This window comes from Spirillospora albida (assembly GCF_000718255.1).
Lineage (GTDB): Bacteria > Actinomycetota > Actinomycetes > Streptosporangiales > Streptosporangiaceae > Spirillospora > Spirillospora albida.
In genome coordinates this window covers 1-57191 of the sequence record NZ_JOFJ01000028.1, presented here as the reverse complement: position 1 = coordinate 57191, position 57191 = coordinate 1, and the positions used below count along the sequence as shown (strand labels likewise).

General features: G+C 71.8%; 49 protein-coding genes and 2 pseudogenes. 29 read left to right on the top strand and 22 right to left on the bottom strand.

Features of this window, described 5'->3' with window-relative positions; translation table 11 throughout:
• Positions 1–241: 241 nt before the first annotated feature.
• From IE99_RS0126855 to IE99_RS29825, 12 genes are all read left to right on the top strand, one after another.
• Positions 242–1018, top strand: a complete 777-nt coding sequence (locus IE99_RS0126855; RefSeq protein ID WP_030176854.1) for a prepilin peptidase — start codon at positions 242–244, stop codon at positions 1016–1018.
• A gap of 156 nt (positions 1019–1174) precedes the next feature.
• A complete protein-coding gene (pilM, locus tag IE99_RS0126850) occupies positions 1175–2215 on the top strand; it encodes a type IV pilus assembly protein PilM (RefSeq protein WP_030176852.1) in 1041 nt (346 codons plus the stop codon).
• Positions 2212–2880 carry a PilN domain-containing protein gene (locus tag IE99_RS0126845; RefSeq protein WP_030176850.1) on the top strand — a complete coding sequence of 223 codons (669 nt, stop codon included), beginning with the start codon at positions 2212–2214 and terminating at the stop codon, positions 2878–2880. The genes pilM and IE99_RS0126845 overlap by 4 nt, the downstream gene beginning before the upstream one ends.
• Positions 2880–3449: a type 4a pilus biogenesis protein PilO gene (pilO, locus tag IE99_RS0126840; RefSeq protein WP_030176847.1), complete on the top strand. Its 570-nt coding sequence runs from the start codon at positions 2880–2882 to the stop codon at positions 3447–3449. Before IE99_RS0126845 ends, pilO begins: the two co-directional genes overlap by 1 nt.
• Positions 3450–3780: 331 nt before the next feature.
• Positions 3781–5559, top strand: a complete 1779-nt coding sequence (locus IE99_RS0126835) for a putative Ig domain-containing protein (RefSeq protein WP_169744490.1) — start codon at positions 3781–3783, stop codon at positions 5557–5559.
• On the top strand, positions 5556–6221 hold the full coding sequence (locus tag IE99_RS0126830) for a PulJ/GspJ family protein (protein ID WP_030176841.1): 666 nt from the start codon (positions 5556–5558) through the stop codon (positions 6219–6221). The genes IE99_RS0126835 and IE99_RS0126830 overlap by 4 nt, the downstream gene beginning before the upstream one ends.
• On the top strand, positions 6218–7717 hold the full coding sequence (locus IE99_RS0126825; protein WP_030176839.1) for an RICIN domain-containing protein: 1500 nt from the start codon (positions 6218–6220) through the stop codon (positions 7715–7717). Before IE99_RS0126830 ends, IE99_RS0126825 begins: the two co-directional genes overlap by 4 nt.
• 3570 nt (positions 7718–11287) lie before the next feature.
• Positions 11288–12205: a hypothetical protein gene (locus IE99_RS0126815; RefSeq protein WP_157610504.1), complete on the top strand. Its 918-nt coding sequence runs from the start codon at positions 11288–11290 to the stop codon at positions 12203–12205.
• Between the two features lie 46 nt (positions 12206–12251).
• A complete protein-coding gene (locus IE99_RS0126810) occupies positions 12252–12713 on the top strand; it encodes a helix-turn-helix domain-containing protein (protein WP_169744489.1) in 462 nt (153 codons plus the stop codon).
• Between the two features lie 619 nt (positions 12714–13332).
• Complete coding sequence (locus IE99_RS0126805; protein ID WP_030176829.1) at positions 13333–14658, top strand: ParB/RepB/Spo0J family partition protein; 1326 nt, start codon at positions 13333–13335, stop codon at positions 14656–14658.
• 16 nt (positions 14659–14674) lie between these two features.
• The gene (locus tag IE99_RS0126800) at positions 14675–15556 is read left to right on the top strand and encodes a ParA family protein (protein WP_030176827.1); all 882 of its coding nucleotides are present in this window, start codon (positions 14675–14677) and stop codon (positions 15554–15556) included.
• Positions 15557–16288: 732 nt separating this feature from the next.
• Entirely contained in the window at positions 16289–17023 is a 735-nt protein-coding gene (locus IE99_RS29825; protein ID WP_037560146.1) for a hypothetical protein, read from the top strand.
• A gap of 24 nt (positions 17024–17047) precedes the next feature.
• On the opposite strand, the gene IE99_RS0126790 is transcribed toward IE99_RS29825, so the two are convergent.
• The 3 genes from IE99_RS0126790 to IE99_RS0126780 form a co-directional block, all read right to left on the bottom strand.
• Complete coding sequence (locus IE99_RS0126790) at positions 17048–18295, bottom strand: MFS transporter (protein WP_030176823.1); 1248 nt, start codon at positions 18293–18295, stop codon at positions 17048–17050.
• A 348-nt stretch (positions 18296–18643) separates the two neighbouring features.
• Positions 18644–19108 (bottom strand): chemotaxis protein CheW, encoded by a 465-nt coding sequence (locus IE99_RS0126785; RefSeq protein ID WP_051713336.1) that lies wholly within the window; start codon positions 19106–19108, stop codon positions 18644–18646.
• A gap of 1 nt (position 19109) precedes the next feature.
• Positions 19110–21467 carry a chemotaxis protein CheW gene (locus IE99_RS0126780; protein WP_030176820.1) on the bottom strand — a complete coding sequence of 786 codons (2358 nt, stop codon included), beginning with the start codon at positions 21465–21467 and terminating at the stop codon, positions 19110–19112.
• Positions 21468–21723: 256 nt separating this feature from the next.
• Between IE99_RS0126780 and IE99_RS0126775 the strand changes: the two genes are divergently transcribed.
• The 3 genes from IE99_RS0126775 to IE99_RS30780 all read left to right on the top strand — a co-directional run bounded on the left by IE99_RS0126775 (position 21724) and on the right by IE99_RS30780 (position 24356).
• Positions 21724–23316 carry a S8 family peptidase gene (locus IE99_RS0126775; protein WP_051713334.1) on the top strand — a complete coding sequence of 531 codons (1593 nt, stop codon included), beginning with the start codon at positions 21724–21726 and terminating at the stop codon, positions 23314–23316.
• Between the two features lie 198 nt (positions 23317–23514).
• On the top strand, positions 23515–23754 hold the full coding sequence (locus IE99_RS29820) for a hypothetical protein (RefSeq protein ID WP_051713333.1): 240 nt from the start codon (positions 23515–23517) through the stop codon (positions 23752–23754).
• Between the two features lie 116 nt (positions 23755–23870).
• Positions 23871–24356: a calcium-binding protein gene (locus tag IE99_RS30780; RefSeq protein ID WP_157610503.1), complete on the top strand. Its 486-nt coding sequence runs from the start codon at positions 23871–23873 to the stop codon at positions 24354–24356.
• A gap of 149 nt (positions 24357–24505) precedes the next feature.
• On the opposite strand, the gene IE99_RS0126760 is transcribed toward IE99_RS30780, so the two are convergent.
• Both IE99_RS0126760 and IE99_RS0126755 read right to left on the bottom strand, forming a co-directional pair.
• Positions 24506–24754, bottom strand: coding sequence for a hypothetical protein (locus IE99_RS0126760; RefSeq protein ID WP_030176814.1), 249 nt, complete (start codon positions 24752–24754; stop codon positions 24506–24508).
• Positions 24751–25143, bottom strand: a complete 393-nt coding sequence (locus IE99_RS0126755; RefSeq protein ID WP_157610502.1) for a hypothetical protein — start codon at positions 25141–25143, stop codon at positions 24751–24753. The genes IE99_RS0126760 and IE99_RS0126755 overlap by 4 nt, the downstream gene beginning before the upstream one ends.
• A gap of 195 nt (positions 25144–25338) precedes the next feature.
• On the opposite strand from IE99_RS0126755, the gene IE99_RS0126750 reads away from it, so the two are divergent.
• From IE99_RS0126750 to IE99_RS33750, 3 genes and pseudogenes are all read left to right on the top strand, one after another.
• The gene (locus IE99_RS0126750; RefSeq protein ID WP_030176809.1) at positions 25339–26559 is read left to right on the top strand and encodes an NsdA family TPR-like regulatory protein; all 1221 of its coding nucleotides are present in this window, start codon (positions 25339–25341) and stop codon (positions 26557–26559) included.
• Positions 26560–26578: 19 nt separating this feature from the next.
• Positions 26579–27481 carry a phosphotransferase gene (locus IE99_RS0126745; RefSeq protein WP_051713329.1) on the top strand — a complete coding sequence of 301 codons (903 nt, stop codon included), beginning with the start codon at positions 26579–26581 and terminating at the stop codon, positions 27479–27481.
• A 149-nt stretch (positions 27482–27630) separates the two neighbouring features.
• Positions 27631–27870, top strand: a pseudogene (locus tag IE99_RS33750) (helix-turn-helix domain-containing protein); the annotation flags it as partial.
• 164 nt (positions 27871–28034) lie between these two features.
• Here the strand turns inward: IE99_RS33750 and IE99_RS33250 are convergent.
• Positions 28035–29069 (bottom strand): annotated as a pseudogene (locus IE99_RS33250) (methyl-accepting chemotaxis protein); the annotation flags it as partial.
• A 330-nt stretch (positions 29070–29399) separates the two neighbouring features.
• On the opposite strand from IE99_RS33250, the gene IE99_RS0126735 reads away from it, so the two are divergent.
• Complete coding sequence (locus IE99_RS0126735) at positions 29400–30356, top strand: lamin tail domain-containing protein (protein WP_051713326.1); 957 nt, start codon at positions 29400–29402, stop codon at positions 30354–30356.
• Between the two features lie 100 nt (positions 30357–30456).
• Positions 30457–32166 carry an ATP-binding protein gene (locus tag IE99_RS0126730; RefSeq protein WP_030176801.1) on the top strand — a complete coding sequence of 570 codons (1710 nt, stop codon included), beginning with the start codon at positions 30457–30459 and terminating at the stop codon, positions 32164–32166.
• On the opposite strand, the gene IE99_RS0126725 is transcribed toward IE99_RS0126730, so the two are convergent.
• Genes IE99_RS0126725 through IE99_RS33500 form a run of 4 tightly spaced genes read right to left on the bottom strand, consistent with a single transcriptional unit; the run spans position 32136 to position 35397 of the window.
• Complete coding sequence (locus tag IE99_RS0126725) at positions 32136–33716, bottom strand: DUF2334 domain-containing protein (RefSeq protein ID WP_030176798.1); 1581 nt, start codon at positions 33714–33716, stop codon at positions 32136–32138. The two genes, IE99_RS0126730 and IE99_RS0126725, sit on opposite strands and share 31 nt — an antisense overlap.
• 31 nt (positions 33717–33747) lie before the next feature.
• Complete coding sequence (locus IE99_RS0126720) at positions 33748–34980, bottom strand: glycosyltransferase family 2 protein (protein WP_030176795.1); 1233 nt, start codon at positions 34978–34980, stop codon at positions 33748–33750.
• 40 nt (positions 34981–35020) lie between these two features.
• Positions 35021–35263 (bottom strand): hypothetical protein, encoded by a 243-nt coding sequence (locus IE99_RS0126715; protein ID WP_030176793.1) that lies wholly within the window; start codon positions 35261–35263, stop codon positions 35021–35023.
• Positions 35263–35397, bottom strand: coding sequence for a hypothetical protein (locus IE99_RS33500; protein WP_281176586.1), 135 nt, complete (start codon positions 35395–35397; stop codon positions 35263–35265). Before IE99_RS33500 ends, IE99_RS0126715 begins: the two co-directional genes overlap by 1 nt.
• Before the next feature lie 294 nt (positions 35398–35691).
• Here IE99_RS33500 and wecB point away from each other — a divergent pair, with 294 nt between their 5' ends.
• Complete coding sequence (wecB, locus tag IE99_RS0126705; protein ID WP_051713325.1) at positions 35692–36894, top strand: non-hydrolyzing UDP-N-acetylglucosamine 2-epimerase; 1203 nt, start codon at positions 35692–35694, stop codon at positions 36892–36894.
• 140 nt (positions 36895–37034) lie between these two features.
• Here wecB and IE99_RS0126700 read toward each other — a convergent pair whose 3' ends face one another.
• From IE99_RS0126700 to IE99_RS0126690, 3 genes are all read right to left on the bottom strand, one after another.
• The gene (locus tag IE99_RS0126700; RefSeq protein WP_169744488.1) at positions 37035–38654 is read right to left on the bottom strand and encodes a histidine kinase N-terminal 7TM domain-containing diguanylate cyclase; all 1620 of its coding nucleotides are present in this window, start codon (positions 38652–38654) and stop codon (positions 37035–37037) included.
• A gap of 93 nt (positions 38655–38747) precedes the next feature.
• The gene (locus IE99_RS0126695; protein ID WP_030176786.1) at positions 38748–40295 is read right to left on the bottom strand and encodes a sulfatase family protein; all 1548 of its coding nucleotides are present in this window, start codon (positions 40293–40295) and stop codon (positions 38748–38750) included.
• Positions 40296–40451: 156 nt separating this feature from the next.
• The gene (locus IE99_RS0126690; protein ID WP_030176784.1) at positions 40452–41015 is read right to left on the bottom strand and encodes a hypothetical protein; all 564 of its coding nucleotides are present in this window, start codon (positions 41013–41015) and stop codon (positions 40452–40454) included.
• A 285-nt stretch (positions 41016–41300) separates the two neighbouring features.
• Between IE99_RS0126690 and IE99_RS0126685 the strand changes: the two genes are divergently transcribed.
• Genes IE99_RS0126685 through arcC form a run of 4 tightly spaced genes read left to right on the top strand, consistent with a single transcriptional unit; the run spans position 41301 to position 45952 of the window.
• Entirely contained in the window at positions 41301–42656 is a 1356-nt protein-coding gene (locus IE99_RS0126685; protein ID WP_245623354.1) for an amino acid permease, read from the top strand.
• A 45-nt stretch (positions 42657–42701) separates the two neighbouring features.
• Positions 42702–43943, top strand: a complete 1242-nt coding sequence (locus tag IE99_RS0126680) for an arginine deiminase (RefSeq protein ID WP_030176778.1) — start codon at positions 42702–42704, stop codon at positions 43941–43943.
• Positions 43944–43983: 40 nt separating this feature from the next.
• The gene (argF, locus tag IE99_RS0126675; RefSeq protein ID WP_030176776.1) at positions 43984–44985 is read left to right on the top strand and encodes an ornithine carbamoyltransferase; all 1002 of its coding nucleotides are present in this window, start codon (positions 43984–43986) and stop codon (positions 44983–44985) included.
• Between the two features lie 31 nt (positions 44986–45016).
• On the top strand, positions 45017–45952 hold the full coding sequence (gene arcC, locus IE99_RS0126670) for a carbamate kinase (protein WP_030176774.1): 936 nt from the start codon (positions 45017–45019) through the stop codon (positions 45950–45952).
• Between the two features lie 9 nt (positions 45953–45961).
• Here the strand turns inward: arcC and IE99_RS33245 are convergent, their stop codons facing one another.
• Entirely contained in the window at positions 45962–46693 is a 732-nt protein-coding gene (locus IE99_RS33245; RefSeq protein ID WP_245623353.1) for a septal ring lytic transglycosylase RlpA family protein, read from the bottom strand.
• Positions 46694–46917: 224 nt separating this feature from the next.
• Between IE99_RS33245 and IE99_RS0126660 the strand changes: the two genes are divergently transcribed.
• From IE99_RS0126660 to IE99_RS0126650, 3 genes are all read left to right on the top strand, one after another.
• A complete protein-coding gene (locus tag IE99_RS0126660; protein ID WP_030176770.1) occupies positions 46918–47496 on the top strand; it encodes a sugar O-acetyltransferase in 579 nt (192 codons plus the stop codon).
• A 110-nt stretch (positions 47497–47606) separates the two neighbouring features.
• On the top strand, positions 47607–49142 hold the full coding sequence (locus IE99_RS0126655) for an amidohydrolase family protein (RefSeq protein WP_245623352.1): 1536 nt from the start codon (positions 47607–47609) through the stop codon (positions 49140–49142).
• A gap of 124 nt (positions 49143–49266) precedes the next feature.
• Positions 49267–49782: a hypothetical protein gene (locus IE99_RS0126650; protein WP_030176764.1), complete on the top strand. Its 516-nt coding sequence runs from the start codon at positions 49267–49269 to the stop codon at positions 49780–49782.
• 546 nt (positions 49783–50328) lie between these two features.
• Here IE99_RS0126650 and IE99_RS0126645 read toward each other — a convergent pair.
• Entirely contained in the window at positions 50329–50610 is a 282-nt protein-coding gene (locus IE99_RS0126645; protein WP_030176762.1) for a hypothetical protein, read from the bottom strand.
• Between the two features lie 272 nt (positions 50611–50882).
• Between IE99_RS0126645 and IE99_RS0126640 the strand changes: the two genes are divergently transcribed.
• Complete coding sequence (locus IE99_RS0126640; protein ID WP_245623351.1) at positions 50883–51653, top strand: UTRA domain-containing protein; 771 nt, start codon at positions 50883–50885, stop codon at positions 51651–51653.
• A 39-nt stretch (positions 51654–51692) separates the two neighbouring features.
• On the opposite strand, the gene IE99_RS0126635 is transcribed toward IE99_RS0126640, so the two are convergent.
• The 7 genes from IE99_RS0126635 to IE99_RS0126605 all read right to left on the bottom strand — a co-directional run bounded on the left by IE99_RS0126635 (position 51693) and on the right by IE99_RS0126605 (position 56761).
• A complete protein-coding gene (locus IE99_RS0126635) occupies positions 51693–52349 on the bottom strand; it encodes a hypothetical protein (protein WP_030176756.1) in 657 nt (218 codons plus the stop codon).
• Positions 52350–52407: 58 nt separating this feature from the next.
• Entirely contained in the window at positions 52408–53067 is a 660-nt protein-coding gene (locus IE99_RS0126630) for a YdcF family protein (RefSeq protein ID WP_037560144.1), read from the bottom strand.
• A 75-nt stretch (positions 53068–53142) separates the two neighbouring features.
• Positions 53143–53388 (bottom strand): carbon storage regulator CsrA, encoded by a 246-nt coding sequence (csrA, locus tag IE99_RS33495; protein WP_030176751.1) that lies wholly within the window; start codon positions 53386–53388, stop codon positions 53143–53145.
• 127 nt (positions 53389–53515) lie between these two features.
• Complete coding sequence (fliW, locus tag IE99_RS0126620) at positions 53516–53959, bottom strand: flagellar assembly protein FliW (protein WP_030176747.1); 444 nt, start codon at positions 53957–53959, stop codon at positions 53516–53518.
• Positions 53956–54846 carry a flagellin N-terminal helical domain-containing protein gene (locus tag IE99_RS0126615; RefSeq protein ID WP_030176744.1) on the bottom strand — a complete coding sequence of 297 codons (891 nt, stop codon included), beginning with the start codon at positions 54844–54846 and terminating at the stop codon, positions 53956–53958. The genes fliW and IE99_RS0126615 overlap by 4 nt, the downstream gene beginning before the upstream one ends.
• 2 nt (positions 54847–54848) lie before the next feature.
• Positions 54849–56276 carry a flagellar hook-associated protein FlgK gene (flgK, locus tag IE99_RS0126610; RefSeq protein ID WP_051713324.1) on the bottom strand — a complete coding sequence of 476 codons (1428 nt, stop codon included), beginning with the start codon at positions 56274–56276 and terminating at the stop codon, positions 54849–54851.
• A complete protein-coding gene (locus IE99_RS0126605) occupies positions 56276–56761 on the bottom strand; it encodes a flagellar protein FlgN (protein WP_030176738.1) in 486 nt (161 codons plus the stop codon). Before IE99_RS0126605 ends, flgK begins: the two co-directional genes overlap by 1 nt.
• Positions 56762–57191: the final 430 nt, after the last annotated feature.

Sequence of the window (57191 nt, the reverse complement as noted above, 5' to 3'; positions counted from 1 at the left end):
CGGTCGCGGGCCGCGTCCTGTCCCACGGGCATCCGTGACCAGGACGCGGCACCCGACGACTGCCACCCGGGCGCTCGGCACCGGCGGGGTGCCCTCACCGAGCACCAGGATCCACCGAGCGACCAGAACGACCCATGTGGCCGATCCGGTTCAGAGATTTCGTCCATGTCACCGAAGAAGGGAGCGGTTTCGTGTTGAGCTCACCGGTTCGCCCGCCGTTCCCCGGACGGGGGCGGCGGCGATGATCGCGGCGATCGCGGGGGTGTTCGGGCTGCTCGTCGGCTCGTTCCTCAACGTGGTGATCCACCGGGTCCCCCGGGGCGAGTCGCTGCTGTGGCCCGGGTCGCGGTGCGGGGAGTGCCGCACCCCGATCCGGCCGTGGCACAACGTCCCGGTCGCCGGCTGGCTGTTGCTGCGGGGGCGGTGCGCGCACTGCCGGTGCCGCATCCCCGTCCGGTACCCGCTGGTGGAGCTGGCGACCGCGGTGCTGTTCGCCGCGGTCACGGCCCGGTTCGGGCTGTCGGCGACGCTGCCGCTGTACCTGTACCTCGCGGCGGTCGCGGTCCCGCTGACGGTCATCGACCTGCGGGTCCACCGGTTGCCGGACGCGATCGTGCTGCCGTCCTACGCGGTCTGCGCGGTGCTTCTCGTCCCGGCGGTCGTCACCGGCGGCTGGACGGACGCGGCCCGCGCGGTCGCCGCGATGGCGGCGGTGTGGGCGGGGTACTACGCGCTCGCCTGGCTGTATCCGGGCGGGATGGGGTTCGGCGACGTGAAGCTCGCCGGGCTCCTCGGCCTGTGCCTAGGCCCGCTCGGCTGGTCCGCGGTGCTGATCGGCGTGCTGGCGGGGTTCCTGCTCGGCGGCCTGGCCGGGTCGGCGCTGCTGCTGTCCGGACGCGCCGGACGCAAGACCGCGCTGCCGTTCGGCCCGTTCATGCTCGCCGGGGCGTTCCTCGCCGTGTTCGCCGCGGCGCCGGTCGCGTCCTGGTACACGTCCCTGCTCGCCCCGCCGATCTGACGATCGCCGCCGGTTCTGACAGAACCGGCGCCGCACAACTCAAAACGGTTCTGCCAGAACCGGTGCACCACCGCCCGGTTCTGGCAGAACCGGGACCCACGACCCGACTCACGGCCGGTTCTGACAGAACCGGCCGGACCCTGACCGAGGAGCCCCATGGCGACCACCACACTGATCGGACTGGACATCGGTTCGACCGCCGTGCGCGCCGTCGAGACCGGCCGCGGCCGCTCCGGCCCGTCGCTCGTCCGGTCGGGCGCGGCGCCGCTGCCGCCCGGCGCGGTGCGGGGCGGCGTCGTCCAGGACGACAAGGCCGTGACGCAGGCGCTGCGGCATCTGTGGTCCACCGCCGGGTTCCGCAGCCGCAAGGTCGTGCTCGGCGTGACCAGCCCCCAGGTCGTCGTCCGCGACACGACCGTCCCGGACCTGCCCGCCGCGCAGCGCCGCGCCGCCCTGCCGCTGCAGGTCCGCGACCCGCTGCCGCTGCCGCTGGAGGAGTCCGTCCTCGACTTCCACCCGCTCGCCGAGCCCGACGCCGACCGGCAGGTCCGCGGGATGCTCATCGCCGCGCCGAAGCAGACCCTGCTGACCGCCGTGCACGCCGCCGAACGCGCCGGGCTGCACGTCGCGCGCGTCGACCTCGCCGCGTTCGCGCTGGTGCGCGGCGTGTCGTGGCTGGACGGGCGGGTCGAGGCGATCGTCGACATCGGCGACCACATCACCAGCATGATCGTCCACGAGGACGGCGTGCCGCTGATCGTCCGCGCGCTGCCGCGCGGCGGCGCCGAGATCACCGCGGCGATCGCGGCGCGGCTCGGCATCTCCGCCGCCGACGCCGAGGACCTCAAGCGCCGCGCCGGGCTGGACGCCGCCGACCCCGCGGCCGCCGAGGCCGTCGAGGCCGCCGTGACGCCTCTCGCCCGCGAGATCCACAGCTCGTTCGCGTACCTGAGCGCCGGCGAACGGAACGTCCAGGTCGGACGGCTCGTCCTGGCCGGCGGCGGCGCGGCCCTGCCCGGCCTCGCCCGGACGCTCGGCGCGCAGCTCCGCCTCGACGTCCGCTACGCCGACCCGGCGGTCCGGCTCCGCGGCGCCGCCGACCGGAGCCGCCGCGGCCAGGACGCCCTGGAGAACCTCGACCGGTTCGGCCCCGCGGCGGCCATCGCCGTCGGCCTCACGCTGGGAGTGACCTCATGACGATCCCGTTCACGGACGACACCGCCGTGCTGCGCGTCCCGGGCGCCTCCGCGCTGCGCGTCCCCGACCTCGTAGCGGACCTCCTCCCGCCGGAGATCACCGCGTCCCGCCGCGGCCGCCGCATCCGGCGGACCGTCCTCACCGCGCTCGGCGCGTACGTCGTCCTCCTCGGCGGCTGCTACGGCCTCGTCGCCGCGCAGACCTCGATGGCCGAGGACGACCTGGTCGCCGCCGAACGCAACGTCCAGCGGCTCCAGCAGCAGCAGAAGCCGTTCGCCGAACTCGTCGGCGCGCAGCGGGAGCTGCAGCTCACCGACGGGCGCCTCGCCGCGCTCCTGGCCCGCGACGTCCGCTGGCCCGGCCTGCTGGCGGACCTGCGGGCCGCCGCGCCGGCCGGTGTCCGAGTCACCGGCGTCAACGCCGTCCTCGCCACGGCCCCCGCGCAGGGCGGCACGTCGATCGGCGCCCTCACCCTCGTCGGGAACGCCCCCGACAACCGGGCCGCCGCCGGCTACCTCGACGCGCTCACGGAGGTGAAGGGCGTCGGCAACGCCCGCCTCACCGACGCCACCCGGACGGGGAAGACCGTCCGGTTCACCGTTCAGCTGGACATCGTCAAGGCGGCCCTCAGCGGCCGCTACACCACCCCGCGAGGAGCCCAGTGATGCCGACGACCACCGGCCCGCGCGAACGCCTGTGGGTGCTCGGCGGCGCGCTCGTCGCCGCCGCCCTCCTCGCCCTCGGCTGGCTGCTGTTCATCGGCCCGCAGCGCGCCGAGACCGACGAGGTCCGCGCCGCCGCGACCGCCGCCGGCGACCGCGCTGACGTCCTGCAGCGCCGCCTCAACCAGCTGCGCACGCAGAACGCCGAGCTCCCCGCCTACCGGACGCGCCTCGCCGGCGCGCGCGCCGCCCTCCCCGCGACGCCCGCCATGTCGCAGTTCCTGCGCCACGTCGAGGCCGCCGCGGACGCGACGGGCATGTCCGTCGGGGGCGTCACCGTCGGCACCGCGACGGGCGCCGCCGCCGGCGACGCGCAGGCGATGTCCGTCCCCGTCGTGGTGAACGCGACCGGCACCGCCGCCGCCCAGGTCCGCTTCCTGGACCGCCTCCAGAACGAGCAGCCCCGCGCCGTCCTCATCACGAGCGTCAACGTCGTCCCCAAGGACGACGAGTCGGACCGCGCGGACCTGTCGGTCTCCCTCCAGGTCTTCCACGTCGCCACCTCGAACTGACCCATCGAACCCTTTGGAAGGAGGCCCGATGCACCCGCTCGACCCGCGCCCCCGGCACACCGCGTCCGCGACCCTGCGGCGGGCCTCCCACCTGTCACCGGCCCGCGCGGCGGCGCACCCCGCCGCGTCACGCGCGACGCCGGGTCGCGCCGCAACGCGCCTTGCGACATACGCGGCGACACGTCCGGCGCCGCGGGCGACGGCACGCCGGGCGCGTCAAGCCGTCCGTTTCGCGACGCGCCCGGCGGCGTCCTCGGAAACCCGCCCGACCCCCGGCATGTCGCTCCGCCGGCACCTGGCCGCCCGCCTCGCGACACGCCTCATGGCGCGCATGACGACACGTCGCGCGACGGCGTCGATGTCGCGCCCGGCGGCACCGTCGGCATCGCACTCGGCCATCCGTGGCGCGACGCGTCCGACGCCGCGCGCGGCGGCGTCGCGTCAGGCGGCGCACCCCGCCGCCCGTGGGGCGACGCGCCGCGTACGCACCGCCGGACGCGACGCCGGGTTCACCATCACCGAGGTCATCGTCGCGATCGCCGTGATCGGGGTCGTGATGACCGCGCTCAGCACCTTCTTCGCGCGGGCGGTCGGCGGAATGAACGAGCAGCGCGGCCGGCAGGTCGCGGTGCAACTCGTCGGGGACGGGACCGACCGGGTCCGGGCGCTGCGCGGCGGGGCGGTCTCGGACGGGCGCGGCGAGGCCGCGACGCTCCAGCAGTGGACGGAGCCCGCGGCCGTCGCCGCGCCCTTCCTCGCCGACATGCAGCGGGCCTGGGACGCCAAAGCCGCCCCCACCGACGGCAGGGACGCGGCGCTCCCGCTGGAAGGGCCGGACACGGCCATCACCGTCAACAACGTCCTCTACAAGCGGTCCTGGTACGTGGGCCGCTGCTGGCAGTCGCCCGCGGGCGGGGCGTGCGACGCCGCCCCCGCGTCCGGCGACGTCGAGTTCTTCCGGGTCGCGGTCGCGGTGACGTGGCCGGACCGGAGCTGCACCGGCGGCGTCTGCGGATACGCGGACGCGCTGCTGGTCAGCGGCGCCGACGACCCGATCTTCAACCCGCGCAGGTCCGCGCCGCCGCCCGCCGCCCGCAACCCGGGCGACCAGGTCGGCGAGGTGTCGGTCCCGGTCGACCTGCAGATCACCGCGTCCGGCGGCGCCCCGCCGATCACCTGGAGCGCCACCGGGCTGCCCGCCGGCCTGAAGATGTCGTCGGACGGCGTGATCAGCGGCACCCCCACCGCGCCGGGCAGCGCACGGGTCACCGCCATCGCCACCGACGCGTTCACGCTCGTCGGCACCGCCGCTTTCGACTGGACGATCAACGACGTCCCGCGCCTCACGGCCCCCGGCGACCAGGTGACGCCCGTCGGCAACGAGGTCGCGCTGCCGATCGCGCACGCCGGCGGCACCGCGCCGCTGTCGTGGGCCGCCACCGGCCTGCCCGACGGCCTCACCTTGGACCGTTCCACAGGCCGGGTCACCGGCAAGCCCACCACACCCGCCGCCGCCAAGCCCGTGACCGTCACCGTCACCGACAAGTTCAACGTGGCCGACAAGGCCACCTTCACCTGGAAGGTCTCGTCCCTGGCCGTCCAGACCGTCCCCGACCAGAACGGGCGGGCGGGCACCGCCATCACGCCGATCCGCCCCTCCGCGACCGGCGGAACCGCCCCCTACACCTGGACGGCCGCGAACCTGCCCCCGGGCACCGCCATCGCCCCCAGCACCGGAGTGATCACCGGGACCCCGACGGCCGGCACCCGCTACCTGGTCACGGTCACCGCGACCGACGCGCAGGGCACCGCCGACCCCGTCACCTTCGTATGGACGGTCACGGCGGCGACCGGCGGCCTGGCCGTCACCTCGCCCATCGCGGACCGGACGTCCGGCACCACCGCCGACGTCAGCGTCACCGCCGCCGCCTCCGGCGGCGACACCGCCCGCACCTGGGCCGTCACCGGACTGCCCACCGGCCTCACCATGACCACCACCGGCAAGATCACCGGACGTCCCACCGAGCCAGGCCGACACACGGTCAAGCTCACCGTCCGCGACGGCGCCGGCCGAACCGCCACCTCCATGTTCGTCTGGACGATCCAATGACGCCCCGACCCCGGCCGCTCACGTCCCGCCGCAGGCCACTTGCGCCGTTCCGCCTCGGCACCCTGCCCGACCCGTCCGGGACCCGGACGAGCCCCGGCCGCCCCCAGGGCGACGACGGCGTCACCCTGATCGAGCTCACCGTCACCATGACGATCATGTCGGTGCTGATGGCCATGTTCACCGGCGCGATCCTGCACATGACCCGCGCCGCGAACGCCACCCAGTCCGTCGCGTCCGCGCAGAGCCAGATCACCACCGTCTACCAGCGCCTCGACCGCGAGATCCGCTACGCCGCGGGCATCAGCCAGCCCGCGTTCGTGGGAGCGAACCAGCACGTCGAGTACCTGACGCGCAACACGGCCGCCCCCACCTGCACCGGGCTGCGCCTCGACACCGCCACCCGGCGCCTCCAGTACCGCAGGTGGGAACAGGGCAAGACGCCCGGCCCCTGGACGGTCCTCGCGTCCGATGTCACCGCGAAGCAGCCGGACCCGCCGTTCGGCCTCACCCCGAGCGAGACGAGGTTCCCGTTCCAGCGCCTCCGACTGCGAATCACCGCCGGAACCGGGAAGGCCAGCATCGACGTCACGTTCGCCGCCCTGAACACCTCGTCGGACTCCGACACCAGCGCCGTCTGCACCGAGGGGAGGACCACCCCATGACCCGCGACGACCGCGGCTCCCTCGCCATCGCCCTTCTGGTGACGCTGGTCGGCGTCCTGCTGACCAGCCTCCTGGTCCCCGTCATGCTCGCCCAGATCAGCACGACCCGGCGCACCGCCGCCCGCGACCAGGCCCTCCGCGCCGCCCAGACCGGACTGGACGTCGCGCTCGGCCACGTCCGCGCCGCCCGCAGCGCCGGCACCGGTACCGAGGGCGACCTGACCCGGCTGCCCTGCGGCCCCGTGCGCGGCCCCGCGGGCATCGGCCGCTACGAGGTGACGATCGAGTACCTCGCCGGCGACCCCCAGGGCAAGGACGCCGCCTGGCTCATTGCCAACCGCATCCCCTGCGCGGGCGGCGGCGGCGCCCTCCGCACCCCCCAGTTCGCGTCGTTCCGCTCCCGCGGCACCAGCGCCAGCGCCACCCGCACCCTCCGCGGCGTCTACCGCGTGCGGACCACCAACCAGAACATCGCCGGCGGACCGATCCACCTCTACCGGCCGTCCGGCGGCACCGACCTGTGCATGGACGCCGGAGCCGACTCCCCGTCCCCGGGCACACCCCTGTACATGCGGGTCTGCAGCCCCGGCAGCGGCAAGCAGACCTTCTCCTACAACCCGAACCTGACGCTCACCCTCGTCAGCTCCCGCTCCGACGCCCTCCCGCTGGGCCTGTGCCTGGACGCCGGAAGCCCCGCCGCGGCGGGCGCGATCGTCCGGTTCCAGCCCTGCGCGACCACCACCCAGCCGCAGCAGCAGTGGAGCGTCAACGACGCGGCCAACTTCGAGGGCACGTCCGACGGCCGCACCCTCAACCGGCTCTGCTTCAACCTGCAGAACCCCGGCGTGGACGGCAGCCTCGTCATCCTCGGCGCCCACAAGTCCGGCGGCTGCTACGTCAACTACAACACCAAGCAGACGTTCGCCCCCGAGGCGGCCGTCGGCGCCGGCGCGGCGGGCGCCGCCAGCGGCCAGCTCGTCAACTTCAGCCAGTTCGGCCGCTGTATCGACGTCACCGACCAGAAGATCAACGCCGCCTTCCTCATCGTCTGGCCCTGCAAGCAGGCCCCCGACCCCACCGCCATCGCCTGGAACCAGAAGTGGACCCTGCCGACGATCCCGGACGGCGCCGGCAGCGCCACCGGACTGATCACCACCAAGCCGCCGAGCGGGAACCGCTGCCTGCGCAGCCCCGGCAACCCGTCCGCCGGCTACTACGTCACGATCGTGTCGTGCCCGAGCAGCGCGTCCCGCGAGGTCACCTGGACCGTCCACACCAACACGGGCAACTACGAAACCGGCTACCGGATCATCGACGGCTACGGCTACTGCCTCTCGCCCACCGACCCGAAGGCCGACCCGCCCGACTTCTTCACCGGCGGCCAGGGGGTCAGCAAGCTGGTGGTGGCCGCTTGCAGCGGCTCGACCCTCCAGAAGTGGAACGCCCCGCCCGACACACTGAAGTCGCTACCCCTCAAGGACATAGGAGAGGACTGACCATGACGACTCCCTCGCCGGAGGCTCGACAGGTTGGGCACTGGGCGGCATGAGGGTTCTGGCAGAACCGGCACACGCCGCCCTTCTCCTGCATAGCTGAGTGACCACCAAGCGTCCCCGGTTCTGCCAGAACCGCTGGAGTCCTGGTGTAGTCCGGTTCTGCCAGAACCGGTGATCCGGTCGGGACGGACTGGCGAGGCATCCGACATCGGGCCGTGTCTTCGGTTCTGCCCGGCGGTTCTGCCAGAACCCCGGGCCATCTCATGAGCCTCAACCCCGGACGTGCTACCTCCGCAGACTGGCGGCATCACTAGACGAGCAGGGAAAGCGGCTGGCGGACGGGGGCACGTCACGGTGACCGCCGGGGACGGCGGCCTGGACTTCCAGGTGGAGCCCGCCGCCGAGCCCGCGGACCGGTCCGGCTGACGGCGACGGAGGAGCCACTGGAGACCTTCCGGCCGCGGTTCTGGCAGAACCGCGGCGCAGATTCGGAGGCCGTCCCAAGCGTGGGCACGTCACTGATGCGTTCCATCGGCCCACGGTGGCGTGGCCTCAACTCAACCGCTCACCCGCTCGGTTCTGAGAGAACCGCCAAACTCATGCGCCGAAGATGACGTCGCATCAACCGCCTGCCACGAGGCATTGAGAGCCATCCGGGGCTATCGATCGCGATCGATAGCCCCGGCATCCCCTGCCCCAGCTTGGCTAGTCCAGCCGAACCGAGCAGTCTCCTGGACGGGCGGGGCTGGGGCCTGCCGACATGGACTGTCGACCCGCCCCGGCTTGGTCTGGCCAGGACTCCGGCTGTGCTGGGCCACCGAGTCGCCCACACCTGGCCCACCGCGCGGGGTCTTCCGCTACCGGGCGCCGCATGAGGTCGCGCCTCCCGGCGACCTTCTGAGAATCCGCCGATCGACCCCGGACCGCACATCCGTGACTTAGTGGCACGGGGACACCCCGGGTGCGCCTCGCCGATGTGGGACTCGACCGATGGACCAGCGGTCCCTACCCGACGACAGCTTCTACGACTACGCATCCGCCCGGATCGGCGAGACCAGCTGGCCGGCCAACCTATCGATCGCAATTGACAGCCCCCGGTGCATCCACAGCACGGGGAGCCGACGCCAGGCTCGTGAATGCGTAGGTACCGGGCGCAGATCCGCCGCAGGGGTGCCCCGGCCAGAACGGCAGCACCGCCTGGACCTTGTCTCACTGACCAACGGCTCACTCGCTCGGTTCTGCGAGAACCCCTGTCACTCGTGCGCCGAGGCCAGAATGCTCGGTCCGACCCGTCCGTGGAGTCGGTAGGTCACGAGGAGCCCAACAGCATGCGGCATCCAGCCGAGCGAGATTGACCCTATGGGCCGCCGAGCCTGTCCGAGCTCCCGGCGACCTGGGCAGCCAGGACGTCTGCCCGACGAGCGTTGCCAGGCTACTCTCCCGAAACCGGGCGAGTAGGCGCTCTCCGGATCCCCAGCTTTCGGCGTTCCGCTCACGCAGCACCCGCCGCACTGCCACCCGCACCTCCGGGCCGTTTCCACCACGAGCAGGCGATCCTGTCGGCCATCCCGGTCGCCGAAGTGCAGCGCCGTGTGCTCGTCCCCGGGGGATCTCGCCGCCGCGCTTGAGCCGTCCTGGCCAGGGCGCGCTTCCTGCTGAGCTGGCGCTCGGCTACTACAACCTGGACGCCCGGCGCCTTGGACTGCCTGACGAATCGGGTTGGGCAGGTCATATCGGGTCGATTTCGCTCGGCTGGACGCCGCGTGCTTTGGGCTCCCCGTGACCTGCCGACTCCACGGACGGGTTGGACCGAGCGGTTCTCGCAGAACCGCCGCGGATGATCCTGGGAGATGGTCTTGAGGTGTTACGGGGCTGACTCACGTCTCCGCCGCCGTCCTTGACAAAGTAAGGGACGCGCGAAGTTGAGCGGTAGCGGACCCGAAGGCCGGCCGGGGTGCTTCCTATGGAGCGCAAGAGCGGCTTCCAAGATCCGAAGGATCACGCGGGCTCTGCACTGCTGAGGACGGAGAGGCATGGCCCGGTCCCCTCCGGTGCAAAGAAGGCCCTCTCAACGACGACGGCTTGCAGGGACGACGAGGCGCCTGTCGCGTCGGGAGCGCCTCCGACGCGCGTCGCGGGGAATCGGGCCCCGCTCGACGTCCACGAGATCATGATCGCCTCGAGGTTGGGCGCGGTCGCGATGCTCCCGCCCATCTCGACGTTGCGGAAGACGTCTCCAGCCGCGAGCGACGTCGGCAGAGCCTGGTTCTGGCAGAACCGACAGTCCTTTGATTCAGCACCCCGGGGCCACAGTTCCTCAGCTGTAACCGCGATCTTCAGGTCCTGGTCCCAGCGCGGTCAGTGTCGCCGTCCGGGATGGCTCGGATCGTCGGGCAAACCAGGGCAAGTCTGGAGCTGCGCTCAACCGCGGCTGCCAGACGGACTACTCCGTTGCAGCGTGCGAGCGCGATCTCGCGGTGATCACGGCACTCCACGCGTCCCGCAGACGATGTCTACCAGGCGCTGCGACGAGCCCAGCGTGAACACAGATCCGCGATTGCACGCCGAGTTGCACCCGTCGGACGGCGGCAGCTCGGGCGGCGCTCGTGCAGGTTGGGGACGGTATCGACCCCTCTGACCTCGACTGGCGCCTCGAAGGACCGCGCTCGCAGCACGCTGGGCCGACCTACCCGAGAGTTGCAAGGCTCGGTGCATGACCGCCGGAGCGTCGATTGCAAAAACGTTTTGTTGCAGACGATTGCAGGTCGTCCGCCGGTTCTGTCAGAACCCAGCGAAGAACGCGACCAGAAGTGCCCGGGGTTCTGCGAGAACCGCCGTGTGGCGGTGTCTTGTCACTCGGGGCCTGGTGCGGGGTTTCGGGCGGGGGCCGGGGACCGTCCTGTTCCCGAACGAGGAAGCGCCCGGCGCAAGGACGGGACGACGGTGACGACGGCATGTGTGGTCCTGATGTGCGCGGGGTTGCGGTGACCCCTGCGGGTCGGCCGGTGACCAACGCAGAGTCGACGGTTGATGGGTGCGGGGCCGGGTCCGGCAGAGCTGACGCGATGAGGCTTGGTGCTTAGGCTCGTTCGTGACTGGTTGTCGGAGGTTGCGGCAGGCGAACTACGGATTGTTTACCGCAACACGCTGTATTCGGTGCTGGACATGTAGGCCAGAGACTGGTATCGCACGCGCGCGCGTCTTTATTCCTAAGACGTCCAGCCCTCGAAAGTACATGTGACCTGCGGTTTTGCAGATTGCAACGGACCCCCCAGGAGGGTCCGTTGCAATAGTTGCAATGACCCCCCTGCAGGGTCCGTTGCAATCCGAGTTGCAACTCGCCGGTGCAAGGCGACGCGTCCGTTTGGGTCGCATGATCACTTCGTCTGGGACCGAGACGCGGGCATCTATACGCTTACCTGGGCAAACGCCCGCGATGACCGGGACGCCCCATCCTCGCGACACAGGTTGCAATGGACCCAGCGTGTGGGTCATAACTGTTATCGCTCGTGCTAACGTCCTGGAGAGTGAGGGGAAGTCTCGCCACGCGGACGGAATGGGGGTGACGCCGTGGACGTATTGAAGATCCCGAACTTGCAGCCGGGGACCGCTCTGGTCTTGCGGCCGGCGAAGAGCGGCGGCGTCAGCCTGAGCGTGCGGCAGGCCGCCGGATACGAGTTCGTCGCCCACGAGAACGTGAGCGGATTCGTCCAGGACGCCCGCGCGATGCTCCGGGTCCTCTCCCAGCTCAACATGCCCCGGCGCTGGTTCCGGGTGTGGCTGGCGCTGCTGAGCCTTCAGGAGTACGAGAACTCGTCCTGGGAGCTGCGCATCAGCCAGGCGGAGCTCTCCGAGACCTGCAACGTTCCACGCTCGGGCCTGCGCGACCCGCTCGACTACTTCGAGTCGATCGGCTGGATCTACCGCCCCCGCCGCGCGCTGATCCTCCTCAACCCCTGGCTGACGAGCTGCGGCAACTCCAACAAGCAGGCGGAGGCCCAGGCGTCCTGGCTGATCTACGGGCCCAAGGAGTTCATGATCCCGGGCCGGGACCACCCCGAGGAGTGGCTCGCGGTCCGCGAGTACGAGCGCCGGCAGGAGATCGCCGCGTCGGCCGTCGAGTCGGCCGAGGACGCGCAGCTGTTCACGCTGCCGTTCGACGCCGAGAGCGCCGCAGAGGCCCTGGAGACCGAGGTCGGCGAGACGGCGGAGACTGTCGTCCTCCGGTACCGGGATCGGGCCCCAGAGGCCGCTACAGGGCCTTCCAGCGAGGCCGCAGAGGACGCGGGGCTGACCGCTCAGCGCGTATCGGTCGCCCGGTCGCGGGTATCGGTCACCGGGAGCGTCCGGAAGGCGATGGACGAGCTCGGCGCCGACGTCGAACTCTCCCGCATCGAGAAATGGCTGGCGGCCAAGGGGATCGCGGCCAATCCGCGGACCCTGGCCAGCGCGGTCAGCCGCGAACGCAGCCGTCGGAGAGTGTCGTGATCGGAATGCCTGCGGCCGAGGTGGCCCGCTCGGTGGTACCGTCCGGATGAGGACCGAACCGCGGACCGCGGGCAACAACCGGAGGGGGACGATGAACGGATACGTGTCGCCACCCCCGAGCGATGCACCCATCAGTCTCGACCGACGCGTCGCCGAACTGATGTCGCTGATCGATCTGAACGCGGGGTCGTACCGGCTTCTCTGGTATCTCCTGGGGCACCAGCATCCCGAGACGGGCACCGTCCGGGTCAGCCAGCGGGAGGCGAGCGCCGCCCTGGGCATGGTGCTCCCGACGATCAACCGCGCCTTCAAGGAGCTCGCCGCCGCGGGCCTGATCGTGACGTACCAGCCCGGCGAGTACCAGCTGCACCCGCTGCTCACCAACGGCAAGACGGCCGGACCGGTCACGAGCATCCCGCCCATCGCCGCGCTGGACCCGGAGAGCTTCAACGCGCAGCGCCGCCAGCGCTACGAGCGGCAGATCTGCAACCTGCGCTCGAGCGCCTGATCCGAGACCCGCTCGTCGTCAATAAATAATTGACGCGCGTCGAATGGGCTGCGATCAGCGCCCTGACGTGGCATTTCTCTTTCTTCCGATTTGCGCCATTGCGCCTTCTGTCTCAGGACAGCTCTGTCCGGTGGCCTGTCCATGCGGCGTTCGAGTGTGACGGCTTGAGACGGCAGCGGTTCTGGCAGAACCGCTCGGTTCTGCCAGAACCGCCGTTACTGCTCGTCATGGTTCGGATAGACGCGCCCATCAGAGGATGCGGCCGACCGTCCTGCTCCGGCACGGCGCCACACAGGTATCGCCGCCGTCCGCCATACCGCGATTGCCAGAGCGCCCGGCTCAGTGGGTGGCTGCAATGCCTGCTGTGAGGGGATTTCCGAGAACCGCAGCACGCATCCGCCCCACTCAGACTCTGCCGAGGCGGGTGCCACCGGGGCGCGGCTCGCCGAACGCGTCCGGAATCGGAGAGCGCGATCCTGCCGATGGGGAGGGTCTCGAATCGGGCCAGGTTCGAACAGGACACGACCGGCAAGCCGCGCGTCTCCACCGTCGGTTCTGCCAGAACCGCTAGGGTTTTCCCTCGCGAGCTCTCAGAACCCCCGATCAGAAGGAGGACACCATGCCTCGGGGAAAGGCCGGCGGTTCGCCCCACGCGCCGAAGACGCCGGACGGCCCGATCCGGCTGAGCGAACGTCCTCTCATCCAGTCTCCGGTGCCGAAAGGCCCGGGAACTCCCGTTCCGATCGACGAGATCGCGCCGAATCCCCGGAACCTGCGGGGCAGCGATCTCGGCACGGACGAGGAGCGGGAGGAGATGGTGGTCTCGCTGCGGACGGTGGGCCTCATCCAGGCCCTCGTCGTCGGTGAGACCGGCGAGTTCCTGAAGCTCTACCCGCAGTACAAGGAGCACTTCACAGCGGACGTGCGGTACGTCGTCATCACCGGCCACCGGCGTCTCGACGCGGCGCAGGTGGCGGGGATGGGGGAATTGCGGGTCGATGTGCAGAACAATCTGCTGCCCGTCCTCGATGAGGTCTTCCTCGACGAGAACGACAAGCGACGTAACCTCACCCCCTTCCAGGAGGGCGAGGGATACCGTCGGCTGCGCGAGGAGATGGGCTACAGCTACCAGGAGATCGCCGACCGGCGGGGGCGCAGCAAGTCGCACATCGTCAAGCGGATCAAGCTGCTCACGCTGGACGACGCCGCGCGGCGGCTGATCCTCGACAAGGTGATGGGGGTCGACACCGCCGTCAACCTCCTCAACGCCCTGGACGACGACCCATCCCTCGTCGTCCCCGCGTTCGAGGTCATGCAGGAGAAGGGGCTCAACGCCAAGGAAGCGGCGCAGCACCTGATCCTGGTGCGGTCGGGGAAGGTGGCGGAGCCCGCGGAGGGCGCCGAGGTTCTGCCAGAACCGCCCTCGCCCATCCCGGCGCAGCGTCCCTCACCCAACGGAGGGTCGGTTCTGCCAGAACCGACCAAGAACCGGGACGCGGAGGACACCGATCCCGACCGGATCCGTGCCGCCGCCGAGCGGGACCGGCACTGCCGGTACCTCATCGCGGAGTACGCCCCGGCCGACCCGGACCCGCACACGATCCGCATCGCGGCGACGACGCTGGCGCAGGCGTCCAAGCCCACCCTGCAGCTCGCTCACCGCTGGATGAGCGGCACCGACGTGCCGGGCGTCGAGTCACTGGACGCCGCCTCGTTCACGGTCTCCGTCTCCGCCCAGGGAGACGCTAAGCTCCTGCTGCGCCTCGCCTACTCGGTCGCTCTGGCCGACGTCGAGCTGCGGGCGGCGGACCGCCGCCGCAAGTGGGACGCGCGCACCGTCGCCCACGTCCGGCATCTCGTCGAGGCGGCCGGCTACCGCCCCACTCCGTGGGAGCAGCGGCACATCAGCCAGTCCGCGACGCCAACCCAGCAGCCAGCGCGCTAGACCTCTCGGAGAAGCCATGTCCTTGCTGTCGAGCCCCGCCTACGCCGAACACCTCCCCCCCGTCTTCGCCGGCATGAACCGCGCCGGTTCCGTCGGGAAGACGACGGTGGGGTACAACGTCTGCGTGCAGGCCGCCCTCCGCGGCTACCGGTGCCTGCTCATCGACGCGGACCTGCAGTCGGACGCCTCGTACTGGTCGGGGTGGGACGGCGACTTCGTGCCGGAGGGCGTCGCCACCGTCCACGACGTCATGCTGGGCCGCGCGAAGCTGCCCGACGCGACCGTCCCGGCCCGCACCCGGGTCGGCGCGGGCGACGACGACTCCTCGTTCCTGAACATCGAGGGGCTGGACGTCGTCCGCGGTGACAAGACGATGAGCCAGGCCGACAGCGAGCTCACCCAGGACCCCCGCGGGGTGTTCTGGCTGCAGCTCGCGCTCAAGAACCAGATCGAGGCGGGCCAGTACGACTTCATCTTCATCGACTGCCCCGCTTCCCTCGGCCGCCTGTCGATCTCGCTGCTCCTGGCGGCGACCGACGTCATCGTCTGCATGAAGCCGACCCGCAAGGAGATGCGGGGCGCGGCCGCGCTGGCGGCGGAGATCGAGAAGGCCCGCTACGAGTACCAGGACTTCGGCGTCACCACGCAGGTCTCGTTCTACCTGATGAACGAGGCCAAGAAGCACGACAGCCAGGGCAAGTTCTACCGGATCATCCAGAAGGAGGCCGAGGAGAAGTTCGGGGACATGCTGCTCCCCCTCGTCGGCAGCGCCGTTTTCGTCCCCGAGGCGTACGACGCCCAGGAGGCCCTGGCCTACTGGGATCCGAACGCCCCGATCGTCGGCACCTTCAACACGATCCTCGACCGCCTCGGTTTCCCGGCGAAGCCCGCCGCCTGACCGGTTCTGCCAGAACCCGGCCAGGCGGCGGCCTCCCGCCGCCCGACCCGATCCAGGCGCCCCGGCCCAGTCCGCCGCCTCACCTTCCCCCCGCTGCTCTTCAGGCGCGCGCCCCACGCCTCCTCCGCCCCGCCCCGTAGCGGCTTGCCCGCCCGCCTGCCCGGCCGCCCATGCCAGTTCCGCCTGCGCTGCCCGTCCCCTCATCGCCTTGTGCCTGGCTTCGCCCCCCGTCCGCGATGGCGCGTGGGCCCTGCCTTGGCGTTCGTCCCTGTCGCGCCGTGTCGCCACCCTCTTCGGCAAGCTCCCCCGGCCCGCTGCTCCTCCGTCGCGAACGGCTCCACCGCTGCCACAAGCGCTGGGCGGACACCCACCCATCACCCGCGTCAACCACGCTGAAGATCAATACACCTAGGGCGCCTCGGGTGCACCTCGTGCGGGTCGCGGACCGCGAAGCTGGAGAGCCTGTGCTCTGCTTCAGGGGTTCTGGCAGAACCGGGGTGGCTCCTGGTTCTGCCAGAACCGTTGGGCCGCTCGGGGCGGTTCTGGCAGAACCGGTTGTGCGGTGTGCGCGGGTGGCTCGGGCGGAGGAGGGGTGGTGGTCGAGGTGTGCGGCTCGTCGGGTTGCGGGGGAGGGGCGGTTCTGGGAGAACCGGGGGCGTCGGTGACCGATGTGACGGGAGCGAGATGCCACCTAGGGGGCGGCCTTCGGGGCCTGCGCGTCCGGCGCCCACGTTGACGGAGGCGCGGGGCGCCGCCGAGCGGATCGTCGACCGGCGGGTGCGGGCCGAGGATCCGGATCTCGAGTTGCTGCCGGACGAGGGCGACCTCTTCGGGCTCCTGCCGTACCTGCGGACGCACGCGCGGGTGTCCGCGGACGTTCTGCGCGCCGAGGTGCCGGACGCGCTGATCATCGTCCGGTATCTGCGGGCGGCGCTGGACGGGGAGGAGCTCGCCCAGATCCGGCGGGGGAGGGGCGCCGGGATGACGTGGACGGCGCTGGGGGAGAGCCTGGGGCTGCGGAACCGCCAGGGGGCGGAGCAGCGGGCGCTGAGCCTGGAGGGGGGTGTGCGGGGCCGGGAGGACGGGGAGTCGCTGCGGCATCCGGCTCCCGTGCGCGGGCGGCGGCGGGCGGAGGACACGATGAGCGACTGGCTCGTCCGGCATGAGCGGCGGGTGCGGGCGGCGGCGTCGGCGCTGGTGGAGATGCGCGCGGAGCTGTGCCCGGACGAGGAGACGGGGGAGTGGCTGGACGACCTGGGGGAGAGGCTCGAGTCCCCGGCGCGGAGCGGCGGCGAGCGCCGGTCGCTGGTGTCGTGCCTGCACGTCACGGTCGTCCAGGTGCGGGAGGCGCTGGTGGAGCGGGGGCTGAGTGTTTCCGCGGAGGCCGAGGCCGCGCTGCGGTCCGCCCGGGATGTGCTGGACGAGGTGGAGGCCGCCGAGCGGGCGGCGGAGCGGCTTCGGCGCTGATCAGTGTTCAGGCGTCCGGAACGGTCAGGAAGCGTGGCTCTGGACGAGTGCGGCGGGCCGGTACGGCATGAGCACGGGGAAGCGGACGCCGAGGATGCGGACCAGGAGCACGGCGGCGGTGAGCGTCGCGGCGGTGGTGACGACGCCGGCGAGGACGAGGGCGGCGCGGGGGCCGGCCGTGTCGCACAGGACGCCGAGGAGCGGGCCGCCGGTGGCGCCGGCGGCGGCGCCGACCATCGACTGGGCGGCGAGGACGCGGCCGCGCATGTCCTCGCGGGTGCCGAGCTGGATGCGGGCGGCGACGGTGGTGTCGACGACGACCGCGCCGACCGCGATGAGGAGCATGAGGGCGGCGAAGAGCGGCAGGCCGGGGGCCAGCCCGCTGAGGGCCTGGAAGACGCTGATGGAGGCGCCGGCCACGAGGAGGACGCGGAAGCCGAGGCGGGGACGGGACGCGGCGACGAGACCGCCGATGATCGCGCCGACGGCGAAGACCACGGACAGCAGGCCGTAGCCGCCGGCGCCGGCGCCCAGGGGGCCCTGCGACATCGCGGCCATCGTCAGCTGGTAGTTGCGGCCGAGGGAGCCGAGGGCGAAGGCGAGCCCGAAGACGACGAGGAGCCAGGGGGTGCGGAGCATGTAGCGCAGCCCGTCGGTGATCTTCGATTCCTCGCGGGTGGCGCGGGGCATGATGCGCATCTCGCCGGTGCGCATGAGCAGGACCGCGGCGATGACGCCGGTGAAGCTGAGGGCGTTGGCGGCGAACAGGGCGGCGGTGCCGATGAGGGGGATCAGCGCGCCCGCGACGCCCATGCCGAGGATGCGGGCCGCCGAGCTGATGACGGAGCCGAGGCCGAGGGCGTTGGAGAGGTCCTCGCGCTCGACCATCTCGGCGGCGAAGCGGCCGATGGCGGGGGCGCAGAAGGCCGACACGACGCCGCCGAGAGCGGAGATCAGGTAGATGGGGCCGGTGTGGTCGGGGCCGTTGAAGGCGATGACCGCGAGGGCGGCGGCGAGCAGGCCGTGGAAGACCTGGCCGGTGATGACGAGGGGGCGGGCGGGCAGCCGGTCGGCGAGCGAGCCGCCGAACATCGCCAGCAGAAGGGTCGGCGCCGACTGCAGGAACAGGCCGAGGCCGAGGCTGGTGGCCGAGCCGGAGATCGAGAGCAGGAGCCAGTTGACTCCGAGGACCTGCATCCAGGCCCCCGCGACGGACAGGAAGTCCGCGGCCGCCCACAGCCGGTAGTTCCGCCGCTTGAAAGCGCGCAGCATTCCTGTATGTCGGGCCACGACCGGGATCCTCTCCATCCGCCGTGGCGGTGCTCCCGCGCCGCCCGGCGTCGCCTGTCGGTGACGGACCGAGCCGGGAGGGAACGTCCGTCACAGCCGAGTTCGGCATGCCGGAGGGGGCCTTGAGCGGTTCCGGGCCGGGCGGGGGAGGCGCTACCGCGCGGCAACCGTCCGGCCCGGGGTTCCTCCGTGGTTCTGTCAGAACCGGCAGGGCGGCGACCGGTTCTGGCAGAACCGGGAAACGCCGCACGGCCCCGGGCAGGGGACCTGAGGTGGTCCGGCCCGGGGCCGTGCGCGGAACGTGCGGTCAGGCGGTGACGAGCCTGGGGCTCAGGACGTCCGGGCCAGGTTGCCCTGGTCGGTGTCCACGGCGGCGGTCTCGACGGCGCGGCGGGCGTCCAGGGCGAGCATCAGCCGGCCCTCCAGCTTGAACGTCCCGACGATGAGGTCGCGGAAGGCGCCGTGGAGGGTGTCCGGCGGCGGCTCGAACGCCTCGTCGTCGAGTTCGATGACCTCGCCGATCCGGTCGACGAGCAGGCTGACCCACTCGTCCTCGACCGAGACGATGACGTTCATCGCCGGCTCGGCGAGGTCGCGGCCGGGCAGGCCGAGGCGGACCCGGAGGTCCACCGCGGCGATGACCTGGCCGCGGAGGTTGAACAGGCCCCCCACGGACGTGGGGGCGAGCGGGACGCGGGTGTACTCGTGGAAGCGCAGGACCTCCTGCACCTGGGCCACGTCCACCCCGAACAGCTGGTCGTCCACCTCGAAGGTGGCGTACTGGCGACTGGGCATCTCAGGCTCCCACCATGGTGTCGGGCATCTCGGCGTAGAAGCGGGGGTCGGCGGCGAGGATCGCGCGCCGCACGTCCAGCAGTTCGGTGACGCGCTGCTGGATGACCGCGGAGCCGGTCAGGCCGTCGTCGTCGAGGTCGCTGCGCGCCTCGATGTGGTCCTCGACGATGTCGACGATCTGCTGGACGACCAGGGCGACGCTGCGGCCGCGCTCGGTGTAGACCACCGCGGGCACGGTGTCGCCGTCCGGCTCGGTGTCGTAGACGCCGAGCAGGGACGCCAGCCGGATCACCGGCAGGATCTGGGACCGGTACTGGACGACCTCGCGGGCGCCGACGCGCTCGATGCGGTCGACGGCGAACTCCTCCAGTCGGGTGACCATGTCGAGCGGGATCGCGACGCGGCGATCGCCCATGCCGGCGATGAGGAGCCGCTCGATGCGGCCCTCGGCGGCGCGGGTCTCGACCTGGTCCATCTCGGCGCGCTCGACGGCTTCGGCGGCCAGGTGCGAGCGGCGGGCGAGGGACGGGATGTCGAGGATCAGCGCGACCTTGCCGTCACCGAGGATGGTGGCGCCGGCGTAGACGCCGACGTCCTTCAGCCGCCCGGTGAGGGGCTTGACGACGATCTCCTCGGTGTTGAGGACGCGGTCGACGACGAGGCCGAAGCGGCGGCCGTCGGCCTGTAGGACGGCGATGTAGACGTCGCGGTCGCTGTTGCGGGCCGGGAGGCCGAGGGTCTCGTCCAAGCGGACGAGGGGCAGCAGCTTGCCGCGGAGCCGGTACACGGGCGCGCCGGACACGTGCTCGATCTGGCCGGACTGGCCGTCGACGAACACGAGCTCGTCCACGCCGACCTGCGGGATCGCGTAGGTCTCCTCGCCGCATTCGACGGTGAGGGCCTGGATGATCGCGAGGGTCAGCGGGATGGTGAGCCGCCAGGTGGTGCCCTTGCCGACGGCGGAGTCGACGTCGACGGCGCCGCCGATCTGCTCGATGTTGGTCTTGACGACGTCCATGCCGACGCCGCGTCCGGAGACGTTGGTGACCTTCTTCGCGGTGGAGAAGCCCGGCTGGAACAGCAGGGCGAAGATCTCCCGGTTGTCCATGCGGGCGAGCTGCTCCCGCGTGGCGACGCCCCGGGTGAGGGCGGTCTCCGCGATCTGGGTCGGGTCGATGCCGGCGCCGTCGTCGGTGATCTCGACGATGACGTGGCCGCCCTCGTGGTAGGCGCGGAGCGTCAGGGTGCCCTCGGCGGACTTGCCGGCGGCGGCGCGCTCCTCGGGCGTCTCGACGCCGTGGTCGACGGCGTTGCGGACGAGGTGGGTCAGCGGGTCCTTGACCGCCTCCAGCAGGCTGCGGTCGAGTTCGGTCTCCTTGCCCTCCATGACGAGCCGCACCTGCTTGCCGAGGGTGCTGCTGAGGTCGCGGACGACGCGGGGGAGCTTGGACCAGATGTGCTCGATCGGCTGCATGCGCGTCTTCATGACGCTCTCCTGCAGCTCGCTGGTGATGAGGTTGAGCCGCTGGGTGGTGCGCACGAGCGTCGGATCGGAGCCCCCGCCCACGCCCCGCATGATCTGGTTGCGGGTGAGGACGAGCTCACCGACGAGGCGCATCAGCGCGTCCAGCAGGTCGACGTCCACGCGGATGGAGCTCTCGGCGATGCTGCGCCGGGTACCGCCGGGCTGGCCGCCGGTCTCGTCCGCGGTGGGGAGCGCGCCGGGCGCGGCGGCCGCCGGCAGGGCGGTCTCCAGCGGCGGCGTCTCCACCTGTGCGGGCTCGGGCATCTGGGCGTTCTCCGGCTCGGGCTCGGGCTCCGCCTTCGCGGCGGCGGCCTTGGTGGTGCGCTTGGTCGCGGCGCGGGTGGTGGTGCGCTTGGCGGCGGGCTTGCGCGCGGGCTTCCCGGACGCCGGCTCGGTCTCCGCGGACGCCTCTGAGGGCGCCTCGGCCGGGGCCGCCTTGGGGGCGGCGGGGTCCTCGATGCAGGCCGTCACCATGGCGATGACCGAGTCCACATCGACGTCACCTTCGCCGTTCGTCTCCTCGATGGTGCTCAGGAGCGTGCGGACGGTGTCGACCATGCGCAGGAGAGCATCGGTGCTCTCCGGCGTCAGCTCCTGCGCGCCGTCCCGCAGACGGGACAGCAGCGACTCGCCGGCGTGGGTCAGCGTTTCCAGGCGATGGAACGCAAGGAACCCGCTCGTGCCCTTGATGGTGTGAATGGTGCGGAAAATGCTCGACAGCATCTCGCGGGATCCGGGGTCCTGCTCGAGGGCGACGAGATCCCGGTCCAGTTGGTCCAGGTTCTCATGGCTCTCTACCAGGAACTCCTGGATGATCTCGCCCAGTTCCTCCACAGTTTCCTCCTCCTGATCTGCATCGACTCCATCGGCGGAACGGCCGTCCACTTGAGGGTCCGGGGCGATCGGTTTCCCACGGCCCCGCGCCCCGGCGCCGTCGGCGAAATCACGGCGGATTCCCCTCAGGTCCGCGCCCCTCCGGTCGATATGGCGGCACCACAGCTCTCGCCCGCGGCGGCTCCGGCCGCCGCCCGCCTCCGCAGGACGCGGGGCGGGGTGCGCACGCCCCGGGCGCATCCATGGAAGGACGCACATGAGCCGTAACGGCCATGAGCCCCCGCGCGGGCGCTCCCGGACGCTGGTCGCGGCCGGCGCGATCGCGGCGACGCTGGCGGCGGGGTCGGGTGTCGCCACCGCGGGCACCGGCGCCTCCGCTCCCGTACGCAAGCCGCAGGGGCAGCTCATCAAGGACCGGTACAACGTCGTGTTCAAGGACGCGGCGTCCTCCGCGGTGAAGGTGCGGCGGGACGCGGCGGACGCGACCCGCAGGCGCGGCGGAAAGGTGTCCCGGACGTTCACGGGGACGGTGAAGGGCTTCAGCGTCCGCGCGACGGAGGAGCAGGCCCGGAGACTGGCGGCCGATCCGCGGGTCGCCTACGTCGAGCAGGACGCGCGGGTGCGCGTGAGCGACACCCAGAGCGGCCCCGCCTGGGGCCTGGACCGGCTGGACCAGCGCACGGTTCCCCTGGACGGCTCCTACACCTATCCGGGCACGGCGGCGGGCGTCGCCCTGTACGTGCTGGACACGGGGGTGCGGGCGTCCCACGCCGACCTCGCGGGCCGGGTCGGCGCGGGCTTCGACGCCGTGGGCGACGGGCGGGGCACCGCCGACTGCGACGGGCACGGCACGCATGTCGCCGCGACCGCCGGCGGCCGGACATGGGGGGTCGCGAAGGGCGTCACGGTGCATCCCGTGCGGGTGCTGGGCTGCGACGGGTCCGGGGCCCTGTCCGGCGTGATCGCCGGGGTCGACTGGGTGACGCGGCACGCGTCCGGGCCGTCGGTGGCGAACATGAGCCTCGGCGGCGGAGCCAGCGCGGCCCTGGACGACGCCGTGCGGCGTTCGATCGCCGCGGGGGTGACCTACACCGTCGCCGCCGGCAACAGCGGCTCGGACGCGTGCTCGACGTCTCCCGCGCGGGTCCCGGAGGCGCTGACGGTCGGCGCGACCGGCCGGGACGACGTCCGGGCCCCGTTCTCCAACCGCGGCCCCTGCCTGGACCTGTTCGCGCCGGGCGTGGGCGTCACGTCCGCCTGGTACGACGGCGACGCCGCGACCCGGACGCTCAGCGGCACGTCCATGGCGGCCCCGCACGTCGCCGGGCTCGCCGCGCTGTATCTGGCGGCCCGTCCGGACGCCGCGCCCGCGCAGGTGGCGGCGGCGCTGACGGCGAACGCCACGCCCGGCATCGTCGGGAACCCGGGATCGGGATCTCCGAACCGCCTCGCCTACGGCGGCACGGAGCCCGCCCCCGCTCCCGCCCCGGAGCCCGGTGAGGGTCTCTTCCGCAACGACACCGACGTTCCCCTGTCGCGGTGGTGGAACGGCTCGTCCAGCACGGTGACCGTGACGGGGTGGGCCGGGCGGGGCGCGACGACCGCCACCGTCGAGGTGGCGATCCGCCGCGGCACCCGCCGCGACCTCATGGTCGAGGTCGTGCTGCCGGACCGCCGGGTCTTCCTCCTGCGCCGCCCCCAGCCGCGCGACAGGGGCGCGGACCTGGTGGCCTCCTACACCGTCCCGGTCGCGGGGCGGACCGTGGACGGGGTGTGGCGCCTGCGCGTCCGCACGCTGCTCCCGCAGCGGGACAACGGCCTTCTGGACGCCTGGGCCGTCCGCTTCTGAGGCGGTTCCCACCAGGTTCCGCGAGTTCGGCGAGGTCGCGTCCGGCGCCCATCTGAGGGGTCGGCGCCGGGCGCGACCGTTTCGCAACCGGCGGGCTACCGTCACTGACGGTGTCCGCCCGTGTACTTGATGAGAACGCGGTTCGCAGGAGACCGATGAAGGTCGCAGCGGGGGCCGGCCCGCCACCAAGGAGATGAGATGCGCAACGACTTCGTGGACAACGTCACCCGGGCCGGCGCCCTGGCCCTGTCGCCCGTGTCCGCCGCCGAGCGGCTGGACCGCGCGGCCGCCGAGTACGCCATCGTCCGCGCCATGACCGACCACGGCGGCGCCGACGGGTGCGCCGCGGCCCTCGCGCAGGAGTTCGGCGACCACCCCGAGACGGCCGCGGACCGGATGCGCTGGGCGAGCGGCGTCGTCAGCGCCCTCTACCGCTGAGCCTCCCTCCGTATCCTTTGACATCTACGTGATCTCCGTTCGGTGGAGGTTGACCCGCGTCCGGGCATGCCCGGACTCGGGGAAACACCCCGTCACCGAACGTGGAGGTCGAATCGATGTACAAACGCCCGCTGGCCGGCGCCATCCTGGCCGCACCTCTCCTCGCCGTCCTGGCCGCGCCCGCCGTGGCCCAGGCGGCCAAGACGGTGGACCAGTGCAAGAACGAGGACGCCACGATCGTGGTGACCGAGGAGTCGCCCGAGACCGTGGAGGGCACCGCCGACCGGGACGTGGTCCTCATCAAGCACGAGGGGCACACCATCAAGACGTTCCGCGGTGACGACCTGGTCTGCGGGTCCGACGGCGCGGACGACATCCGCACCGGCACCGGCGCCGACCGCGTCTTCGCTCGCGGCGGCAACGACTACGTCCACACCCGCAAGGGCGAGGACCTCGCCCGCGGCGGCTCGGGCGACGACAAGATCTGGATGGGCGAGGACAACGACACCGGATACGGCGGCATGGGCGCCGACCGCCTCCGGGGCGGACCCGGCGAAGACGAGCTGGACGGCGGCCCCGGGGACGACTGGGTCATCGACTGAACGCCGGTTCGGGCCTCCCGCTCCTCACCGGAGAGGCCCGAACGGCTCCACTCCTGCGGCCGGACGCGCGAGCGCCCGGCCGCAGGCGCGCGAGGGGTGTTCCAGGGGCGACGCGGAATGCGGCGCACAGCTCAACCAGCTCACGCCGGTCATGGCCGTCCCCACATCCCGGGTGGGCGACCGGCCGTCTTTTCGGTGGGCGCTCGCCAGCCGAGCGCCGCACGGATCGCCTCGTCCAACGCCTTCGTCGTGCCGCCCTCGTACAGGCCGGGCTGGTGCAGGCGCGTGTAGGGCACGTACGCCCACCAGCTCTGGGTCTGCTTCCCGAACCAGACCTTGACGCCGTGGTAGCGGTCCTGGATTCGTGCCGCTTCCGCAGGGACCTGGCCGGTGATCACAGCAACGCCTTAGCGATCTTCTCGGTCACGTCCGCCAGGTCGCGCATGGGCCCGATCTCGGCGCCGTGTGTCCAGCGCACTATCCCCCTGTGCACGGCGACCGTGGCGGACCGCCGCGCGGCTTCCACCGAGAGCGTCTGCCCGTACAGGTTCGCGACGATGCCCCGACCGCGCAGCATCACCTTCAGCGCGCGCAGCGCGACACGTGCGTCGGAGGCGTCCATCTCGGCCAGGACCTCGCGGAGCTGCTCGCCGGTCACCGCCCGAACGGCGGTCGCGCCGGCGGCGCCGGGGAGGTCGTCCCGGGTGGCGTGCCAGCCGTCGTCGTAGGTGACGGCCCATCCGGGTGCGAGCGTGTGGATCTCGCGGATCAGGAGTTCGCGGGACAAGCGGTCTTTGTCCGGGGTGTCGTCCGGGGTCGTGCTGGGTTGGGTCTGCACCGGGGACCTCGCTCGGTTTCGGTAGCGAATTGGTCACATCCAGTGGACCGCTGGCGTGATCAACACCGCTAGACGACACTGAGCGACAGACTGCGACATCTGCCTGTGTCCAGGTCCGATCAGCCAGCAGCGAGGTGCACGCTCATGGCCTATGAGGCAACCCCGGACGTCCGCGCGCGTATGCGCCGTGAGCGCAAGGCGCGCGGATGGGACGTACAGGAGATGGCGCCGCAGCTCCGCAACGCCGCGAATGACCCACGGGCGATGCCCGCGACCCGCAGCCTGCGCCGCAATATCGAGCGCTGGGAATCCGGCGCGGTCACGCGCATCCAGGAGCGCTACCGCATCCTCTACGCGCGGGCCCTGAGCATGTCCGAAGAGGAGCTGTTCCAGCCCGGAGACCACACGGCGCCGGCGCCGCCGCCGGAGGCGGCAGAGGGCGACGTCGACGCCATCCGGACCATGCTGCACGCGCTCCAGACCTCGGACCGGCAGTTCGGCGGCCGCCGCATCCGGCAGCAGGCCAGCGACTACCTCTCCGACGTCATTGAACCGCGGCTGCGCGGCCCGGCGCCGGACCACTTGCGGCGGAGCATGTTCAGCGTGGCGACCGAGTTCACCATGCGGGTCTCGGCGATGCATCTGGACAGCGACCACCTCGACCAGGCGGTGAGCCTGCTCGGCCGGGCCTCCAGCATGGCGGCCGAGACCGACGACGCCAGCCTCACGGCGTGGGTGCTGTCGCGGCGCGGCGAGCACGAGATGCACCGGGCCGCTCTCAGCAGCTCACCGACCAAGCAGCGGGCGTGCATCGACCAGGCGATCGCCTACACCGAAGGCGCTGCCGGAGTGGCGCGCGTGGCGCCCCCGATGTCCCGGGCGTTCCTCACGACGAAGCAGGCCCTGGCCTGGTCGATGACCGGCGACCGCGCCCGTACGCAGCGCGCCCTGGGATCGGTCTGGGACTCCTACGAGCACGCCGGTGACGGCGTCCAGGAGCCGGGATGGATGGGCGCCTACGGGTGGGGGCACCTGCAGCACGAGGAGGCCCGCTGCTATGCGCAACTCGGGATGGGACAGCACGCCGTCCGCGCCGCCCAGGCCAGCCTGACCGTCCGGACCGATCTGCGGCCGCGCGCTTTCAGCCTCGGCGTGCTGGCGATCGCGCACGCCCAGGCCCTCGACATCGACCAGGCATGTGCCGTCGGCCGGCAGTTGGTCGGCCTGGCTTCGCAGATCTCCTCGCGCCGGGTGTGCATCCGCGTCGCCGAGGTCCTCGACGCGCTCCGCGAGTACCAGAGCGTGCCCGCCGTGGCGGAGCTGCGCGAGGCAGCCCAGCCGGTACTCGAGGCTTGCGGGACCTGACAGCGGGGACTGCGCAGCCATGCCCGCCCCGCACCTCCCCTCAGAGATCCGCGCCGCGCTCGACGAGGTACGCGCCCGCTACGGGGCGCCCGTCGACGACGCACATCTGATCCGCCAGCACAGCAACGCGGCCGTGGCCCTGCCGTCGGCCGGGCTGCTCGTCCGGATCGCCGGCCGCGGAAAGCTGGACCGCATCGCGGTGTCGATGGCCGTGACACGATGGCTGGCCGACCGCGGATACCCGGCCGTCGAGCCCGCGGCCGACGAGCCGCTCGTGGTCGGCGAGCAGGTCGTCTCGGTATGGCGGCTGCTGGACGTCCAGGCCGACGAGCCGGGATCGGCCGCCGACCTCGGGCGGCTCCTGCGCGAACTCCACGACCTCCCGGCGCCGCCCGTCGGCCTGCCGGACCTGCGCGACCCGCTGGGCAGCGTCGCGGCCGCCGTCCAGGACCATCCCGGCGGGATGACGGACCAGGATCGAGTCTGGCTCATGGCGCGCATCGACGCGCTGCGGGAGTCCTGGACGGACCTGCAGCCGACGCTGCCGGTCGGCCTGGTCCACGGCGACGCGCACTCCAACAACCTGATGCGCCTGGCCGCCGGCGGGGTGGTGCTCGGGGACTGGGACCACGTGTCCCGCGGCCCGCGTGAGTGGGACCTGGTCCAGCCGTACTACATGGCCCGCCGGTTCGGCCGGCACGACCGGCGTGAGCTGGACGAGTTCGCCGAGGTGTACGGATGGGACGTCCGGGGTTGGGCCGGGTTCGAGTTCCTCGTCCAAGTCCGGGAGGTGACCGGTCTCAGCCCGTACGTGCGCAAGGCATCCCACGACGAATGGTCTCGGGATGAGGTCGCGCACCGGATCGCGACCATCAGGGACCATGACTCCGCCGCTGCGTGGAATTCTCCGCGCAAGCCGTGAAACCGATGCCCTGGCAGCCGCCGCGTTCTAGCGGGACAGTACTGGCGTTCATGCACCGGGCGCCCCGCAGAAGGCCCCCGGCTCGATACGCTTCGCTTCTAGTGGTCGTCGCAACACCCTTGCCGGGGGATGCGATGAACTTCGAGATCCGGAAGGGCCGGAGGCCGCAGGGACAGAAGGCAGCGCCCCCCATCTTCTGGGAGCCGTCTCCTTCCGGCTCTTCGCGCCACCTGGGCGAAGCCGATCGCATCCACATCGCCGACCGGGTTCGCGAAGGCGCGTCGCTGCGCACGATCGCCGGTGAGCTGGGCCGCCACCGCTCTACCATCGGCCGGGAGATCCGCCGTAACCGGACCGAGGGCACCCGCAACGATTGGCAACTCCGACCACGAAAGACGCTCGGCTGGGATATCCCAGCCGAGCGTCTCGCTAAGCTCCTGGCCGAAGCCAGTTGATCAACCGGTGTTGCGAGGACCCCTCGAATGCGCCACCGGGTGCGGGGGCCTCCTCCTGTTTGGTCGCTCAGGAGGTCCTGAAGCGGGAACCCCTTGCCCGCGTCACCCGCACGCGCCGCCTCGATGGTGGCGTTGAGGGCCAGCAGGTTGGTCTGCTCGGCGATCGAGGTGATCGTCTTGATGACGTCGCCGATCTCGGCGGAGGAGGTGCCGAGCTTGCCGACGGTGTCGTTGGTCGCCGCGGCGACCGTGACGGCCTGCGCGGCGACCTTGGCCGCCTCGCTCGCCGACTGCGCGATCTCCCGGATCGCGGAGCCCATCTCCTCTGCGCCCGCCGAGACGGTCGCGACGTTCTGCGACACCTCGTCGGCGGCCTCCGCGACGATCCCCGCCTGGAGGTTGGTCTCCTCCGCGCTGGCGACGATCTGGGTGCTGCTGGCGGTGAGCTCCTCCGCGGCGCCCGCCAGGGATCCGGCGGAGTGGTCGATGGTGGTGACCGCGTCCTGCATGGACTCCGTCGCCTCGTTCAGCCGGGCGGCCATCTGCCCGAGCTCGTCGCGGCTGTCCACCGTGACGCGGCCGGTCAGGTCGCCCGCGGCGACCAGGGCCAGGACGTCCGCGACGGCCCGCACCCGGCGGACGATCATCCGGGAGATCAGCAGCGCGAACGCGAGACCGAGCGCGGTCCCGGCGATCAGCACGGCCAGCATCAGGAACCGGGCGGACTCGACCGTCTCGCCGAACTCCTTGCTGGTCGAGAGCGCGGAGGTCTGCACCTCGAGGGCGGCGGCCATCTCGTCCTCGAGTGCCTTGCGCAGGTCGCGGTTGGCGCCGAGGGACATCGCGATCGCGCCCTTGCGGTCGGTCGCGTAGAGGGCGAACTCGGTCTCCAGGCCCTTCCGCCAGGCGGCGAGCTTGGCGCTGAGACCGTCGATCCCCGCGGCCCCGGCCGACGTGTCGGCGGCGGCACGCGCGGACGCGATGCTCGCCTCGATGCCCTCGAAGCGCTTCAGCGCCGAGTCGCGGAACTCGGCGTCGCCGGTCAGCAGGTACCCGCGCTCGTCGTTGGCGGCGGCCTTGGCGGCCAGGGCGTCCTGCTGAAGGCCGGTGATGAGCGGGACGGAGCGCTTCATCTGGTCGTTGTGCGTGTCCTCGAGCGCCGCGATCTTCAGCAGGCCGGTGACGCCGGTCAGGACGCCGGCCGCGGCGACCACCAGGACCGCCAGCAGGATCTTCGTGCTGACCTTGCGGTCGGCGATCAGCTGCTGGACCCCTTTCGTGCTCTTCAATATCTCTCCTAGATCCCGCCGTCCGGCCTGCGGCGCGGCGAATGGTCCATACACCCCCGTTCATCGACGGAGGGGTTCGGCTTCTGAGGACTCGCGGGTGTGCCCGTGGCAAAGCCCTCAGCTCCGCCGGACGGCCGCCGATCGGCCGTGCAGGACGACCAGGAGGAGTGACCCGTGAAGTTCTCTGCGCGGTACGGGGGCGCCGCCCTGCGGATCACGGCCGTGACGGCGCTGGCCGGGGTGGCGGCGACCGCCGCCGCGAGCGGCGCGGACGCCGCCGCGCGGCAGGTCTCCCGCGGCTACGGCACGGTGCGGGCCGTCGCGGACGGCGACACCCCCTACGTCGGCGGAAAGCGCCTGTCCGACCGGGTGCGGCTGATCGGCGTGCAGGCCGCCGAGACGTCCCACGGCGGGCGCGGGAAGACGTGGTGCCACGGCGGGGAGGCCAAGAAGCGGCTCGGGGCGCTGCTCATCGGCAAGCGCGTGCAGCTGCGCTCGCAGAGTCCCGGCCGCGACGGCCAGGGCAACCGCCCGCTGCGCGCGCTGTACCTGCCCCGCAAGGGCGGCGGATACATGGACGTGCAGCAGGTGATGCTGCAGGAAGGGCACGTCCTGTGGCACCCGGACAAGAGAGAGTGGCAGAACAACCGGCTCTACCACGTCCTGGCGGACAGGGCCGCCGCCGCCCGCGCGCGGGGCACGATCTGGGACGACGACTGGTGCGGCGCGGGCCCCTCGCAGGGGGCCGGGCTGAGCCTGTACGTGCACTGGGACGCCCAGGGCCAGGACGAGGACAACCTGAACGACGAGTACGTCGTCGTCACCAACGAGGGCACGGCCGGGGTGCCCCTGGCGGGCTGGCGGCTGCGCGACGGGAGCCTCAACACGTTCACGTTCCCGAGCGGCGCGTACGTCCCGCCCGGCGGGACCGCCACGCTGCGGATCGGGTCCGGGGAGACCACGAGGACGGCGACGGGCACGACGTACCACTGGGGGCAGCGGCATCCGATGCTCGCCAACGCCGACCCGGCGAACGGGATGGGCGACGGGATGTACCTCCTCGACCCGCAGGGCGATTTCCGCGCCTGGCGGACGTGGCCGTGCGTCGTCTCCTGCACCACCTCCCGATGATCCTGTCGTCATGGCGCTGAACAGGGAAGACTGGTCATGGGAACGGTCCGTTTCGGGGGGAGCCGCGGGGACGGGAATCTCCGTGTCGATGGGAAGGGCCATGGTGGACGTGGATCGGGAGAAGGCGCTCATCGCGCTCCTCGACCGCGTCACGCGCGTGGCCAGCACCGCCGAGGATCTGGAGACGGCCGCGGGGGAGACGCTGGCGGCCGTGTGCGAGCTGTCCGGCTGGCGGCTGGGGCACCTGTGCGTGCCGTCCGGCCGCGACGACGTCTTCGTCAGCTCCGGCCTGTGGGTCGGCGCGACCGAGGAGTTCGCGGCGCTGCGCGAGATCACGTCCCGGATGGAGTTCGAGCCCGGCCTCAGCATCGTGGGGCGGGTCGTCGCCACCCGCGCCCCCCTGTGGTCCCACGAGGCCGCCGAGGACCCGCTGTTCGTCCGCGGGCAGATCTCCGAGGTCGACCTCGGCGTCGGAGCCGCCTTCGCGTTCCCCGTCATGGCGTCCGACGGCTCCGTCGCCGCGGTGATGGAGTTCTTCTCGCACCGGGCGTCGCCGCCGGACGAGACGCTCCTGCGGGTCATGGCGAGCCTGGGGCACCTGCTCGGCGGCGTCGTCGACCGGCGCCGGGCGCGGCGGGCCCTGGAGGCGGAGCGCAACCGCCTCGAGCAGGTCATCCAGACGTCCGTCGAGGCGTTCGTCGGCATGGACCGCGACGGCCGCATCATCGGCTGGAACGCCGCGGCGGAGCGCATGTTCGGCCTCTCCCCGGACGAGGCGATCGGCCGGGTCCTGGCCGACACGATCATCCCGCCCCGCTACCGGGAGGCCCACCACCACGGAATGGCGCGGTTCATGGCGACGGGGCGGGCGCGGCTGCTCGGCCACCGGTTCGAGATCACGGCGCTGGGCCCGGACGGCACCGAGTTCCCCATCGAACTCGCCATCTGGGCCTTCCCCGACGCGGACGGCGGGTGGGTGTTCAACGCGTTCCTGCACGACGTCACCGACCGGCGCCGCGCCGAGCGGGCGCTGCGGAGCGCGTACGAGCGCGAGCAGGCGAACGTCGCGCGCCTCCGGGACCTGGACCGGGCGAAGAACGACTTCATCGCCCTGGTGTCGCACGAGCTGCGCACCCCGCTCACCACGATCCTCGCCTATCTGGAGATGCTGGCGGAGGGCGACGCCGGGGAGGTACCGCCGGCGCAGGGGCGGATCCTGGGGACCATGACCCGCAACGGGCTGCGGCTGCGGCGGCTCGTGGAGGACCTCCTCACCGTCACCGCGATGGACACCGGGGGCCTGACGCTGAACCTGGGCCGGGTCTCGGTCCGTGACGTGATCGCCGAGGCCGTCGCGCTCGCCCGCGACGTCGAGCAGGCCGAGGCGGTCGAGGTCGCCGTCGAGGTGACCGACGCCGCCGGTGAGGTCGACGGGGACCGGGAGCATCTGGTGAAGGCGGTGTCGTCGCTGATGTCGAACGCGATGCAGATCACGGCGCCCGGGACGCGGGTCGATGTGCGCGCGGACCGGCGGGACGGCACGGTGTCGATCTCCGTCACCGACCACGGTCCGGGCCTGGGACCGGAGGAGATCCCGCACGTCTTCGACCGCTTCTTCCGGACGCGCCGCGCCGAGGAGCAGGCCCTCCAGGGCCTCGGTCTCGGCCTGACGATCGCCAAGACGATCGTCGAGGCCCACGGCGGCGCCCTGGCGGTGCGGAGCGTCCCGCCCGGCGGGGCCACCTTCACGATCACCCTCCCGGCCGGCGGGCAGGGGGGTCAGAAGGCGCCGGGGGAGGAGAACCGGTAGCCGAGCGCCCTGATCCCGTCGACGATGGCGTGCAGCCCGTCCACGCCCAGGTAGGGGTGGTAGAAGAAGCTCGCCGTGCCGTCGCGGACGACGAGGTTGGCGCGGGCCGCCGCGATGATGTCGGCGGGCGTCACCGCCGGGTTCTGGTTGTAGCCGGTGGGGACGACGTTGCCGAGGTTCTCGGGGACGACCTTCGTCCCGTAGACGTCGGTGACGGCGTAGGGGAAGAACTGGCCCGCCATGTGGCCGTACTCGGGGGCCCGGCCGGACAGGGTGCCGGTGAAGTAGAGGGCGCGCTCGTACCGGCGGGCGAACCGGGTGCCGACCGCCCGGTAGTCGGCCGGGGAGCCCGCGTAGTGCGGGAACTCGAAGATCGCGGGGACCGGCAGCCCGGCCTGGGCGAACGCGGCGGCGGACGCCGACACCCGGGACAGCGCCCACGCGGCGGAGTCCCCGGGGACGGGCCCGTCGTAGCGGACGCGGTCGCCGGCGTCGACGTGGGCGCGGTAGAACTCGAAGTCGTCGCCGCTCGTCCCGTTGTAGGGGTTGCGGAGGGTCCCGAACTGGTGCGTGTACCCGTGCATGATCATGGTGCCGCCGTGCGCGAGCATGTACCGGATCGCCGCGACGACCCGGGGGCGCTGCGCGAGCCGGACCGTGCGGCCCCCCTCCTCGTGGACGGGGAACACGCCGAACGAGAACGGGACGCCGCGTCCGGCGAGGAGGCGGGCGGCGGCCGTCAGGTCGGCGGGGTCGGACGCGGGGCCGACGTCCTCCAGCCGGACCAGGGCCCGCCGCCGGGTCGCGGTGCCGGGGGCGAGGGCGTCGAACAGCAGGTCGGCGAACGCGAGGTAGCGGTCGGTGGCCGCGGTGTAGGCCAGGGGCATCTCACCGATGTAGGTGAGGTTCCTCGAGCGGACGGCCCAGGGCAGCGTCGTCCCGTCCGTCCGGCGGGCGGTGGCGAGGACCGCCGCCTTGGCGGGGTCCAGGGACGCGTAGTCCATGATCCCGGCCTTGTTGCGGACGTCCCGCGTCAGCGTCCGGCCCTTGTACCGCACCTCGTCGACGGGTGCGGTGTCGTAGCCCGCCCACTTCCAGCCGTAGTCCTCCGTGAACGTGGGGACGGCGGCGGCGAGCCGCCAGATGTTGTGGTTCAGCCAGACGACGGGACGCGCCGACGTCCGCACGTCGTCCAGGAAGGCGCGGGGGAGGGGCTCGTCATAGGTCGACCCCGCGTACACGACGGCGGTGTAGCCGGTCATCTGCCCGCGCCGGTAGCCCGCCACGGGCGCCGCGGTGTAACGCCCGAAATGCCCGGTGAGGTTGGCGATCTGGGTCGCGTACAGCTCCCCGAGCCACCCCCAACGTCCGGTCGTGTCGTACAGCACGAGCGTGTGCCGTCCCGTCCCGGGCGGCCCGCCGGTGAACGCCGCGGCGCGTGCCGCGGACGGCGCGGACGCCGGGGCGGCGACCGTCCCGGGCGGCGTGACGGCCAGGACCAGCGCCGTCGCCAGCAGGACGACCACGACGCGGAACACGTGGATCCTCATCGGTTCCCTCCCGTCCCGCCCTTCCGGCCGGTCATGTCCGTGCCGTCTTCAACCAGGTGCGGCGGCCCGAGACGACCCGGGCGGCGGCCCACCATCCGGCGGCGAACCACTGGTAGCCGTACAGGACGAACACATGTCCGAGCAGCAGCGACCGCAGCCGGCCGAGATCGCGGTCCCGGCGGTGGTACACGTGGCCGTACACGAACGCGATCCCGAACGACAGCAGGTACCAGGCCGCGAGCCACGCCGGATGGGGGAGCCCCCCTCCGGTCAGCAGCGTCCCGGAGACGACCGCGACGGCGGACAACGCGAACGCGGGCGGCAGCAGCGACGTCAGCAGCAGCAGCCACGGGCCCAGCAGGTGGTAGACGAGGTCGGGCGCCGCCTTGGCGGGCGCCCGGCGGGCGACGCGCGGCAGCAGCCGGCCCGCCTGCAGGTGCCCCTGGAACCAGCGGGACCGCTGCCGGACGAGCCGCCGCACCGACAGCACCGCCTGCTGGTCGACGGCCACGGCCGGGCAGAACCGGTTCCGCCAGCCGAGGGTGAGGAGCCGGAGCCCGAGGTCGAGGTCCTCGGTGAGGCAGTCGCTCCACGGCGCCGAACCGAGGTCGTTGAGGGCGGCGAGCCGCATGAACTGGCCGTTGCCGCCCAGGCCGACGCTGCCGATCCGGCGGCGGCCGCTCTGGAAGACGTCGGTGTAGACGACGAACTCCATGTCCTGGAGCCGCGCCAGGAGGCCCGCCGCCCGGTTGTACATCCGGACCCGGATCTGCACGGCGCCGGTCGCCGGATCCGCGAAGTAGGGGGCGACCGCGCCGGGCGCCCCGGGATCGAGTCGCCCGTCTGCGTCCAGGACGCAGACGACGACGTCGCGAGGGTCGCGTCCGACGAGCAGATCGGAGGTGCGCAGGTGGGCGAGCCCGGCGTTCAGCGCCGCGCCCTTGCCGCGCCGCGCGTTGGGGAGCGCCCGCTGGAGCAGCCGCACCCGGGGGTCGGCCGCGGCGGCCGCGCGCACGATGCCCGGCGTGGCGTCGCCGGACGCGTCGTCCACGACCAAGACCGCGAAGTCCCCCGGCAGCGCGAGGAGCCGCCGCAGGCTCGCCTCCAGCACCCGTTCCTCGTTCAGGCAGGCGAGCAGGTACACGAAGAACGGCGCCGGGCCGGACGCGGCCGGCGCCCGCCCGCCGCGCGACATCAGGAACATCGCGGAGGTGTAGCCGAGGCCAAGGACGATCAGCCCGGTGGACAGCGCGAGCAGGATCACGGCGCCTCCCCGGGCCCGGCCGCATTCCGCGGCGCGGCGGTCATGACCGGCTCACGGTGCCGTGGCGGCCGTGCCCGCCGGAGAGCCGGTCGACGCCGCGCATGACGAAGCCGTAGCCGAGCAGCGCGCAGACGGCCAGCAGGAACAGCGCGAATCCGGCACCGGTCGTCATCAGCAGGACCCGCGCGGCGTCCCCGGCGGACGCGTCGAGCGCGTCCGGCAGGGTGATCGCCGCGGCGGTCGTGCCGAGGCCGGTGAGCGCGTAGGCGCCGCCCGCGTACATCAGCGGTCTCCGATCCGGGCGAGGCCGGACGGGACGGCGGCGAGACGGGCGGGGTGGACGAGGCGGGTGAGGCGGGCAGGCATGGCGGTTCCCGGGAGCTGGTCGCTGCGTGACGTCCGCGGCGCGGACGTCATCCGACGCTGGGCTCGGTCTCGCCATTGGCTCCCCGGGGCGGCTAGGCGACCGCTTTCCTACGTGCGCGCTAGGCGCCGGTGAGGCCGTCCCGGATCATCGCGTACCCATGTGCCCGTCGACCGGAGATGGCCCCCGACCTGCGAACACACCTCAAATGTAACCGACAGTCACCAGTGCTGCAATCGTTCGGCAAAGTCGGCACCCGCTGTGACAGGCCCAGGTCAACGGGCCTCAAGCGCCGCCCAACCCGGCCGATGGGGGAACACCACCCGTCCGACCACCAGGAGCCAGCGATGCCCGGGACCCCACCCCAGCGCAAGCGTGCCCGAAAGCGCGTCGCGCTCGTCCTCGGCACCCGCCCGGAAGCGATCAAGCTGGCGCCGGTACTGCGCGCCCTCACCGCGCACGACCTGTTCGAACCGCTGGTGATCTCCACCGGGCAGCACCGCGAGATGCTCGCCGACCTGCTGCCGCGCCTCGGCGTCTATCCCGCCCGCGACCTCGCCGTCATGCGGGACCGGCAGCCGCTGTCCGCGCTGACCGCCCGGCTCGTCGGCGGGCTCGGCGAGGCCCTGCGCGAGGACGCCCCCGACGCCGTCGTCGTCCAGGGCGACACGACCACCGCCATGGCCGGCGCCCTCGCCGCCTTCTACGAGCGCATCCCCGTCGCGCACGTGGAGGCCGGGCTCCGCACCGGTGTGATGGACGACCCGTTCCCCGAGGAGCTCAGCCGCACGCTGATCGCCCCCATGGCCCGCTGGCATTTCGCCCCCACGGGCGGTGCCGCCGGCAACCTCCGTTCCGAGGGCGTCCCCGCCGGACGCGTCCACGTCACCGGGAACACCGTCATCGACAACCTCCTGTGGGTCCTCGACCGGGGCCTCGGCACGTCCGCCTTCACGGCCGCGTCCGCTTCGACCGCGTCCGCTTCGGCCGCGGGGCCCGTCCGCCGCGTCCTCGTCACCCTGCACCGCCGCGAGAACCAGGGCCCCACCATGGCGGGGATCGCCCGTGCCCTGGCCGAACTGGCGGGCCGCCCCGACGTCGAGATCGTCCTGCCGCTGCACAAGAGCCCGGCCGTCCGCGAGTCGCTGCTGCCCGTCCTCGGCGGGCTGCCCCGCGTCCGCCTGGTGGAGCCCCTCGACTACTTCGACTTCGCCGCGACGCTCCGGGCGAGCGACCTGGTGCTGACCGACTCCGGCGGCGTCCAGGAGGAGGCCCCCACGCTGGGCAAGCCCGTCCTGGTGCTGCGCACCACCACCGAACGGCCCGAGGCCGTCCTCGCGGGCGCGGCCCGCCTCGTCGGCACCCGTCCCCGCGACATCCTCACGATGGCCGCCGAACTCCTCGACGACCATGTCGCCTACCGCCGCATGGCCACCGTCACCAACCCCTTCGGAGACGGCACCGCGTCGGCCCGGATCGTCCGCCGCCTGGCCGCGGACCTGACCAGCGGCACGGCCGGCGCCTCCGGCCCGGACACCGCCGTCGCCTGACGGTCACCGGCCGTCCTCGACCTCGCGGCCCGCGCCCGCACCGGCCATCCGCACCATGATCGACTTTTGGGGTCCGATGGGTCTTCGTCACGAAACCCAGCAGAATTCAAGTTCTGTAGGGTTTCACGGCAGAGCGCGCATCAGGCGACGGCGGTGCCGTCGATGGGGCCGGTGGCGAGCTCGACGCGGTTCCGGCCGAGGCGCTTGGCGGAGTAGAGCGCCTTGTCGGCGGCGCTGAGAAGGTCGGTGGGGTCGTGGCCGCGTCCGGCGGGCGCGCCCGCGACCCCGGCGCTGAACGTGACCCGGACGAGGTGCCCGCCGGTGTCGGTATCGGTGGCGGCGATCCGCTCGCGGAGGTGGTCCACGCGGACGCGGGCGTCCTCGGCGGTGGCGCCCGCCAGCAGGAGGACGAACTCCTCGCCGCCGTGCCGCGCCACCAGGTCGCCGTGGCGGACGCCCGCGGTGAGCATCCGCGACACGTGGACGAGGACGTCGTCGCCCGCGGCGTGCCCGTAGGTGTCGTTGACGCGCTTGAAGTGGTCGATGTCGAGCAGGACCAGGCTGAACGGGCCGTCCATGGCGGCGAGGACGTTCATGAGGTGGCGGCGGTTGTGCAGCCCGGTCAGCGCGTCCCGGACGGCCTGCTCGGCCAGGTCGGCGCGCAGCGCCTCGTTGACGCGGAGCTGCTCGCGGAGCTGCGCGTTGGCCTCCTCCGCCTCGTTGCGGCGCCGGTTCAGCTCGGTGATGTCGCGGGCGACGAGGACCCAGCCGATCCGGTCGCCGCGCCGGTCGCGCAGGCCGCTGACCCGCATGTGCAGGTCGATGCCGGTGCCCCGGGAGTCGATCAGGGTGTACTCGCCGCCGTCGCCGCCGTCGAGCAGCCCGGGATCGCGGCCGAGCGCCTCGGTGAGCGTGCGCCCCACCATGGACGATGACGGGGTGGACGGCCGCAGCCGCCGCAGCAGCCTCCCGGCGGCGGGATTGGCGTCCAGGATCACGCCGTCGAGGTCGACGACGGTGACGGCGTCCAGGATGGTCTCCAGGACGTGCCGGTTCGCGACGGTGATCTGGGAGGGCAGGTCGCGCCGGGCCAGTACCCAGTAGCCGATGACGGCGGTCGCGGCGTACCCGACGCCGGTCATGTCGATGCTGGTCTCGTGCAGGATCAGCGACAGCACGTTGACGGCGACCGGCGGCAGTGTCGCGAGCATGCCGAGCGTGTAGATCCGCCGCTGCCGGCGCGGGGACCGCCACCAGGCGCGGGCGATCCGCGCCGTGCCCCCGGCCAGCAGCACGTAGGAGTAGACGGCGTGCGCCCAGAACGCCGGGCCGTAGATGGGGACCGGCGCGCCCTGCATCCCGGTGGGGTGGACGCCGGTGAAGAACCAGTGGTGCCAGGGGTTGGTGGCGATCAGGGCGATGACGAGCGCCGGCTCGATCATCAGGAGCAGGGTGGTGCGGCGCGTCAGCCGCCATGCCCGGTCCGCGATGGAGAGGCTGAGGCAGAAGAATCCGGCGACGACCCCGCAGATGGCCGGGAACTCGGCGCCCAGCGCCAGCAGCGTGCCTCGCGGGGTGTCCTGGTGGAGCAGGGCGATGTCGACGGCCGACCACAGCGCGGTCGTCATGCCGACCCAGGCGTACACGCGGAAGGCGGGCGCGCGGTGGCGGCGTTGCCAGCCGATCACGGCCATGAGGGCGCACACCGCGGTCGACAGCGCGAACGCGAGGGTGAGGGCCGCCGCCATCTGCTCCCCCAAGCCGTCAGATACGAGTCGAATTCCCATCGGCATTGGTGTTCGGGAACCTGAGGACAATCAAGCCGGGCCGCTCCCCCGCGGCGCGGCCCGGGATCACCAGCGGATGCCGTCGGCCGCCAGGCAGGACGCGTTCGTGGTGCAGCCGCTGATCGCGGTGAGCTGCCGGTGGAGGCGCGCGCGCGTGCCGGCGTCCACCCCTCCGGCGGTGTTGTGGAGCTGGTGCGGGTCCCGGCGCATGTCGTAGGACGCGCGCTCGCCGCTGGCGTATTCGACCCACAGCCGGTCCGCGCGGCGGATGGCGCGGTACCGGGTGGGGGCGACCCTGGCGTCCTGCTCGGTGTCGGGGTCCTCGGCGTACACCTTCGCGGCGAGGTACTCGACGAGTACGGCGGTCCGCCAGGGGCCGGGGGCCCGGCCGTACAGGAGCGGCGCCAGGTCGCGTCCCTGCATCCAGGACGGGACGCCGCGTCCGGCCAGGGCGGTGAAGGTGGGTGCGATGTCGACGTTGGAGGTCAGGGCGTCCACCGTCGCGCCGCGCCGGACGCCCGGTCCGGTGACGATCAGCGGGACGTTGATGTCGTGGTCGAACGCGGTGCGCTTCCCGGCGGCGAGCCGGTGCTCGCCGAGGTGGTAGCCGTTGTCGGAGCCGAACACGACGTAGGTGTCGTCCGCCCGCCCGGAGCGCTGGACGGCGGTCAGGACGTCGCGGACGAGGTCGTCCAGGGTGAGCGCGGACTGGGCGCGCAGCCGGTAGGCGCGGTCGAAGCCGCTCGTGCGCGCCGGGGTGGGCGAGCCCCGGTGCCGGAGCCATTTCGGCGCGTTCTTCACGGCCTTGCCGAACGAGCCGGTGCGGGGGGCGGTCAGGCCGGGGAACGCGGCGGTGTGCCGGGGGGCGGGGATGGAGGGGGTGTGTGGGGAGAAGGGCGCGATCTCGAGCATGTACGGCGTCCCGGGGGCGGCCCGGTCGATGAAGGAGGCGGCCTGCCGCGCCATCACGTCGGTGCCGTAGTCGGAGGCGTCGTCGCCGTAGTGGACGAGGCGCCCGTTCTCGTTGTTGTACCAGTCGTACTGGCGGTATCCGGTGCTGCCGCCGACGTACCACTCGTCCCAGCCGGGGCCGACGGGTGAGAGTCCCTCCGGGCCGGCCTTGTAGCCGTTGAGGTACTTGCCGATCATGCCGTTGCGGTAGCCGGCGGCGTCCAGTTCGGTCGCGAAGGTGTTCCGGTCGGCCTTTCCGGCGAACGCCTGGTAGCCGCCGTTGGGGCCGAGGTTGCCCCACACTCCGGACGAGTGGGGGTACTGGCCGGTGAGCGTGGAGGCGCGGGAGGCGCAGCACAGCGAGTTGGACACGAAGTACTTCGTGAAGGTGGTGCCCTGCTTCTGCATGGCGCGCACGGTCGGCATGAAGCGCAGCAGGTCGTTGCTGAGGTCGTCGACGAGGATGTAGACGATGTTGGGCTTGGCCGCGGTCTCCGTCGCCGTCTCCGTCGTGGCCGTCCGCGGGGTCGCGGGGGCGGGCGCCGCCGCGGCGGTTCCGGTGGCGGCCGGGGCGGCGGAGACGCAGCCGGCCAGGGAGAACGCCGCCAGGCCGGCGGCCAGGGCGGGGGCCCACTTGGGCGGTGGGACGAACCGGGGGGCCATGCGGCGGGGTCCTTCCGGAGCCGATCAAGGGACGCCACCCCATCGGCACCGAGATTCCGCGACTTGAGGGGAAAGGGGAACCGCCGGACGTACGAGAACGCCTACGGCCGACGCGTGACGCGTCGGCCGTAGGCGTTCTGGGAGCGGGGCGCGGGGTCAGGTCGCCTCGGCCCGCCCGACGCGTTCTTCGGGCGTCACTCGCTTCCAGTGCAGGAATCCGAGAACGGAGAGCAGTGCCATGACCGCTGCGCCGACGTAGCAGAAGATGGCGCCGTACAGGGCGATCTGGGCGATCTTCCAGAAGGCGTAGGCGTTGAGCAGGAGCCCGCGCAGTGTCTCGCCGCGGAACGCGGTCTGGACCTGCCCGGCGAGCTTGGTGTCGCTCGGGTTCGCCCGGGACGCCGTGCTGAGCTCGGAGTAGGTCTTACCGCCGCCCATCTCCTCCAGGTGCCGCTTGATGTAGCCGTTGGCGTAGGCCTCGGCCTGCCCGCCGTCCAGGACCTGCTTGCCCGCGTACTTCTGCAGTGCGGGGTACTCCTTGGGGTCGAGCGCGGGGCTGCCCTTGGGCGGGAAGAAGATCTTTTGTTGTTTGAGCTGGTCCCGTACGTTGCTGTTGGCGAAGTTGTAACCCCACGTGAGCAGGATGCCGCCTACCAGCAGGATGACGGCCATGACGAGGCCGGCCGAGACCAGTAGGGCGTCCAGGGTCTTGCGCCGCATGTCCTCTCCCGATTCCGAATCGATGACGAGTCTTCGATCATTTCCCGGGGAGACGTGACCTACCCCACATGTGGCCCGGTGATGATCGTCCCGTTCCTCCGTTCGGTAAAGGCGCCGCCGCGTGATCGTGATGCCGTGGTGGCGACGTTTGCCGGAGGGGGGCCCGGGAACGCAGTTGATGATCGTGATCTTTGTTACTCCAGAGACGCCAGTCAGTGAGGGATCACCGTGGGGAATCCGGAAACCGGGGGGCTCAGTGCGGGCCGGCCGCCGGGCGAAGTCGGAGTGTCGGGTGAGGCGCCGGTCGCGCGGGACCTCGGTCTGCCGGCCGCGATCGCGCTGGTCATCGGCAATATCGTGGGCACCGGGATCTTCCTGCTCCCGGCGTCCCTGGCGGCGATCGGGTCGGTCAGCATCCTGGTGCTGGTGCTCATCACGATCGGTGCCATCGCCCTCGCCCTGGTGTTCGGCCGCCTCGGCTCGCGCATCCCGGCCGGCGGTGGTCCCTACGCCTACTCGCGGCACGCGTTCGGTGAGTTCGTCGGATTCTGGACGGCCTGGTCGTTCTGGCTGACGGCCTGGCTCGGGAACGCCGGTATCGCGGTGGCGTGGGTCGGCTACGTCAACTACTTCGTCGAGTGGGACAGCACCGCCGGGAAGGTGACGATCGCGCTCGCCGGGCTGCTGCTGGCCGCCGTCATCAACCTGAGCGGCGCCAAGAACATCGGCGCCTTCCAGATGGTCACGACCGTCCTGAAGTTCATTCCGCTGCTGTTCATCGGGCTCGTCGGGATGTTCTTCATCTCGACCTCGAACTTCCCGGACTGGAACACCAGCGGCGACTCGCTGTGGGGCGCGATCTCGCTGGCCGCCGGACTGATCCTGTTCGCCTACTCCGGGATGGAGAGCGTCACGATCGTGGCCGAGCGCATCCAGCGGCCCGAGCGCAACATCGGCCGCGCCAGCGTCTACGGCGTCCTGGCCTGCGCGGTGATGTACCTGCTCGCCACCGTCGCCGTTTTTGGGAACGTTCCATCCGGGGACCTCGTCGACTCCTCCGCCCCGTTCGCCGACGCCATCAACAACATGTTCGGCGGCAGCGGCTGGGGCGGCGTCATGGCCGCCTGCGCGATCATCTCGGGCATCGGCGCGCTGAACGGCTGGACGATGCTGGTCGCCGAGATGCCGATGGCGGCGGCCCGGGACGGCATGTTCCCGCCGGTGTTCGGCCGCCTCGCCCGCAACGGCGCCCCCTCCGTCGGGATCATCGTCGGTACGGCACTGACCGCCGCGATGACCGTCTACGCCTACCTCGGCTCGGAGAACGCCTTCAACACGATCCTGCTGCTGGCGTCGTTCACCAGCGCGATCCCGTACTTCTTCTCGGCCGCCGCGCAGCTCTTCTGGCTGGTCACCGGTGAGCGGGCCGTGAGCAAGGCGCACCTCGCCCGGGACATGGTCCTCGCGAGCCTGGCGCTGGTGTTCGGCGCGTGGATCGTCTACGGCGCCGGGGAGAGCTCGGTGATGGGCGGTGTCCTGATGCTGCTGGTCGGCGTCCCGATCTACATCTGGATCAAGGCGCGGCGCGGTGAGTACGGGCCGGGCGAGCGCGGCACCGCCACCACCACGACCCCCGCCTGACCGCAACGATGGGGGCGCACGCCCCGGTTCCTGGAGGTTCCACCGATGACGTTCCACGTCGATTCCGAGGTCGGCCGGCTCAAGCAGGTCATCCTGCACCGCCCGGAGCTGTCGCTGAAGCGGCTGACGCCGTCCAACGCGGCGAGCCTGCTGTTCGACGACGTCCTGTGGGTGCAGCGCGCCGGGGAGGAGCACGAGGCGTTCCAGGAGCTCCTGCGGTCGCGCGGCATCAAGGTGCACCTCCTGCTCGACCTGCTCCGCCACGTCCTGGACATCCCCGAGGCCCGCAAGCACATCCTCGACAACATCCTGGACGAGCGGGTCTACGGGCCGATGGCGCTGCCGACCGTCCGCAACACCTTCGACTCCATGAACTCCAAGGAGCTCGGATCCGCGCTGATCGGCGGCATGACCAAGCGGGAGGCGCTCCAGCACGTCGAGGAGCCCAAGAGCATCGCGTCCCGGTCGCTCGGCATGGACGACTTCATCCTCGCGCCGCTGCCCAACCACCTGTTCACCCGCGACACCTCCTGCTGGATCTACGACGGCGTGTCGATCAACGCGATGCGCAAGCGGGCCCGGCGGCGGGAGACCATCAACTACGAGGCGATCTACCGGTGGCATCCGCTGTTCGCCGGCGGGTACGGCGACAAGTCCGGCGGCGGGTACAACGTCTGGAACTCCGGGACGGCCCTGGAGCCGGCGTCGATCGAGGGCGGCGACGTCCTGGTCATCGGCAACGGCGCGGTCCTGATCGGGATGAGCGAGCGCACCCAGCCGCAGGCGGTGGAGATCCTCGCCCACCGGCTGTTCAAGGCCGGGTCCGTCCGGCGGATCGTCGCGCTGGCGATGCCGCAGACCCGCGCGTTCATGCATCTCGATACGGTGATGACCATGGTCGACCACGGTGTCTTCACCAAGTTCGCCGGGATGGGCATGCTGCCGTCCTACACCGTCGAGCCGGGCGACAGCGAGAAGGAGCTGAAGGTCACCGGCCACCCGCCGGAGGAGATGCACCGGGCCATCGCGCGGGCCCTGGACCTGGACGACATCAAGGTGCTCACCGCCGTCCAGGACGTCCACGCCGCCGAGCGGGAGCAGTGGGACGACGGCTGCAACGTCCTGGCCCTCGAACCGGGCGTCGTCGTCGCCTACGAGCGCAACACCACCACCAACAACTACCTGCGGCAGAACGGCGTCGAGGTCCTCGCGATCCGCGGCAGCGAGCTCGGCCGCGGCCGGGGCGGCCCCCGCTGCATGAGCTGCCCGATCGAGCGCGAGGCCTGACCGGCCACCGGACCCCGACTCCACGGAGGAAGACGAAGACATGGCATTCAACCTGCGCGGCCGCAGCTTTCTCAAGGAACTCGACTTCGCGCCCAGGGAATGGCGGTTCCTGCTGGACCTGTCCGCCGACCTGAAGGCGGCCAAGTACTCCGGCAACGAGCAGCAGCGGCTGACCGGCCGCAACATCGCGCTCATCTTCGAGAAGACCTCGACCCGCACCCGCTGCGCGTTCGAGGTCGGCGCCCACGACCAGGGCGCGCACGTCACCTACCTCGACCCGAGCGGATCGCAGATCGGCCACAAGGAGTCGATGAAGGACACCGCCCGGGTGCTGGGGCGCATGTACGACGGGATCGAGTACCGCGGGTCCAGCCAGCGCCTGGTCGAGGAGCTGGCCGAGTACTCCGGCGTCCCCGTGTGGAACGGTCTCACCGACGAGTGGCACCCCACCCAGATGCTCGCCGACCAGCTGACGATGACCGAGCACGGCGACAAGCCGCTCAGCCGGACGTCCATCGCCTATCTGGGCGACGCCCGCAACAACATGGGCAACTCCTACGTCGCGGCGGGCGCCCTGATGGGCATGGACGTGCGCATCGTCGCGCCCAAGCGCCTCTGGCCCGACCAGGACATGGTCGTCAAGCCCGCCCGGGAGGTCGCCGAGCGGACCGGCGCCCGCCTCACCTTCACCGAGAAGGTCGACGAGGGCGTCAAGGGCGCCGACTTCGTCCTCACCGACGTGTGGGTGTCGATGGGCGAGCCGAAGGAGGTGTGGGACGAGCGCATCCAGCTGCTGCGTCCCTACCAGGTCAACGCCGACGTCATGCGGGCCACGGGCAACTCCGAGGCCAAGTTCATGCACTGCCTGCCGGCCTTCCACAACCGGGAGACGACGGTCGGCGCGGACATCTACGACAAGACCGGCATGGAGGCCCTGGAGGTCACCGAGGAGGTCTTCGAATCGGACGCCTCGATCGTCTTCGACGAGGCCGAGAACCGGATGCACACCATCAAGGCGGTCATGGTGGCGACGCTGGGCTGAGCCCGGCGACCGACAACGGGGGGACCTTGCGATGCGGGTAGTCGTGGCACTCGGCGGCAATGCGCTGCTGAAGCGCGGGGAACGGCCGGACGCCGAGGCGCAGCGGCTCAACGTCATGACGGCCGTCCGGTCGCTGGCGCCGCTGGCCGCCGAGCACCAGCTGATCATCACGCACGGGAACGGGCCGCAGGTGGGGGTGCTGGCGCTGCAGAGCGCCGCCGACCAGACCCTCAGCCGCCCGTACCCGTTCGACACGCTCGGCGCCCAGACCCAGGGCATGATCGGATACTGGATGCTGCAGGCCCTCCAGAACGCCCTGCCCGGCCGCCAGGTCGTCGCGCTGGTCAACCAGACGCTCGTCTCGGCGGTGGACCCGGCGTTCGACGACCCCACCAAGTTCGTCGGGCAGGTCTACACCGAGGACGAGGCGGCGAAGATGGCCGCCGAGTTCGGGTGGACGGTCAAGCCGGACGGCCCGCACTGGCGGCGCGTGGTGCCGTCCCCGCAGCCGCAGCGGGTCGTGGAGACACGGCTGATCCGGCAGCTGATGGCCTCGGGCGCGGTGGTGGTGTGCGCGGGCGGCGGCGGCATCCCCGTCATCCGCAACGACGTCGGCCAGCTGGAGGGCATCGAGGCCGTCATCGACAAGGACCTCACCGGCGCGATGCTGGCGGAGGCGCTGGAGTCCGACGCGTACTTGATCCTGACGGACGTGCCGGAGGTCCTGCGCGGCTACGGCACGCCGCAGCAGCGCCCGATCCGGCACACCACCCCGCACGAGATGCGGGCGGAGGACTTCCCGGCCGGCTCCATGGGGCCGAAGGTGGAGGCGGCGTGCTGCTTCGTCGAGCGCACCGGTGACATGGCCGCGATCGGCGCCCTCGACCAGTGCCAGCAGATCCTCGCCGGGACCGCGGGCACGATCATCACGCCGAACGCCACCTGGCCGCTCGCCAGCACCCTGTGAGGGCCGGGCTCAGCGCGACCCGAACGGGCGCGGCGCGCCCTTCGCGCCGGGACCCGAACCCCATTCCAGGACCTCGTACCTGAGGCCCTTGAGGTGCCCGGCGGGGACGCCCGCGTCGTACCTGCTGCGGGGGGTGCCGCCGTCGTACAGGTGGCGGAAGGTGTGGGTGTCGAGGTCGAGCATGATCCCGGTCCAGGACGGGGCGCCCGGCCCGCGGTCGCCGACGAAGCCGTCGACGCTGCGTCCCCGGTAGGACACGCGGACCTTGGTGTTCATCGGCCAGCTGGGGCTGGCGAACATGCCCTTGCGCATCGGCTTGCCGCTCGCGGGCGCGCCGGTGTCGCCCCGTACGCCGGATCCGTCGTCCCAGAAGTAGGACGCGGTGGTCGTCCCGGTGAGCAGCGCCTTCTTGGGCGCGGCCGCGACCGGTGCACGGGCGGGGAGCGGGATCTCCATGGCGGCGGGGAGCGCGCTTCCGGCCCGCACCGCCTGCGTCCGGGCGGCCTGCGCGAGGGCGCCCCGCGCGCGGGCGGGCGTGACGCTCTGGCCGAGCTCTGCGATCCGCGCCTCCAGCCGTTCCGGGGACCGGGTGCCGGCGGCGCCGCCTTCCACCAGGCCGGCGTCCGGCCGGTACTCGGTGGCTCCGGCGGTGCCGGCCGAGAGGAAGACGATCCCGGCGGCCCCGGCGAAGCCGAGGAGCAGGGTCTGGGCGGAGCGGCGGTGCAGAGTTCGGAAAGTCAAAGGGCAATCCCATCGCCGGACCCGGCCCGGCCTGCCGCGGGGGCGGCTCCGGAGGCGGTGAGGGGGACACCGCACCAGGTCGATATGGCAGGACGCGGACACGTCCCGAGGTCCCCCGACCCATCGGCAGGCGTCCCAACCGCCTGAGCGAATGAGCCCATCGGGCACCCGGGGGGCGGTGCGCCTGTCGGGGCGGTGGCCGCGAGGTGTCTAGGGTCGGGGGCGTGGACGACTTCTTCGCCGGGGACTCCCGCACCAACCGTGAGCGCATGCTGGCCGGCGACCCGTACATCGCCGACGATCCCGAACTGGAGGCCGCGTCCGGACGCGCCCTCGCCCTGGCCCACCGGTACGGGGAGGTGTATCCCACCGACCGGGAGGCGGCCCGCCTGCTGCTGGAGGAGCTGCTCGGGTCGGTCGCGGCCGACGTGGAGATCCGTCCGCCCCTGTACGTCGACTACGGCACCCACATCACGATCGGTGCGGGCACGTTCGCCAACTACGGGCTGACGGCCCTGGACGTCGCGCCCATCACCATCGGCCGGGACGTGCAGATCGGCCCGAACGTCCAGCTCCTGACCCCCACGCACCCGCTGGACCCCGAGCAGCGGCGCGCCAAGCTCGAGGCCGCCGAACCGATCGTCATCGAGGACAACGTCTGGCTCGGCGGCGGCGCCATCGTGCTCGCCGGGGTGACCGTCGGCGCCGGCAGCGTCATCGGCGCCGGAGCCGTGGTCACGCGGGACGTCCCGTCCGGCGTGGTCGCCGTCGGCGGCCCGGCCCGGGTGATCCGCCGGCTCTGAACCGACGCCGGGCGCAAATATGAGGTCTGTTCACGTTCTCAAAGGGGTGATATCACCCGGATAAGGACTCCCCCGGCCCCTTTGAGGCGCTCATGCTGTTCAGGCGTTCCGTGTCCGCCAGCGTTCTTCTCGTCCTCGCCCTGGTGGCGGCCCTGCTCACCCCTCTCCCCGCGCGGGCGGAACCCGAGCCCGCGGTGCGCGGCTACATCGACGCCCACAGCCACCTGATGTCGTACGAGGCGTTCGGCGGGCAGCTGCTGTGCGGCAAGCCGTTCGACCCCCGCGGCATCCAGGCGGCCCTGGCCGACTGCCCCGACCACGCCGGGAACGGCGTGTTCGCCTGGTTCGAGAACTTCACCCGGCACGGCACCCCGCTCGGCACCCACGACCCCGTCGGCTGGCCGACGTTCAAGGACTGGCCCGCCTGGGACTCCCGGACCCACCAGCAGGCGTACCACGCGTGGCTGGAGCGGTCCTGGCGGGCGGGGCAGCGGATCCTCGTCAACCAGCTCGTCGCGAACAGGCAGCTCTGCGAGATGTACCCGCTCAAGCGCACCCCCTGCGACGAGATGGCCGCGATCCGCCGGCAGGCGGAGCTGACGCGTGACATGGAGGCGTACATCGACACGCGCAGCGGCGGCCCCGGCAAGGGCTGGTTCCGGATCGTGCGCACTCCCGCGGAGGCCCGGCGGGTCATCGGCGACGGGAAGCTCGCCGTCGTCCTCGGCATCGAGACGTCCGAGCCGTTCGGCTGCCGCACGACCTGCACCCGCGCCGCCATCGACCGCGGCCTGGACGAGATGAAGGCCCTCGGCGTGTCGTCCATGTTCGTGTGCCACAAGTTCGACAACGCGCTTTGCGGGGTGCGCTTCGACGGCGACCTGACCGGCGCCGTCGTCAACGCGGGCAACTTCCTCGCCACCGGGCGGTTCTGGCAGGCCGAGACGTGCACCGGCCACATCCACGACAACACCATCGCCCCCGTCACCAGCGACGAGATCGCGGACATCCTCCGTCTCCTCGGCCAGGTGGGGATCACGCTACCGCTGTATCCGAAGGCACCGCACTGCAACATCAAGGGCCTGACCGACCTCGGCGCCCACATGGTGCGGGGACTGATGCAGCGCCACATGCTGGTCGAGATCGACCACATGAGCGCCAAGGCGACGGGCCAGACCCTCGACCTGCTGGAGCGGGCGTCCTACTCCGGCGTCATCTCGTCCCACGACTGGATGGACGAGGCGTACGCCGGCCGCGTCTACCGCCTCGGCGGCATGATCACCTCATACGGCTCCCCCGCCGACTCGTTCGCGGCGAAGTGGCGCCGGGACAAGAGCGCAAGCGACCCCCGCCACACCTTCGGCTACGGCTACGGCCTGGACGCCAACGGCCTCGGCGCGCTCCCAGGGCCCACCGAGAGCGTCCACCTGGACTACCCGTTCACCTCCCCGTTCGCCCCGGTCAAGCTCGACCGGCTCACCACCGGCCTGCGCACCTGGGACCTCAACACCGACGGCGTCGCGAACTACGGCCTCGTCCCCGACTGGCTCGCCACGATGCGCGCCACGGGCGGCCAGGAGCTGATCGACGACCTGTCGCAAGGCGCTGAGGCCTACCTCCAGACCTGGGAGAGAGCCACCCGGTAGAGCACGGAAGGCCAGGTCAGAGCCCTATCTCACCCTCCGTGTCCATGTTACGATTCTGGGTGAGATGGGGCCCTGGCCCCGGTCGGGCGCGGCGCTCCACGGTCAGCTCATCAATGGAGTAGCCATGGCGTCCTATCGCCGAGCCGCGAAGCCGATCCTGTACGGAACCTGCGGACTGATGTTCGCGACGTGGGCATCACCGGCCCACGCATGGACCTGGGCCCGGAACGTCACCGTGTACAACGGCGCCGGCCTGTGCGTCCAGGGCACCGCGGGAATCGACCACCGCCGTCCCGGCACTCTCTCGGGCAACCTCGCGTACGCGGACGCCTTCGCGCTGACCCAGGGATGCGGCACCGGCCTGGCCAAGGAGGCGAGGTACGCGGCCGTAAGGCTCGACGTGCTCAAATGGAACGGCTCCAGCTGGACGGTGTGCCGCAGGACCGACTGGAAGTACGCCCCGACCGGCCAGAGGGGCGGCGAGTTCCCCGGGCCCTACGGCCCCAGCGAGGTCTTCGACTACGGCGGCTCGGCGTCCTGCGGGCCCGGCTTCTACGGGACGATGGCCCACCCGTACATCTGGGACGGCACGGCGTGGCACGGACGAGGCGTCTGGTCCGGCCACGAACACGTCCCCTGACCGGGGAGAGCAAGGCCCTCGCTCCGCTCGGACTCATTCCCTGGGGCTCCGCCCCAGACCCCCGAGGCGGGGCTGCGCCCCGCACCCCCGGAACGGTCTCCCAGGAACCATCAGGCGCATCTGCTTTCAAGGGCCTTGGGCCTGCCCAGGCCGAACATGGGCAGGCCCCTTTGTTCAGCGCTACGAGTCGTCGGCGAAACCGACGAACCTGCGGCACGCGTTGAGAAGCCGGCGCAGGCGTCCGGGCTGCGGTTCGAAGACGGGGAAGGACGGGCGGGGGGGTGGCGCGTCCGTCCGACCTGATGTATGGCCAGGGCGGCGGGGCGCTCGGCCGCGTGCCAGTCGGAGGTTGGTTCCTGATTCGCCGGTAGAGCTGGTCGGGGTCGGTGGCTTCGACCATGTAGTCGCCACTGAGTGCCCACCAGTGGCGGGTGGCGTGGCCGTAGTAGACCGACCGCACCCATGGGAAGGCGTCCCGGATGACCGCGGCGACGTGTTCGGGGGTGATGTCGGAGGCCCACCAGGTGGGGCCGATCGGTGCGATGGTCACAGCCCCCACCACCGGACGGGCTCCTTGGGCTCGGCCCGAACGCGCCCGCTCTCCAGGACGAGCTGGTCGCGCAGCTTCTCGGCGGTGTCCTCGATCAGCGTGGGGTAGAGACCGGCGGACGGGTCGCGCAGCGCCGCCACCCAGCACCCCAGCGCCCCGTCCCTGCGTCGGCCTCGGCTGATCCGATGCCCGGGAAAGTCCCGCCGCAACGCGGCCAGCACGTCCTCGTCCGACATGCCCGAGTCCCGGACGGCATCGTCGCCACCGGATATCGTCATCGTGCCTCCCTGCGAGGTAGAGCCGCGCGGTCGGGAGAGGTCTCCCAATCTCAGCCCCGGCCGCGCGGCGGCTCTTTGACCGGCCCTCCCACCAGGCTGCCGCGGCCCGCGATGGCGCCGGAGCCCGGAACTTTAGGGGGCCTATTGTCGCTCTGCTCCGCGAGGATAAACTCGCCTCGCGACCCTATGCAATAGGGGGGCTAAAGTTCATTGCGAAGGATGGGAGTGCTGATCTCGTGGACCTGATGACATTGCGGGATATTTCGGCCATTGTGGATCCGATTGAGCGGGCACGTGCCGTCAGCCGGGCGATGACCGAGCAGCAGGGCATCACCGAAGAGGCGGCTCGTGTGCGGCGCGGGGCGATCGCGGAGGCGCGCGAGGCGGGGCACACGCTGGAGGAGATCGCCAAGGCGCTGGGTGTGACACCGGGCCGCGTTTCCCAGATGCGCAAGGGCCCGGTCGCCAAGGCGCCGGCCGCGCCGGTCAGCCAGGGACCCGAGGTGATCGTGCAGCGGGCGCTTCCGACCGACCCCGTGACGCGGGGATCAGCGTCCCTCTTCCTCACTGAAGCCGAGCGCCAGGGCATCCGCCCGGGACGCCGGATGCTCTATGTCGGCGTGGAACCTGCGAACGATCACGTGGCGGTGTGCCTGCGCGTCCAGCCGGGGGACGAGATCATCGCGCGGCGCAAGATGATGACCGCGAACGACGTCCCGGTCCGCATCGCAACGTCCTACTTCCGGGCCGACCTTTTCGCAGGGACGCGCATCGCCGAACCGGAGTTCGTCAAGCCGTCCCTGCAGGCCGCGATCACCGCCCTCGGGTACGCCTTCGGTCACGCTGAGGAGACCCTCACCGCCCGTCCCGCGACGCGCTTCGAGGCGGAGACGCTCGAGCTGGATCCTGGTGAGTGGGTCGTCCAGGTCCTCCGGGCGTCCTACTCCACGGAGGGCACGCCCATCCATACCCTCGAGACGATCTGCGCGGCCACCCGCCACATCTTCACCGTTGGCCAGGTCGGCGGCCTGGACGAGTTCTGAGCGTCCTGTCGCACTCCCCCACCATCCGGGCAGCTGAGGTCAGATCCAGCCCAGTTCGGACGGCTGGGGGAAGCCCTGATGCCAGATGCCGTAGGCGGTGAGCATGATGAGGGCGGGTGCGAAGGCGGGGAGCAGGATGCGGCCGAGGTGGTGGCGGGTGTGCCAGCCGTAGGCGGTGAAGGCGGCGGCGATGGCGATGCCCATGAAGGCGGTGGTCCCCTCGATGGAGTTGGTCGTCCAGGTGACGGCGACGCCGAGGGTGAGCGGAAGGTGGAGCGGGGTGCGCGGCGGTGGTGTGCGGGCGAGGGCCGCCGCCAGGGCGGCGAAGACGAGGGCGGCCCCGGCGTACCAGAGGTAGTGGCCGACGGTCTCGTCCCAGAGGTGGGCGGTGGGGCCGGGGTCGGTGTTGTGGACCGAGTTGGCGGCCAGGTGGATGCCGTGGCCTTCGGTGTAGGTGATGGCGCCGATGAGGTAAAGCGCCCAGGCGCGGGGGCGCGCGCCGGCGGCGCGGAGGGCGCCGGCCGCGGCGAGCAGGACGGTGTAGGGCGTGAGGATGTCGATCCAGTCGGCCCAGCGGGTGTGGCCGACGGCGCCGAGCGGGGCGAGCGCGAAGCCGAGATGGTGGGTGAGGTTGTAGAGCACGGCGGTGGCGACGAGCCAGCGCCATGCGTGTGCGGCCGGGGGTGCGGTCGTCATGGAAAATAACCTAGGAGTCCCGGACGAGCGAAGCGATCGGGCGCACCGCCCGCCGGGGTCAGGGGGCCAGGCGGCTGGTGAAGCCGGCGGTGGTCAGGCGCCGGTAGGCGGCCTGCACGTCGGCGGGGACGTCCTGGTGGACGGCGAAGCCGCGCGACGGGTACTCGATCACCCGCTGCAGGTCGCCGACGATCATGTCGATGACGAACCTCTCGTCGCCGATCGCCTCGAGGTAGTCCTCGAACGGGACGGGCTGCGACGCGCAGACCAGGTCGGCCTCGGGCCACGCCTTGCGGGCGGTGGCCAGGGCGCGGCGCTCCATGTACGGCTTGGAGATCAGCATCAGCGAGGTGACCTCAACGCCGGCGGCGGCGAGGGCGGCGCGGGAGAAGCCGATGTTCTGGCCGGTGTTGGCGGCGCGCGGCTCGATGATGATCGCGGACGCGGGGACGCCGAGCCGCACGGCGTGCTCGGCGAACTCCACCGCCTCCCCGCGCGGGAACCGGGCCTCGGTGGTGGCGCTGGTGGCGCCGGAGAACACCAGGACGGGGAACATGCCGGCGTGGTAGAGCTCGGCGGCGAACGTCGCCACGCCGATGTCGTGGCTGCCGAGCCCGATGGCCGCCGAGCAGGGCCGCGGCTCATGGCCGACCAGGTGGTAGTCCCAGATGAGCCGGGCGTCGGCCAGATGCCCCGCGGGGGCGCGGCGGTCGGTCACGGAGATCTCCTTGCCGGGGCGGATGGACGTCCGCGGCGATGATCTCAAAGCCGGCCCGGCATCGGCCGTTCGCGTTCAGGACTCCTTGCCCGGCCGCCGGCCGAGGAGGCGCTGGAGGTCGGCGAGGGCGTCCTCGCCCGGGGACGCGGCCTCGCGGTTGGCGGCCTGGAGTTCCTTGAACACCTCCTCGCGGTGCACGGGGACGGACCGGGGGGCGCGGACGCCCACCCTGACCACGTCGCCGCGCACGTCGAGGACGGTGACGACGACGTCGTCGCCGATCATCACGCTCTCACCTGTACGACGGGTCAGTACCAGCACGTTCGGGCCTCCTCACCGGCTCATGCGAGCCTAGGGGAGACCTACCCGCCTGACGTCGCGGCGCGCCCTCGGAAACGCCGAATCACGCGCCGTCCGGGATGGATGACACGTGATTCGGGGGGATTTGTCAGGCCGTGACCAGGGGTGCGCGGATCGGCAGGTCCGACCCCGCGAGGACGACCTGGGCCGCGCGGTGGGTGTCGGTGTTGACGATGATCGGCGCCATCAGGTTCGCGGTGGCGTCGGCGATGGCGCCCGTCGCGGTGACGATCAGCAGCACGAGCAGGTGCTCGGGGCCGGTCGCCTTCAGCTCCGCGAGGGTGTCGTCGTCGACCTCCGGCGCGTACTCCGGGAAGAACGGCGCCGGGGCGATCACCAGGAAGCGCAGGCCGGGGTCCTCCAGGGAGCGCAGCGAGTACAGCGTGCCCTGCTCGTCGGCGCGGACCAGGACGAAGGTGCGGTGCTGCGGGAACCCCGGCATGGGGGCGACCAGTTCGATCGTCGGCAGTTCGGCCGTGTCCACGCCCTGCTCCTCGGTCGCCGTCGTCGTGCGTTCGTCAAGTGAGATCATTTCAGGAAGTCCACCAGGGAGGGCTGAACGACGCGCGCGGTCGCGGCGAGGGCCGCCTGGTACGCCGTCTGCTGAAGGTTGAGTTCGACGATGGTCTTGGGCAGGTCGATGTCCTCGATGTCGGACAGCTGGGTCTTGAGCGTGAGGATCCGGTCGACGGCGACCTGGCGCATCTGGTCCACCCGGTTGGTGCGAGCGCCGACATCGGCGATCTGGGTGTGGATGGTCTTGATGGCGGCGTCCAGGCGGCCGAGGTCGTCGCCGAGCGCGGACGGGTCGTTCTTCAGGTGGTCGACGACGTCCTCCAGGATCTGGAACAGCTGGTCGTCGCCCTCGCCGAACACCTTCTCGCCGTCGACGTTCACGGCGAGCTTGGTGTTGTCGCCGATGGAGCGCTCGACCGCGCGGTCGTCGCCGAGGTACACGCCGTCGGCGTCGTAGGCCTGCGGGGTGGACGTGGCGCCGCCGAAGACCGGCCGGCCGAGGTAGGTGGTGTTGGCCAGGCCGATCAGGGAGCCGCGCAGGTTCTCGATCTCGCCGGCGAGGGCGCTGCGGGCGGTGGTCGAGCCGCCCGCGCCGGACGACATGCCCTGCAGGACCATGTCGCGCGCCCTGATCAGCTGGTCGCCCATGCTGCCGAGCGCCGTGTCGATCGTGTCGAGCCAGCCGAGCGCGTCACTGCTGTTGCGGGTGTACTGCTCCTGGACGCGGACGTCGCCGCGCAGCTGCAGGGCCGACGTGGTGCCCGCCGGCGAGTCCGACGGACGCGACAGCTGCTTGCCGCTGGACAGCCGCTGCTGGATGTCGTCCATCCGGTTCACGTTGCCCTGCAGGTTGTTCAGGACGCGGGTGGAGATCGAACGTTCGGTCGACCGGATATAGGTCATGCTCAGCCCCTGATCATGCCGAAGAGAGAGTCGAAGGTCGAGTTGATCGTGGAGACCATGGTGCTGGCCGCCTGGTAGGCGCGCTGGTAGAGGAGCATGTTCGCCATCTCCTCGTCCAGGCTGACGCCGGACTGGCCGGCCCGCTGCGCGTCGTTGTTGCCCGTGATCACGTTCTGGATGGCGACGCGCCGCTGCGCGTTCTGCGAGTCGACGCCGAGGTCGGTGACGACCGTCCGGTACAGGCGGTCGGCGCCGTTCGGGGAGCCGGCGAAGTCGGCGAGCGCGTCGGCGTTGCCCGCGTCCAGGCTCGGGATGGTCTTGGTCGAGTCCTTCGGGTCCGGCCGCGGCGGCTGCGACGAGGCGGCCACGTGCGCCGGGTCGGTGAGCGCGACGGAGATCGTGGCGGCGGTCGTGCCGGTGAAGAACGCCTGGCCGGGGTCGCCGTTGAGGTCGTAGCCGTCGTCGTGCGCGCCGTTGACGGTGGACGCGAGCCGCGCCGCGACGTCGTCCAGCCGCCTGGCGTAGCCGGGCATGACGTCGTTGAGGGACGTCAGCGTCGAGGCGGCGCCGCCGGAGGTGATGCCGATCTCGGCGGCGGGGACGCTGTCGGTCCAGCTCAAGATGACCTTGTTCGCGACCGCGTCGGCCTTCACGGCGGTCATCGAGGCGCCCCCCGCGGGGACCACGGACCGCGCGGTGGAGCCGCTGACCAGGGAGCCGCCGGCGAGGGTGACGTTCACCGCGCCGTTCGGCTGGGCCTGGGAGGTGGCGCCCGCCAGCTCCGCGAGCCGCAGGACGTGCGCGTCCCGTTTGTCGGCGAGCTCGTTGGCGGGCAGTCCGGCGGCGGTCGCGCGGACGATCGCCTCGTTGAGGTCGGCGACGGCCGTCGCGGCCGTGTTGATCTCCGAGGCGAGGGTGTCGAGCTGGTCGCGGGTGGTGTCCCACAGCGAGCTCAGCCCGGCGTGCGTGGTGCGCAGCGCGTCGGTCACGGTGCCGCCGCGCTGGAGCAGCTGCGCGCGCGCCGCGAGGTCCTGCGGCTGGTTGACCACGTCGCCCCAGGCCGCCCAGTAGTCCGACAGCTGCGACTGCAGGCCCGTGTCGGACGGCTCGCCGAACAGGTCCTCGACCCGGGCGAGGACCTGCTCCTGCCCGTTGAGCTGCGCCGACCTGGCGTGCTCGATCTCGGCGCGGGACTCCAGGAACTCGTCCCGGACGCGGGCGATCCGGTCGACGGTGACGCCGTTGCCGAGGCCGTCCGAGACCGCGTACAGGGCGGGCCGGATGGAGCCGCCGACGGAGCTCATCTCGACACGCTGCCGGCTGTAGCCGTCGGTGTTGGCGTTGGCGATGTTCTGGCCCGTGACGTCCAGGGCCTTGCGCTGCGCGTACAGGGCGCTGAGCGCGGTGGAGATTCCGGAGAAGGTGCTCATCACATGGCCTCGTTGACGATGTGGGACGCGGCGCGCCCGGTCCCGACGGTCTCGCCGCGGCGACTGTAGGTGGACACCTGTCCGGTGACCGTCATCAGGGCCTCGTGGACGGAGCGGGCGCCGCTGGTGAGCAGCTCCCGGTTCAGCTCCGCCATCGCGGTGATCTCGGAAGTGGCGGTCAGGAACGCCGCCCGGTGCTGCTGGAGGATGTCGCCCCACGGCTCCCCCGCGGCCGCCGCGAGCTGCGACAGGCTCGGTGCCGGGTGCAGGCCGAGCTCCGCGGCGACCGCGTCGACCTGGGCCGCGCGCAGCACCTCGGTCTGACGGATCTGCTCCAGCACCATCTCCACCTCACGAGTGGCGTGCGGGAGCCAGCGGGTCTTGCCTGCGGCGAGAAGAAGCTGCTCCTCCTCGAGCTTGAACAGCAGCAGGTCCAGCATCTCGCGCACCCGCCACAACGTGCTCGAAAGATCGGCCAGGCTCATCCGCCCCTGCCCTCCGGTCCTCGGCGCCCCCGGTTGGGGCCTCCGTCGTCCCCCTCACTCTCGGCAGGGAGCGGCCCCGCCTGAGGAGTTCCCTACGCGCGCGCAGACTATGACTCTCCGAATCGCCCTGGTTACAGCGGGTTGAGCAGCGCAACCCCCCTGCAACCGTTTGCGACCGATTGCTCACCCTTTGCTGCCGGATTGTCTTACCTGTCGCCACGGACCGGGCGGCACAGGGAAGTCAGCCGAAAGGGTCGTCGTGAGGACTCAGGACATCACCACCGCTCAGCAGCAGCGCAACGTCGAGGACCTCGTCCGCAGCCAGTTGCCGCTGGTCGGGCATATCGTCCGTGAGACGCTGATGCGGGTTCCCTCGCACGTCAACCGCGACGACCTCACCTCCGCCGGCCTGGCCGCCCTGGCCGCCGCC

Bases quoted from the DNA above. Each gene is read 5' to 3' on its own strand.
- IE99_RS0126835 (WP_169744490.1), top strand. From the start codon at position 3,781: ATGACGACACGTCGCGCGACGGCGTCGATGTCGCGCCCGGCGGCACCG.
- IE99_RS0126650 (WP_030176764.1), top strand. From the start codon at position 49,267: ATGGCGTCCTATCGCCGAGCCGCGAAGCCGATCCTGTACGGAACCTGC.
- IE99_RS0126805 (WP_030176829.1), top strand. From the start codon at position 13,333: ATGCCTCGGGGAAAGGCCGGCGGTTCGCCCCACGCGCCGAAGACGCCG.
- fliW (WP_030176747.1), bottom strand. From the start codon at position 53,959: ATGATCTCACTTGACGAACGCACGACGACGGCGACCGAGGAGCAGGGC.
- IE99_RS0126615 (WP_030176744.1), bottom strand. From the start codon at position 54,846: ATGACCTATATCCGGTCGACCGAACGTTCGATCTCCACCCGCGTCCTG.
- IE99_RS0126775 (WP_051713334.1), top strand. From the start codon at position 21,724: ATGAGCCGTAACGGCCATGAGCCCCCGCGCGGGCGCTCCCGGACGCTG.
- IE99_RS0126750 (WP_030176809.1), top strand. From the start codon at position 25,339: ATGGCCTATGAGGCAACCCCGGACGTCCGCGCGCGTATGCGCCGTGAG.
- wecB (WP_051713325.1), top strand. From the start codon at position 35,692: ATGCCCGGGACCCCACCCCAGCGCAAGCGTGCCCGAAAGCGCGTCGCG.
- IE99_RS0126645 (WP_030176762.1), bottom strand. From the start codon at position 50,610: ATGACGATATCCGGTGGCGACGATGCCGTCCGGGACTCGGGCATGTCG.
- IE99_RS0126825 (WP_030176839.1), top strand. From the start codon at position 6,218: ATGACCCGCGACGACCGCGGCTCCCTCGCCATCGCCCTTCTGGTGACG.
- argF (WP_030176776.1), top strand. From the start codon at position 43,984: ATGGCATTCAACCTGCGCGGCCGCAGCTTTCTCAAGGAACTCGACTTC.
- IE99_RS0126855 (WP_030176854.1), top strand. From the start codon at position 242: ATGATCGCGGCGATCGCGGGGGTGTTCGGGCTGCTCGTCGGCTCGTTC.
- pilO (WP_030176847.1), top strand. From the start codon at position 2,880: ATGCCGACGACCACCGGCCCGCGCGAACGCCTGTGGGTGCTCGGCGGC.
- IE99_RS0126695 (WP_030176786.1), bottom strand. From the start codon at position 40,295: ATGGCCCCCCGGTTCGTCCCACCGCCCAAGTGGGCCCCCGCCCTGGCC.
- IE99_RS0126680 (WP_030176778.1), top strand. From the start codon at position 42,702: ATGACGTTCCACGTCGATTCCGAGGTCGGCCGGCTCAAGCAGGTCATC.
- IE99_RS0126635 (WP_030176756.1), bottom strand. From the start codon at position 52,349: ATGACGACCGCACCCCCGGCCGCACACGCATGGCGCTGGCTCGTCGCC.
- IE99_RS0126810 (WP_169744489.1), top strand. From the start codon at position 12,252: ATGAGGACCGAACCGCGGACCGCGGGCAACAACCGGAGGGGGACGATG.
- IE99_RS33500 (WP_281176586.1), bottom strand. From the start codon at position 35,397: ATGACGTCCGCGCCGCGGACGTCACGCAGCGACCAGCTCCCGGGAACC.
- IE99_RS0126790 (WP_030176823.1), bottom strand. From the start codon at position 18,295: ATGCTGCGCGCTTTCAAGCGGCGGAACTACCGGCTGTGGGCGGCCGCG.
- IE99_RS0126745 (WP_051713329.1), top strand. From the start codon at position 26,579: ATGCCCGCCCCGCACCTCCCCTCAGAGATCCGCGCCGCGCTCGACGAG.
- IE99_RS0126605 (WP_030176738.1), bottom strand. From the start codon at position 56,761: ATGAGCCTGGCCGATCTTTCGAGCACGTTGTGGCGGGTGCGCGAGATG.
- IE99_RS0126830 (WP_030176841.1), top strand. From the start codon at position 5,556: ATGACGCCCCGACCCCGGCCGCTCACGTCCCGCCGCAGGCCACTTGCG.
- IE99_RS0126715 (WP_030176793.1), bottom strand. From the start codon at position 35,263: ATGTACGCGGGCGGCGCCTACGCGCTCACCGGCCTCGGCACGACCGCC.
- arcC (WP_030176774.1), top strand. From the start codon at position 45,017: ATGCGGGTAGTCGTGGCACTCGGCGGCAATGCGCTGCTGAAGCGCGGG.
- IE99_RS0126785 (WP_051713336.1), bottom strand. From the start codon at position 19,108: ATGCCCAGTCGCCAGTACGCCACCTTCGAGGTGGACGACCAGCTGTTC.
- pilM (WP_030176852.1), top strand. From the start codon at position 1,175: ATGGCGACCACCACACTGATCGGACTGGACATCGGTTCGACCGCCGTG.
- IE99_RS0126725 (WP_030176798.1), bottom strand. From the start codon at position 33,716: ATGAGGATCCACGTGTTCCGCGTCGTGGTCGTCCTGCTGGCGACGGCG.
- IE99_RS29820 (WP_051713333.1), top strand. From the start codon at position 23,515: ATGCGCAACGACTTCGTGGACAACGTCACCCGGGCCGGCGCCCTGGCC.
- IE99_RS0126690 (WP_030176784.1), bottom strand. From the start codon at position 41,015: ATGCGGCGCAAGACCCTGGACGCCCTACTGGTCTCGGCCGGCCTCGTC.
- IE99_RS0126800 (WP_030176827.1), top strand. From the start codon at position 14,675: ATGTCCTTGCTGTCGAGCCCCGCCTACGCCGAACACCTCCCCCCCGTC.
- IE99_RS0126845 (WP_030176850.1), top strand. From the start codon at position 2,212: ATGACGATCCCGTTCACGGACGACACCGCCGTGCTGCGCGTCCCGGGC.
- flgK (WP_051713324.1), bottom strand. From the start codon at position 56,276: ATGAGCACCTTCTCCGGAATCTCCACCGCGCTCAGCGCCCTGTACGCG.
- IE99_RS30780 (WP_157610503.1), top strand. From the start codon at position 23,871: ATGTACAAACGCCCGCTGGCCGGCGCCATCCTGGCCGCACCTCTCCTC.
- IE99_RS0126730 (WP_030176801.1), top strand. From the start codon at position 30,457: ATGGTGGACGTGGATCGGGAGAAGGCGCTCATCGCGCTCCTCGACCGC.